The organism is Desulfovibrio sp. SGI.169 (genome assembly GCF_050313595.1).
In the GTDB taxonomy this organism is placed as follows: domain Bacteria; phylum Desulfobacterota; class Desulfovibrionia; order Desulfovibrionales; family Desulfovibrionaceae; genus Desulfovibrio.
This window is the reverse complement of record NZ_JBNPLS010000015.1, coordinates 1-57,671: the sequence shown is the minus strand read 5'-3', so window position 1 is coordinate 57,671 and position 57,671 is coordinate 1. Positions and strand designations below refer to the sequence as shown.

45 protein-coding genes, 4 tRNA genes and 1 pseudogene (1 of these 50 running past the window's edge) are annotated in these 57,671 nt (G+C 62.3%); 23 read left to right on the top strand and 27 right to left on the bottom strand.

The annotated features are described in order from the left end of the window. A protein-coding gene (locus ACQRA4_RS09080) for a trypsin-like peptidase domain-containing protein (RefSeq protein WP_427822755.1) crosses the window boundary here: on the bottom strand, positions 1–727 show its 5' portion. 629 nt of this gene lie to the left of the window's left edge; only the first 727 of its 1,356 coding nucleotides appear in the window; its start codon is at positions 725–727; its stop codon lies beyond the left edge, outside the window. Positions 728–1,013: 286 nt separating this feature from the next. On the opposite strand from ACQRA4_RS09080, the gene cobT reads away from it, so the two are divergent. Continuing rightward, a complete protein-coding gene (cobT, locus tag ACQRA4_RS09075; protein ID WP_427822754.1) occupies positions 1,014–2,153 on the top strand; it encodes a nicotinate-nucleotide--dimethylbenzimidazole phosphoribosyltransferase in 1,140 nt (379 codons plus the stop codon). After that, a complete protein-coding gene (locus ACQRA4_RS09070; RefSeq protein ID WP_427822753.1) occupies positions 2,154–3,155 on the top strand; it encodes an ABC transporter ATP-binding protein in 1,002 nt (333 codons plus the stop codon). 55 nt (positions 3,156–3,210) lie between these two features. Here ACQRA4_RS09070 and speA read toward each other — a convergent pair whose 3' ends face one another. Next, the gene (gene speA, locus ACQRA4_RS09065; RefSeq protein ID WP_427822752.1) at positions 3,211–5,127 is read right to left on the bottom strand and encodes a biosynthetic arginine decarboxylase; all 1,917 of its coding nucleotides are present in this window, start codon (positions 5,125–5,127) and stop codon (positions 3,211–3,213) included. Positions 5,128–5,360: 233 nt separating this feature from the next. Between speA and ACQRA4_RS09060 the strand changes: the two genes are divergently transcribed. Beyond that, positions 5,361–6,452 carry an efflux RND transporter periplasmic adaptor subunit gene (locus tag ACQRA4_RS09060; RefSeq protein WP_427822751.1) on the top strand — a complete coding sequence of 364 codons (1,092 nt, stop codon included), beginning with the start codon at positions 5,361–5,363 and terminating at the stop codon, positions 6,450–6,452. 15 nt (positions 6,453–6,467) lie between these two features. Here the strand turns inward: ACQRA4_RS09060 and ACQRA4_RS09055 are convergent, their stop codons facing one another. Further along, positions 6,468–7,109, bottom strand: a complete 642-nt coding sequence (locus tag ACQRA4_RS09055) for a YigZ family protein (RefSeq protein ID WP_427822750.1) — start codon at positions 7,107–7,109, stop codon at positions 6,468–6,470. A gap of 587 nt (positions 7,110–7,696) precedes the next feature. Between ACQRA4_RS09055 and ACQRA4_RS09050 the strand changes: the two genes are divergently transcribed. The 9 genes from ACQRA4_RS09050 (at position 7,697) to proC (ending at position 18,348) form a co-directional block, all read left to right on the top strand. Beyond that, positions 7,697–8,854 carry a glycosyltransferase gene (locus ACQRA4_RS09050; RefSeq protein WP_427822749.1) on the top strand — a complete coding sequence of 386 codons (1,158 nt, stop codon included), beginning with the start codon at positions 7,697–7,699 and terminating at the stop codon, positions 8,852–8,854. Continuing rightward, positions 8,851–10,140, top strand: coding sequence for a lipopolysaccharide biosynthesis protein (locus ACQRA4_RS09045; RefSeq protein ID WP_427822748.1), 1,290 nt, complete (start codon positions 8,851–8,853; stop codon positions 10,138–10,140). Before ACQRA4_RS09050 ends, ACQRA4_RS09045 begins: the two co-directional genes overlap by 4 nt. Beyond that, positions 10,140–11,021, top strand: a complete 882-nt coding sequence (locus tag ACQRA4_RS09040; protein ID WP_427822747.1) for a glycosyltransferase family 2 protein — start codon at positions 10,140–10,142, stop codon at positions 11,019–11,021. Before ACQRA4_RS09045 ends, ACQRA4_RS09040 begins: the two co-directional genes overlap by 1 nt. Further along, positions 11,018–12,496, top strand: coding sequence for an O-antigen ligase family protein (locus ACQRA4_RS09035; protein ID WP_427822746.1), 1,479 nt, complete (start codon positions 11,018–11,020; stop codon positions 12,494–12,496). The genes ACQRA4_RS09040 and ACQRA4_RS09035 overlap by 4 nt, the downstream gene beginning before the upstream one ends. Further along, positions 12,481–13,620 (top strand): glycosyltransferase, encoded by a 1,140-nt coding sequence (locus ACQRA4_RS09030; protein ID WP_427822745.1) that lies wholly within the window; start codon positions 12,481–12,483, stop codon positions 13,618–13,620. The genes ACQRA4_RS09035 and ACQRA4_RS09030 overlap by 16 nt, the downstream gene beginning before the upstream one ends. Positions 13,621–13,767: 147 nt before the next feature. Beyond that, positions 13,768–14,271, top strand: a complete 504-nt coding sequence (locus ACQRA4_RS09025) for a rubrerythrin family protein (protein ID WP_427822744.1) — start codon at positions 13,768–13,770, stop codon at positions 14,269–14,271. A gap of 522 nt (positions 14,272–14,793) precedes the next feature. Continuing rightward, complete coding sequence (locus ACQRA4_RS09020) at positions 14,794–16,119, top strand: S41 family peptidase (RefSeq protein ID WP_427822743.1); 1,326 nt, start codon at positions 14,794–14,796, stop codon at positions 16,117–16,119. A 67-nt stretch (positions 16,120–16,186) separates the two neighbouring features. Continuing rightward, positions 16,187–17,479, top strand: a complete 1,293-nt coding sequence (locus ACQRA4_RS09015; RefSeq protein WP_427822742.1) for a divergent polysaccharide deacetylase family protein — start codon at positions 16,187–16,189, stop codon at positions 17,477–17,479. 65 nt (positions 17,480–17,544) lie between these two features. Next, positions 17,545–18,348, top strand: a complete 804-nt coding sequence (gene proC, locus ACQRA4_RS09010; RefSeq protein WP_427822741.1) for a pyrroline-5-carboxylate reductase — start codon at positions 17,545–17,547, stop codon at positions 18,346–18,348. Between the two features lie 270 nt (positions 18,349–18,618). Here the strand turns inward: proC and ACQRA4_RS09005 are convergent, their stop codons facing one another. The 20 genes and pseudogenes from ACQRA4_RS09005 to ACQRA4_RS08910 all read right to left on the bottom strand — a co-directional run bounded on the left by ACQRA4_RS09005 (position 18,619) and on the right by ACQRA4_RS08910 (position 41,668). Then, a complete protein-coding gene (locus tag ACQRA4_RS09005; protein WP_427822740.1) occupies positions 18,619–20,214 on the bottom strand; it encodes a (Fe-S)-binding protein in 1,596 nt (531 codons plus the stop codon). 11 nt (positions 20,215–20,225) lie between these two features. Continuing rightward, positions 20,226–21,164, bottom strand: coding sequence for a respiratory nitrate reductase subunit gamma (locus tag ACQRA4_RS09000; protein ID WP_427822739.1), 939 nt, complete (start codon positions 21,162–21,164; stop codon positions 20,226–20,228). 459 nt (positions 21,165–21,623) lie between these two features. Then, a complete protein-coding gene (rpoC, locus tag ACQRA4_RS08995) occupies positions 21,624–25,796 on the bottom strand; it encodes a DNA-directed RNA polymerase subunit beta' (protein ID WP_427822738.1) in 4,173 nt (1,390 codons plus the stop codon). Between the two features lie 73 nt (positions 25,797–25,869). Beyond that, positions 25,870–30,009 (bottom strand): DNA-directed RNA polymerase subunit beta, encoded by a 4,140-nt coding sequence (gene rpoB, locus ACQRA4_RS08990; protein ID WP_427822737.1) that lies wholly within the window; start codon positions 30,007–30,009, stop codon positions 25,870–25,872. Positions 30,010–30,602: 593 nt separating this feature from the next. Beyond that, positions 30,603–30,992 carry a 50S ribosomal protein L7/L12 gene (gene rplL, locus ACQRA4_RS08985; protein ID WP_427822736.1) on the bottom strand — a complete coding sequence of 130 codons (390 nt, stop codon included), beginning with the start codon at positions 30,990–30,992 and terminating at the stop codon, positions 30,603–30,605. A 48-nt stretch (positions 30,993–31,040) separates the two neighbouring features. Then, positions 31,041–31,568, bottom strand: a complete 528-nt coding sequence (gene rplJ / locus ACQRA4_RS08980; RefSeq protein WP_427822735.1) for a 50S ribosomal protein L10 — start codon at positions 31,566–31,568, stop codon at positions 31,041–31,043. Positions 31,569–31,765: 197 nt separating this feature from the next. Further along, positions 31,766–32,473 (bottom strand): 50S ribosomal protein L1, encoded by a 708-nt coding sequence (gene rplA, locus ACQRA4_RS08975; RefSeq protein WP_427822734.1) that lies wholly within the window; start codon positions 32,471–32,473, stop codon positions 31,766–31,768. 172 nt (positions 32,474–32,645) lie between these two features. After that, a complete protein-coding gene (rplK, locus tag ACQRA4_RS08970; RefSeq protein ID WP_427822733.1) occupies positions 32,646–33,068 on the bottom strand; it encodes a 50S ribosomal protein L11 in 423 nt (140 codons plus the stop codon). Between the two features lie 177 nt (positions 33,069–33,245). Further along, on the bottom strand, positions 33,246–33,818 hold the full coding sequence (nusG, locus tag ACQRA4_RS08965; RefSeq protein WP_427822732.1) for a transcription termination/antitermination protein NusG: 573 nt from the start codon (positions 33,816–33,818) through the stop codon (positions 33,246–33,248). An 8-nt stretch (positions 33,819–33,826) separates the two neighbouring features. Next, positions 33,827–34,066 carry a preprotein translocase subunit SecE gene (gene secE / locus ACQRA4_RS08960; protein ID WP_427822731.1) on the bottom strand — a complete coding sequence of 80 codons (240 nt, stop codon included), beginning with the start codon at positions 34,064–34,066 and terminating at the stop codon, positions 33,827–33,829. Between the two features lie 24 nt (positions 34,067–34,090). Then, a tRNA-Trp gene (locus ACQRA4_RS08955) sits at positions 34,091–34,167 on the bottom strand. Positions 34,168–34,208: 41 nt separating this feature from the next. Then, a complete protein-coding gene (rpmG, locus tag ACQRA4_RS08950) occupies positions 34,209–34,358 on the bottom strand; it encodes a 50S ribosomal protein L33 (RefSeq protein ID WP_008684737.1) in 150 nt (49 codons plus the stop codon). 3 nt (positions 34,359–34,361) lie between these two features. Then, on the bottom strand, positions 34,362–35,555 hold the full coding sequence (gene tuf / locus ACQRA4_RS08945) for an elongation factor Tu (protein WP_427822730.1): 1,194 nt from the start codon (positions 35,553–35,555) through the stop codon (positions 34,362–34,364). A 206-nt stretch (positions 35,556–35,761) separates the two neighbouring features. Continuing rightward, positions 35,762–35,837: transfer RNA gene (locus ACQRA4_RS08940), tRNA-Gly, on the bottom strand. Between the two features lie 143 nt (positions 35,838–35,980). Further along, positions 35,981–36,066, bottom strand: a tRNA-Tyr gene (locus ACQRA4_RS08935). 50 nt (positions 36,067–36,116) lie between these two features. Next, positions 36,117–36,192 (bottom strand) — tRNA-Thr (locus ACQRA4_RS08930). A 186-nt stretch (positions 36,193–36,378) separates the two neighbouring features. Beyond that, positions 36,379–37,161, bottom strand: a pseudogene (gene prmC, locus ACQRA4_RS08925) (peptide chain release factor N(5)-glutamine methyltransferase); the annotation flags it as partial. Position 37,162: 1 nt separating this feature from the next. Further along, complete coding sequence (gene lon, locus ACQRA4_RS08920; RefSeq protein ID WP_427822729.1) at positions 37,163–39,757, bottom strand: endopeptidase La; 2,595 nt, start codon at positions 39,755–39,757, stop codon at positions 37,163–37,165. Positions 39,758–39,778: 21 nt separating this feature from the next. Continuing rightward, complete coding sequence (locus tag ACQRA4_RS08915) at positions 39,779–40,471, bottom strand: JAB domain-containing protein (protein ID WP_427822728.1); 693 nt, start codon at positions 40,469–40,471, stop codon at positions 39,779–39,781. Positions 40,472–40,690: 219 nt separating this feature from the next. After that, complete coding sequence (locus ACQRA4_RS08910) at positions 40,691–41,668, bottom strand: peptidoglycan glycosyltransferase (RefSeq protein WP_427822727.1); 978 nt, start codon at positions 41,666–41,668, stop codon at positions 40,691–40,693. Positions 41,669–41,873: 205 nt separating this feature from the next. On the opposite strand from ACQRA4_RS08910, the gene ACQRA4_RS08905 reads away from it, so the two are divergent. Both ACQRA4_RS08905 and ACQRA4_RS08900 read left to right on the top strand, forming a co-directional pair. After that, positions 41,874–42,614, top strand: a complete 741-nt coding sequence (locus ACQRA4_RS08905) for an SPOR domain-containing protein (RefSeq protein ID WP_427822726.1) — start codon at positions 41,874–41,876, stop codon at positions 42,612–42,614. Positions 42,615–42,806: 192 nt separating this feature from the next. After that, positions 42,807–44,273 (top strand): catalase, encoded by a 1,467-nt coding sequence (locus tag ACQRA4_RS08900; protein WP_427822725.1) that lies wholly within the window; start codon positions 42,807–42,809, stop codon positions 44,271–44,273. A 101-nt stretch (positions 44,274–44,374) separates the two neighbouring features. Here the strand turns inward: ACQRA4_RS08900 and ACQRA4_RS08895 are convergent, their stop codons facing one another. From ACQRA4_RS08895 to ACQRA4_RS08880, 4 genes are read right to left on the bottom strand one after another with little or no spacing between them, the layout of a single operon-like run. Beyond that, positions 44,375–44,845, bottom strand: coding sequence for a hypothetical protein (locus ACQRA4_RS08895; protein WP_427822724.1), 471 nt, complete (start codon positions 44,843–44,845; stop codon positions 44,375–44,377). 52 nt (positions 44,846–44,897) lie between these two features. Continuing rightward, positions 44,898–45,440: a flavodoxin family protein gene (locus ACQRA4_RS08890; RefSeq protein WP_427822723.1), complete on the bottom strand. Its 543-nt coding sequence runs from the start codon at positions 45,438–45,440 to the stop codon at positions 44,898–44,900. Between the two features lie 54 nt (positions 45,441–45,494). Next, entirely contained in the window at positions 45,495–46,487 is a 993-nt protein-coding gene (locus tag ACQRA4_RS08885) for an aldo/keto reductase (RefSeq protein WP_427822722.1), read from the bottom strand. A gap of 42 nt (positions 46,488–46,529) precedes the next feature. Further along, positions 46,530–47,381, bottom strand: a complete 852-nt coding sequence (locus tag ACQRA4_RS08880; RefSeq protein ID WP_427822721.1) for an aldo/keto reductase — start codon at positions 47,379–47,381, stop codon at positions 46,530–46,532. 423 nt (positions 47,382–47,804) lie between these two features. Here ACQRA4_RS08880 and ACQRA4_RS08875 point away from each other — a divergent pair, with 423 nt between their 5' ends. The 9 genes from ACQRA4_RS08875 (at position 47,805) to ACQRA4_RS08835 (ending at position 57,563) form a co-directional block, all read left to right on the top strand. Then, the gene (locus tag ACQRA4_RS08875; protein ID WP_427822720.1) at positions 47,805–48,743 is read left to right on the top strand and encodes an AraC family transcriptional regulator N-terminal domain-containing protein; all 939 of its coding nucleotides are present in this window, start codon (positions 47,805–47,807) and stop codon (positions 48,741–48,743) included. A 95-nt stretch (positions 48,744–48,838) separates the two neighbouring features. Next, a complete protein-coding gene (locus tag ACQRA4_RS08870) occupies positions 48,839–49,834 on the top strand; it encodes an efflux RND transporter periplasmic adaptor subunit (protein ID WP_427822719.1) in 996 nt (331 codons plus the stop codon). Then, positions 49,831–51,630 (top strand): ATP-binding cassette domain-containing protein, encoded by a 1,800-nt coding sequence (locus ACQRA4_RS08865; protein WP_427822718.1) that lies wholly within the window; start codon positions 49,831–49,833, stop codon positions 51,628–51,630. Before ACQRA4_RS08870 ends, ACQRA4_RS08865 begins: the two co-directional genes overlap by 4 nt. Before the next feature lie 253 nt (positions 51,631–51,883). Next, the gene (locus tag ACQRA4_RS08860) at positions 51,884–53,011 is read left to right on the top strand and encodes an ABC transporter permease (RefSeq protein WP_427822717.1); all 1,128 of its coding nucleotides are present in this window, start codon (positions 51,884–51,886) and stop codon (positions 53,009–53,011) included. A gap of 2 nt (positions 53,012–53,013) precedes the next feature. Then, positions 53,014–54,162, top strand: coding sequence for an ABC transporter permease (locus tag ACQRA4_RS08855; RefSeq protein WP_427822716.1), 1,149 nt, complete (start codon positions 53,014–53,016; stop codon positions 54,160–54,162). Positions 54,163–54,332: 170 nt separating this feature from the next. Continuing rightward, the gene (locus ACQRA4_RS08850; RefSeq protein ID WP_427822715.1) at positions 54,333–54,959 is read left to right on the top strand and encodes an MBL fold metallo-hydrolase; all 627 of its coding nucleotides are present in this window, start codon (positions 54,333–54,335) and stop codon (positions 54,957–54,959) included. Beyond that, positions 54,956–55,582: a flavodoxin family protein gene (locus tag ACQRA4_RS08845; protein WP_427822714.1), complete on the top strand. Its 627-nt coding sequence runs from the start codon at positions 54,956–54,958 to the stop codon at positions 55,580–55,582. The genes ACQRA4_RS08850 and ACQRA4_RS08845 overlap by 4 nt, the downstream gene beginning before the upstream one ends. Continuing rightward, a complete protein-coding gene (locus ACQRA4_RS08840; RefSeq protein ID WP_427822713.1) occupies positions 55,579–56,382 on the top strand; it encodes a ComF family protein in 804 nt (267 codons plus the stop codon). The genes ACQRA4_RS08845 and ACQRA4_RS08840 overlap by 4 nt, the downstream gene beginning before the upstream one ends. A gap of 128 nt (positions 56,383–56,510) precedes the next feature. Beyond that, the gene (locus ACQRA4_RS08835) at positions 56,511–57,563 is read left to right on the top strand and encodes a DUF4198 domain-containing protein (RefSeq protein ID WP_427822712.1); all 1,053 of its coding nucleotides are present in this window, start codon (positions 56,511–56,513) and stop codon (positions 57,561–57,563) included. Positions 57,564–57,671 lie beyond the last annotated feature (108 nt).

Here is a 57,671-nt window from a genome sequence, read left to right as displayed (position 1 = left end):
CCTCGGCCCGCGCGTCCACGGCGGTGTTGACGCCTATGAGCACGCCCTCTATATCCAGCAGCGGGCCGCCGCTGTTGCCGGGATTGATGGCCGCGTCGGTCTGGATAAGGTCTGTGAACACGCCGCCGTCGTTGCGTATGGTGCGGCCCAGGGCCGAAACCACGCCCGTGGTCACCGTGTGGTTGAAGCCGAAGGGGTTGCCGATGGCGATGACGGTTTCGCCGGGCATGATCCCGGCCGAGTCGCCCAGACGCGCGGCGGGGAGGTCGCGCGCGCCCTTGATTTCCAGCACGGCAATGTCAAAATCCGGCTCCGCGCCCTTGACCGTGGCGGGAAATTCGCGTCCGTCCAGCAGGTGAACCATCACTTCGTCGCCGCCCGCGATAACATGGGCGTTGGTCAGCACCAGGCCCTTCCGGCCGTCCACAATGACGCCGGAGCCCAGGCTGACGCGCTTCTGCCGTCCGGGCCGCGCGCCAGGGAAGGCGTCAAAACCCGGAAAGCCGGGGCCGAAGAAGCGTTCCAGAGGGGAGACGCGCTGCCCTTCAACAACATGAGTGCTGGTTATGTTGACCACCGCGGGGGCCACAGCCTTCACGGCGCGAACCACCGGAGTCATGCGCGGACTGTCCGGCGCGGGAGCGGCCGGGCTTTCGGCGGCAAACACGGCCAGCAGGCAGAAAAAAAGCAAAAAGCCACGGACGCTCTGAACAGCAGGACTGGGCATGATCACCTTCCGCGATACGTTTCAGCGTCTGGCGGCTGCCCGCAAAAATTTTTGCATGATTATGCGCGGAACTTTTGCGGTGAGACGCTGGCCGGCCCGGCGCGCGGACATTCGCGCGAAAAGAAAAATGGCCGCGGGCGTTGCGAAACGCATCATACATGACTTGCCGCGCCAGATAAAGCCCCCGCGGTCTCGGGCGATCCCGCCGGCGGAACAGAAGCTGCATGCCGCCTGCGGAAGCCGAACCGACCTTGCGCAGCGGTCCCATACAGGCTACAATCAACCAATGAACAGAAAAATCAGGTTCACCCAGGCCGGGTTTGAACGGCTTTTTCCCGGCGTGCGTATTGAGCGCCCGCAGCGGGAGCATCTGAAGGCGGCCCAGGCCCATCTGGACAATCTGACCAAGCCGCGCGGCAGTCTGGGGCGGCTGGAGGAACTGGCCCGGCGTCTGTACGCCATGCGTCGTGGGGAATTGCCGCTTTCCGTAAGCCCGGCCCTGATGCTGACCGTGGCCGGGGATCACGGCGTGGCCGCCCAGGGCGTTTCGCCCTTTCCCCAGGCCGTGACCCGGCAGATGGTCATGAATTTTTTGCGGGGCGGGGCGGCGGTCAACGTGCTTTGCCGTTGCGCCGGCATGGATTTGCGGGTGGTGGACGCCGGTTGCGCCGGGGGGCCGTTCGCGCCGCATCCCATGCTGCTGGACCGGCGTCTGGGCGACGGCACGGCGGATATGAGCCGCGGCCCGGCCATGAGCCGCGAGGCATGCCTGAGCGGTCTGCGACGGGGCATGGAACTGGCCGCCGAAGCGGCCGGGCGGGGGTATCGCTGTCTGGCCACGGGAGAAATGGGCATTGCCAATTCCACAGCGGGCACGGCTCTCTACTGCGCCTTGCTGGGCCTGGAGCCGGATTCGGTCACCGGCCCCGGCGCGGGTTCCGATCCGGTCATGGTTCGGCACAAGGCGGGCATTGTGCGCGAGGCTCTGCGCGTCAACGCGCCCCTGCTGTCGTCAGGCGATCCGGTGGACATCCTGGCCGCTGTGGGCGGTTTTGAAATCGCCATGATGAGCGGCGTCATGCTGGGCGCGGCGGCGCGCCGCCTGCCTGTGCTGGTGGACGGCTTTATCTGCGGCGCGGCCTACGCGGCGGCGCTGGCCATCTGCCCGGCCCTGGCCGATTATGCCGTGCTTTCCCACGCTTCGGCCGAACCGGGGCACAGCCCGGCGCTGGCCAGACTGCCCCATGCCGAAACCGCTCCGGAAAGGGGGGGGGAACCCCTGCTGCGTCTTGGCATGCGCCTGGGCGAGGGCACGGGCGGCGCTCTGGCCTATCACCTGTTGCGCTGCGCGGCGGCCATATATAATGACATGGCCACCTTTGACGCGGCGGGCGTGACGGCCACCGAAGCGGACAGGATAGCGTAAATGGCGGCCAGGCCGGTTTCTTCGGAGAGTGTGGGCGAGGCGGACGCCACGCCCCTGCTGGCGGCGGTCGACGTATCCCGCCGTTTTACGGCGCGGCGCGGCTGGTTTGGAGAGCAAGAGACGCTTACCGCTGTGGATGGGGTGAGCCTTGCCCTGCGCCGCGGCGAAAGCCTGGGGCTGGTGGGCGAATCCGGCTGCGGCAAGTCCACTTTGGGGCGTCTGGTCTGCGGCCTGCTGGCCCCTTCGGACGGCGGGGTTCTGCTGGAAGGCCGGCCGTTGCCTCTGGCCGGGGCGGGCAGTTGGGCCGCCGGGCGCATCCAGATGGTTTTTCAGGATCCTTTTTCTTCGCTCAATCCGCGTCTTTCCGTGCGGGCTTCCGTGGCCGAGCCGTTGGCCGCCCGAAAGACGCCCCGCGCCGAGCGCCGCCGCCTGGCCGACGAAATGCTTGACGCCGTGGGGCTGGAAGGAATGGGTGGGCGTTATCCGCACGAATTTTCCGGCGGTCAGCGTCAGCGCATCGCCGTGGCCAGGGCGCTGATCACCAGGCCGGATGTGATTGTCTGCGACGAGCCGGTGTCGGCTCTGGACGCCTCTGTGCAGGCCCAGACGCTCAATTTGCTGCGCGATGTGCAGGAGCGCTTCAGCCCGGCCTATCTCTTCATCTCGCACGATCTGGCGGTGGTGGGCTTCATCTGCCCGCGCATTCTGGTCATGTATCTGGGCCAGCTGGTGGAGGAAGCCCCGCGCGAGCGCTTGTTCGCGGGCGCGGCCCATCCCTACAGTCAGGCGCTGCTGGCGGCCATGCCCGCGGACATGCTTGGAGAACGCGGCGCAAAGCCCTTGCCGCGGGCTCTGGAAGGGGAGTTGCCCAGCCCGCTCAAGCCGCCGCCAGGCTGCCGGTTTCATCCGCGCTGCCCCAAAGCGGTGGAGGTCTGCCGCCGCGCGGCCCCGGCCTGGAAGGAACTGGCCCCCGGCTGGCGGGCGCGCTGTCATCTGCTGTGAATGCCCTCTGCATGGCGGGGTTTCAGGCTTTTGCGGCCATAAGCCCTTGTCGCGTTTATCGCTCGAAGTAGGTGTAGCCGCGCAGGCCGTCCTCAAAAGCCTGCATGACGGCAAAGCGTTCGCTGGGCGAGATGCGGCCCCGGCGCACGGCCTGTTCGGCTGTGCCGCGCAAATCCTCAAGAATGCGGCGCGGGTCGTATTCCACATAGCTCAGGATATCGGCCACGGAGTCGCCCCGAATTTCGCGCACATATTCATAACTGCCGTCTTCCGAAGCGCGAATGGAAACCACGTTGGTATCGCCCATCAGGTTGTGCAGGTCGCCCAGCGTCTCCTGATAGGCTCCCACCAGAAAGACGCCCAGGTAATACTCTTCGCCGTCGCGCAGGGGGTGCAGATCCAGTGTGGATTTCATGCCCTGCGGGTCAATGAAATGATCTATGCGGCCGTCTGAATCACAGGTGATGTCCGAAATGATGCCTTGGCGCGAGGGAAATTCATTGAGGCGGTGCACCGGCATGATCGGGAAAAGCTGGTCGATGGCCCAGGAGTCGGGCAGGGATTGGAACACGCTGAAATTGCCGTAATAAATGTCCGCCAGGCTTACGTCTATGTCCGCCAGGTCGCGGGGCACGTTCTTGAGCCGGGTTTTTTCCTGGGCGATGCGCATGATGATGGCCCAGAAAAATCGCTCGGCCAGGGTGCGCTGGCGCAGGTTGACCCGGCCCGTGGAGAAGAGCTGGCGCATTTCGTCACGGTAGTAGATGGCGTCGTTGTAGCACTCCTGCAGGTTGCGCAGCGAGATGCCGGAGAGCACTTCGCGCAGGTTGCGCACGGGTTCGGGCGCGTCCTCGGGCAGCTCGTCGGGCAGCTGCATTTCCTCCACCACGCTGACGTCCAGAATATTGAAAAGCAGCACCGAATAATAGGCCACCGTGGCCCGGCCGGACTCGGTGATGATGTGCGGGTGCGGCGCCCGCGCTTCATCCAGAATGCTCATGATGGCTTCCACCACGTCCGCGCAGTATTCGTCCAGATTGTAGTTGCGCGAGGAAATGTAGTTGGTGTGCGAGCCGTCGTAGTCCACAGCCAGGCCGCCGCCCAGGTCAAGATATCCCATGGGCGCGCCTTCCTGCACCAGCCCCGCGTAAAGGCGCGCGCCCTCCATGACCCCGGTGCGGATGTCCCGGATATTGGAAACCTGCGAGCCCAGGTGGTAGTGCAGCAGGCGGAAGCAGTCCAGCATGTCGTGGGTCTTGAGGGTGTCCACCACATCCACGATCTGGGCCGGGGACAGGCCGAAGGTGGAGCGCTCCCCGCCAGAGTCCGTCCAGTGCCCGCTGGCCTTGACCGACAGCTTGGCCCGCACGCCGAGCTTGGGCCGCACGCCCAGAGCCTTGGCGCGCTCCAGCAGCACATCCAGTTCGCCGGGCATTTCCAGCACAAAAAAGACGTTGAAGCCCAGGCGCAGGGCCTGAAGGCCAAGGTCGATGAACTCCGCGTCCTTGTAGCCGTTGCAGACGATGCAGGCTTCGGTGTCGCGCATCAGGGAGACGGCGGCGATCAGCTCGGCCTTGGAGCCCACCTCCAGCCCGTGGTGGTAGCGCGCGCCGAACTGGGCGATTTTTTCAACAACCTGTTGCTGCTGGTTGACCTTGATGGGAAACACGCCCCGGTACTCGCCGGCATAACCCAGATTTTTGATGGCCTTGCGGAAGGATTCATGAATGCTGGCAATGCGCGAATCCAGAATATTTTCCACCCGCAGCAGCACGGGCATGTCGTAACCGCGCTCATGCAGTCCGGCGATAATTTCCGGCAGGGAAATCTGGGGGCCTTTGGGCCCCTGTGGGCAGACCACCACTTCTCCCGCCTCTGAAACGTTGAAATAGCCGGCGCCCCAGTTGCGGATGCCGTAAAGTTCGATGGAGTCTTCCACCCGCCACTGCTGCAATGCGCGGTTTTTGGCCAACGTGTTCTCCTTGAGTGCCGCCGCACGGCGGGAAACAATAAGGGCATGCGCCCCGAAGCCGCGCCATTATGCCGTGAAAACGCGCAAAGTCAATGTTTGCGGGTGTTGTGGCCCCGGGCGCTTGCGGCCTTCCGCATATTCCTTCATATCCGTACTTGACGAAGGGCGGGGCATGCTTCACTTTTGGCGTATGTGTCGCCGGCCTGTGGCCGCAATCAATTTTGGGGACGAGTATGAGACATCTTCCGTACGGTTGCTTGCTGTTGCCGCTGCTGGCGGTTCTTCTGGCCGCCTGCTCCGGCGAGGACGGCAAGACGGGCGGGCCGCCGCCCGCGCCCGTGCATGTTCGGCCTGTGACGCGCGCCGATGTGCCGCGTCTGCTGCATGTGGTGGGCAATGTCAAGGCTTCGGCCACGGTGGGGGTCAGGCCCAGAGTCACCGGCGAAATTCAGGAAATCCACTTCACGGAAGGGCAGGACGTGCAAGAAGGGCAGCCGCTTATCGGCATCGACCCGCGCCCCTTCGAGGCGGCGCTGCGCGAAAAGCGCGGCCTGCTGGCCAAATCGCAGGCCCAGTTGAACAAGGCCAATGATGACATGCGCCGTTACGGCAAGCTGGTGGGCGGGGGCTATGTGAGCCGCGAGGCCTATGAGCAGACCGCCACGGAAGCGGCGGCCCTCAAGGCCACGGTGCAGTCGGACAAGGCCGCCGTGGAAAGCGCGGCGCTGGACCTTTCCTACTGCACGGTGACCGCGCCCATCAGCGGCCGGGTGGGCGCGCTCAATGTGGACAAGGGCAATATGGTCAAGACCACGGACGACACGCCCGTGGTGACCATTGACACGCTTGCGCCCATCTATGTGAATTTTTCCGTGCCCGAGGCGCATCTGCCGGCAATTCTGGAGCGCATGCGCCAGGGCAGCGTGCCCATCAGGGCCACACCCGCCGGCGGAAGCGGCGAAAGCGGCCTGCTGACCCTGGTGGACAACACCGTGGACACGCGCACCGGCACCATCCGCCTGCGCGGCCTGTTTGAAAATTCCGACCGCCGCCTCTGGCCCGGCCAGTTTGTGGAGGTGGAACTGCCGCTGGGCGTGGCGCGGCAGGCTCTGACAGTGCCCAGCCGCGCCGTGCAGTCCGGCCGCGAAGAGTCCTACGTCTATCTGGTCGGCGGGGATGACCGCGCCGTGTACCGCAAGGTCAGGGCGCTTTTTGAGCATCAGGGCGTCAGCGTGGTGGAGGGCGAACTGACCGCGGGCGACCGGGTGGTGGTGGACGGCCAGGTGCGGCTGGCGCCGGGACTGGCGGTGCAGGTTGTGGAGTGACGGCCGCGCCGGCTTTTATCCGGCGTCCGCGTCTGTTGCCAGCGCCCGGCAGAGCGCCGCGCCGTTGCTCGCGCCGGCCACGGCCCTGCAAAAAGACGCGGCCTGTTCTTCCGGCAGGCTGACGCGCAGCCTGGCTTCGGCCTGGTAGTCCTCGCCCTCAATTCTGGCTTCAAAGGCGGGCAGAAGACGGCGCAGCGCGTCCAGATGGGCGTAGCTCACAGTGCATTCCAGCCGAGACAGCGGCACTTGTTCGGCCAGGGCCAGGCCCGCCAGATTTTCGCGCACCGAGTCCTGATAGGCCCGCACCAGACCGCCGGTGCCCAGCTTGACGCCGCCGAACCAGCGCGTCACAACCACGCAGATTTCCCCGATGCCGCAGTGCAGCAGCACTTGCAACATGGGCCGCCCGGCCGTGCCGTGGGGCTCGCCGTCGTCGGAAGAGCCGATGCGGGCTGTGTGCCCCGGCGCGCCCGCCACATAGGCCCAGCAATTGTGGGTAGCGTCGGCGTTGGCTCGGCGGATGGACTCCACAAAGGCTCGCGCGGCTTCCGGGCCCGGCGTGTGGGCGCATTGGGCCAAAAAACGGCTGCGGCGGATGAGCAGCTCTGTGCAATGGGGGCGATCCGGCCCGGTGGCGGGGATGGGGTAACGCGCCATGACTATGCCCCGTTTTCCGCCGGACAGAACTGGCGAATGCGGGCCGCGGCGTCGGGCAATGCCGTCAGCGGCTCTTCCCGGCGGCCCGGCGTCGGCTTTGCGAGGTCAAATCCGGGCGACACGGCGCGGCCCGCCAGCGAAAAGGCGGAAGCGGGCGGCGCCGCCGCCGGGGAAATGCGCCCGGCGCTGCAAGGGGCGCGGCGGCAAAAGCCGCCTTCTGGAGGGGGAACAAGCGCGAAACGCGCGATCGGCTCTTCGGGCTTCATCAAACTTTAGTAGCCCGCAATGCCGCCAAGGGCAACGAGAAAATCAGGCAGGCCGCAAAGGGGAGCTACGGGCCGGCATATTGCAAAAATATTGAGAAATATGTATTAAGCGCTACGCGTTTGGCGCTGAGGAATGCCTTTATAAAGAGCTTCTGTTAGGTCAAAAGCGGCTTGAGACGGTGGCTGTCTTTTTAATCAGAGATTACTTTGCAACTGTGTTATTACTGTGAGTAAATTCCATATGACGGCACATTCTCTCTCTCTCTCTCTCTCTCTCTCTCTCTCTCTCTCTCTTAGCAGAATTTGCGCTATCGGGCGGGTATGCTGGTAATGCCCGCCGCTAACAGAATTTCAGGCATTCCAGATTCTCGCCAGAGAGAATCCATCCATGTCGTTCATGTAATGGAGTCTTTTGCCGCGGGTTGCCTTGCGGCGCTTGCGACCCTGTGCCATACGGTGCGGGACGGCATTCGGCATTCCGTTATCCACGCCTTGCGCCCGGAAAGCCCCGAGTCATTTGCAAAGCTTTTTCCCGGGGACGTGTCGTTTTATTTCCTTCCCATGACCAGGGCCATCCGGCCCGGGGCGGATCTGCGCGCCTTCGGGCGACTGTGCGGGATGCTCCGCTCCCTGCGGCCGGATGTGGTGCACTGTCATTCTTCCAAGGCGGGCTTTCTGGGGCGTTGGGCTGCCCGCTGGGCGGGGTTGCCGTCCGTATACACGCCGCACGGTTACGCTTTTTTGCGTACGGATGTGGGGCCGTTGCGCCGCGCCTGCTTCAAGTCGGCAGAGTGGCTTGCCGCCCGCGCCGGAACGGCCATTGTGGCCTGCGGAGAGGAGGAATACAAATTTTCCCGCCAGCTTGCGGGCCGGCATGATCCGGTCATTTGCATCCCCAACTCTCTGAACCTGGCCGAACTGGATGATTTGCGGCAGAGCATGCCTCTTTGTCGAACTCAGTCGGATCAGGTCGTGGTGGGAACCTGCGGCCGCCTGGAGGCGCAACGGAATCCGCGGCTTTTTTGCGCTCTGGCCCTGGCGCTGCAAAATCAGGCATTGTGGACCTGGATCGGCGCGTCACAGCATAACGCCATACTGCCGCCGGGAGTGGAATGCCCCGGCTGGCTCAGCCGGGGCGAGGCGCTGACGCGCCTCGCCGCTCTGGACATCTATGTGCAGACTTCTCTCTGGGATGGACTTTCCTATTCCGTTTTGGAGGCCATGGCTTTGGGCAAAGCCGTGGTGGCCACTGATATCCCCGCCAACCGCGCCATTGTTCAGCATGGCGTCACCGGTTTTCTGGGCGCGTCCGCGGAAGAGCTGATTGCCCATGTGCGGCGTCTCATACAGGATGCGGAGCTGCGCCGGCGGATGGGCGCGGCCGCGCGCCGTCGTGTGGAGGAGCGGCACGACGCCCGCAATGTCTATCGGGCCTACGCCAGCCTTTACCGTACGCTGTGCGGGGGAAAAGGCTTGTGACGCGTTGCTCCGGCCGCCTGCGCGGCCTTTTTCGCCCTCACCTCGCCACGTTTGTTTCATTCGGCGCCATTCAGACCGCGCAACTGTTGCTGCCCCTGCTGGCCTTGCCCTGGCTTGCCCGTGTTTTGGGGCCAGATGCTTTCGGCCTGCTTATGTATATGAGTCTGGTTTCCGTGATCATCGGCCTGGTTATGGATTGGGGCTTTACCCTGGGAGCCGTGCGCGAAGCCGCCGCATGCCGTGGACGGGAGGGCGCGCTGTCCGCGCTTCTGGGGCAGGTGCTTTCAGCAAAGATTCTGCTGAGTTCGGGCTGCCTGCTGGGCAGTCTGGCCCTGCTGCCCCTGCTGCCGCATGCGGCGGCCCATCCCGGCGCCTATGCGCTGGCCGTCATGGCCGGACTCGCCAGAGGGCTTAATCCGACATGGTTTTTTCAGGGCATCGGGCGCGCCATGCGCCGCATGGCGTGCTGGGACGTGTGCAGCAGCGCCCTCGTGCTGCTTCTGGCATTCGCCTGTGTGCGCGCCGCTGACGACTGGCCGCGCTATCTTTTGCTGACGGCATGTTGCAAGGGTTTCGCCTATCTCTGGCTGACGGCCCGGCTGGCTGGGCGCTATCGGGTTTTGCCCACGCTGGGCGGGGGCTGGCGCGCTCTCGCGCGGACAAGAATGCTTTTTGCCGGCACGCTGGCATCCCTGGTCTACAATAACGGGGCCCAGCTGCTGCTCGGTTTTTTCCTTCCCCCCGCGCAAATGGGCATGCTTGTGGCGGCGGATAAGATCGTCCGCGCCGTGGTCAGCGTCAGCAATCCCGTAACGCAGACGCTTTTTCCTGAAATCTGCGCCCTGCGCGGCGCGCAGCCGGGTCGGGCGGCCAGCATGCTGCGCTGGTCTCTGGGAGGGACGGCGGCGGTCATGCTCTGCGCCACAGCCGCGGTCTGGTTCGCCGCGCCGTGGCTCATCCGCCTGGCTTTGGGGGCCGCCTATGCCGAGGCGACGCCCATACTCAGGATCATGGCTTTTCTTGCGCCTGTCCTGGCCTGCAACATGGTGCTGGGCACACAGACGCTGGTGGCTTTTGGCAAGGAGAGGGCTTTGATTGCGACTCAGGCCGTCATGTGCGTTCTGAGCCTGCCGATGGCCGCGATTCTGGCTTATGTTTGGGGGGTGGAGGGCGGAGCCTGCTTGTCCCTGCTGGTGGAGAGCGGCATCTTTGGGGGGCTCTCCTGGAGCGTGCTGCGTTTTTGCCCCATAGCCTTTTTTGCCCCTGCCACAAAAGGAGCGCGCTAATGGGCTGGGCGGTGAGCGTCATTGTGCCGTTTTATAATGCGGAACGCTGGCTGGGGCGCTGTATTGAGTCGCTGCTGGGCCAGCATTTGCGCGAGCTGGAAATTATTCTGGCGGACGACGCCTCTGTGGACGCCTCGCCGGATATCGCCAGAAACTATGCCGGGCGCTGGCCTGAGCGCATCCGCTATCTGCGGCGGGAGCGGAACCGGGGCCCGGGCGCGGCCCGCAACGCCGGCATGACCCTGGCGCGCGGCGAGTATGTGGGTTTTGTGGATGCCGATGACATGGCGGAACCGGAGATGTTTTCAAGCCTGTATGCGGCGGCGCGCCAATCCGGGGCGGCGGTGGCCGTTTGCGGCATGCGGGTGTCGTATGCCGGGGGAACACATGACTGCCTGCCGGAAGGCGTCAGAACATCACATGATTTGCTGCATAAGAGTGAAGTATTGTCCCCGCCCTGGAATAAGCTTTACCTGCGGTCATTTCTGGTGGGCAACGGCATAACCTTTCCCGTGTCGCGCATGGCTGAGGATATGGCGTTCGCCTTCAAGGCCATGACATGTTCGCCAGATATAGTCTGTGTAAACAGACCACTATATTCATATATCAAGAATAAAGGCAGCGTGACGCTCGATATGTCCAGACGGACAGACGCGCTGCTCAGCATGGCGGATTTGAAAAGTTATTTGCGGCGACATGGAAAATTTGAAACATACAAATGGTATTACAATAAATCTGTTCTTCTTCATCTTTTCTATTATCCGGCCTGCCTTTTATTCATCGATGGGTTGATCAAGGGGAGCAACCGCTGGCAAACATTGCGCCAAGCCCCACGATACTTTTGCAATCTGCTGAAATTTTTGCTTGGACGGCCCCTATGAAGAATATTTTTGCGGGTTCATGGCCCTTGCACATATTCGCTTTCTTGCTGATTCCGCTGTCTTGCTGGCAAGTATGGGTTTTCCCCTCCATCCCCAATTATTACGCCCAGCATTTTTTGCTGTATCCTTGTCTTGTTTTTATGCTCTGGGCCTGGAAAAAGGGGCTCTGGACGCCGCCTGAAGCCTGGCGCCTGGCGCGTCCGTTTTTGCCCTGGCTGATAGCGCTTTTTGCCGTGCAGACGCTGGCGGACTGGCGCAGCGCACGGCTTTTTCTGCCGGAAGACGCCCCACTGGGGCGAGCTGTCCTTTTCGACCTGATCAGGTTGGGCGCGCAACTGCCTTTTGCGCTCTTTTTCGCTCTGCTCTGCCGGGTGGCGCTGCGAGAGGAAAAAAGCCGCCGCTGTCTGCTGCGAGGGGCGATCTGGGCTTTTGGCCTTCTGGCCTTCTGGTGCGCCGTGCAGGCCGTCTACATCTATACTACGCCCAGCGAGAACTGGACGTATCTTTGCGACCAGCAGATTGAGCATCCTGTGGCGCGGGCGACCGCCGGCCGCCTTCTCTTCCTTTTCTCGCCCTTGCTCGAAGCGCGCTGGGAAAATGCTTTTTATGATTTTTACAGTCAGGGCGCGTATGCGTTGACGCTGCCCCGTTTCAACGGTTTTTTTGAGGAGGCGTCAGCTCTGGCCGCGATGGTGGGCGTGTTTTTTGCGCCTCTGGCCTTCGGGCTGCTCGGTCTGAGCTCAAGGCGCAACTTCAGGCTGGCCGGCGGCGTCATGCTGCTTTGCTGTTTCGTCATCCTGCTGTTTTGCCGTTCCAGAACAGGATGGTTGCTGGCCCTGGCGGGCCTGCTTCTGATCCTCTGGGCAATATTGCGCCGCCAATGGGGTGCGCGCGCGGCCCTGATGGCCGCCGGGCTCATGCTTGTCTGCCTCTGGGCGGCGCTGCTTGCGGGCCAGAGCCAGCCGGAGTTTCGCCAGCGGCTCGCGAAGATGGGCAAACTGCCGCGCATGGTCTGCCTGTTGGATACAGTGGACATGATCAAGGCGCATCCCTTATTGGGCGTGGGCCGCAACTGGTACTTCGCCCATTTGCATAACGGAGAACGCTATCTGGCGCACCTGTCCAACCCGGAATTGCGCTTCTGGAAAGAGCAGGGCAGCGGCGGCGAACTCTCGGCCCTGCCGGCGCTGGCTGCCCAGTATGGGCTGCCGCTGACCCTGCTGGCCCTCGGGTTCGTGGGGCGGGTATGCTGGCGCTTGCGGCGCATGCGCCGCGCCAGGCCGGACAGCGCGCTTCTGGCCTTTATGGTTCCGGCCAGCGTTGCCTGGCTGGTTCTGGGCCTGACAGTCTCCCTTGGTTCCGTGGATATCCGCAATCCCTTGTTTTGTCTGCCGTTTTTTTGTTTTTACGCCGTTTCTCAAGGGGTAGGTCTGGAAGAATCGCTGGAGGGGGGCGCGACATGCCGCGCTGCCTGATCATCATGCACAGTGTGGGCGGCGGCGCTGAAAAAGTTGCGCTGGATCTGGCGCGGCGGCTGGACGCGCGGCGCTTTCAGGTGATTCTTTGCTGCACGCGCCACCTGCCGTCGCTTGCCGGGCAGGTTCCTCCCGCTCTTTCTTTTTCCATGCCGGAGCGCGGCGGCCTCATGGCCGCCTTGCGTCATGCCGCGCGAATCAGAAATCTGGTTCGCGCCAGTGACGTGGTTCTGGGCAGTCTGGAACTGCAAAGCATATTCTGGGCCGGGCTGTCGGCCCCGGGTCGGGCTGTGGGCTGGCTGCACAAGGATGTGGGCGGCTATCTCGCGCGCAAAGGCAAATTCTACCGCCGGCTTTACGGCGGCATGCTGGGTTGGGCCTTGCGCCGCTGTCACAGCGTGGTCTGCGTCAGCCGGGGCATTCTGGAATCTTCGGCAAAACTCTGGCCGGACTTGCGCCCGCGTTTGCGGGTGCTCTGGAACCCGCTGGACGCGGCGGCCATTCAGCGGCAGGCCCTGGCGCCGCTGCCTGAGAGTCTGAACGATTGTTTTCGCAAGCCGGTTGTTCTGGGGGTGGGCAGACTGGAAAGGCAAAAGGCCTTTGAATTGCTGATAGAGGCGCACGCCATCCTGAAGAGACGCGGGGTGGAACATAATCTCTGCATTGCGGGCGAAGGCTCGCAAAGGGCCTTTCTGGAGGGCCTTGGGCGGCATTACGGGGTCAGTGAAAGCCTTTTTCTGCCGGGTTTTCTGAACCCGTATCCGCTTATGGCGCGCGCCGCGGCATTGGCCGCCAGCTCTGTCTTTGAAGGCCTGCCGCTGGTTCTGGTCGAAGCGTTGAGCCTTGGCCTGCCTGTGGTTTCCACCAATTGCCCCAGCGGGCCCGGTGAACTGCTGGAGCAGGGGCGTTACGGCACACTGACGCCTGTGGGCGATGCGGCGGCGCTGGCTGACGCCCTGCAGGCGGCGCTGCTCCAGCCGCCCGACAGCGCGGCCCGCGAGGCTGGCCAGCGCCGCGCGGCGGACTTTGCGCCCGACCGGACTGTGGACGCCTGGCAAAAGCTGCTGGAGGAAGCGGCGGGCCGGGGAGGCTGTGGCGGAAAAAAGAAAAATTATTATAATTAAATATTACAATATGTTATTGTGGTGTTGAGGGCCTGCCTCCGACAAATGCGCAAAAAAAGCTTTACAAGAGCGACGGCTTTTTATAAATAGGAATTGTTCCTGCTAATGGAAACAACAAAACTTTACATACGCTAAAAGGAGAGTCCCATGAGCAAGACCCAGGAAAATCTGATGGCCGCCTTTGCCGGCGAGTCCCAGGCCAATCGCAAATACCTCGCTTTCGCCCAGGTGGCCGACAAGGAGGGCCTGCCGCAGGTCGCCAAGCTGTTCCGCGCCGCCGCCGCCGCCGAGACCATTCATGCCCATGCGCACCTGAGAAACGCCGGCAAGGTCGGCGACACCGCCGCGAACCTCCAGGCCGCCCTGGAAGGCGAAACCTATGAATTTACCAAGATGTATCCCGAAATGATCAAGGAAGCCCAGGCGGAAGGCCAGACCGCCGTGGCCAAATACTTCGACTTTGCCAACAAGGTGGAGGAAGTGCACGCCAATCTGTACAAGAAGGCGATTGCCAATCCTTCCGGTCTTGCCAATGTGGATTACTATGTCTGCAAGATCTGCGGCTACACCCACGAAGGCCCCTGTGATTCCTGCCCCGTGTGCGGCGCCGGCGCGGCTTCTTTCTTCAAGGTGGAAGACTGCTGCAAGTAGCCCGGGCCGCATCCGGCCATGCCGCCTTGGGTGGCGTAAGGGCGGGTTGCGACTGATTTTCGCGTCTTTCGTCAAGCCGCGCAAGCGGCTTAGACGGCGCAAACACCGCAAAGCGGGGTTTGCCAATAGTCTGAGGGGCCGCCGCAAGGCGGCCCCTTTCTTTGTCTCTGGCGCAGCCCGCGCCCTGGTGGCGGCGACGCCTTCGGCATTGCATTTTGGGCTGAAAAGAGGCAGTATCCGCTTGGTGTTTTCGCAGCCAGCGGTCTTTCGGCGCAACAAAATCGAAGCGGCGCTGACGCTGAAACGGCGTTTCAGCCAAAATCGGTCGCATCCCCGATTTGACGCAAGCGCGTTCCCGTGGCTGCCATATGGCGGCGTCGTTCAGCGCCGCCGGAACGGCGCGCGTGTTTCGCGGGCTGTCCGGTTCGGCATCAATCATTGCGCGGGCGTTCGTTCGCTTGCCGCTTCCCGTTTTCCGCTTCAGGAGGGCGGGCATATGCATATCGCCGTGGAGGCTTTTTTATGCGTTTTCTTGTCCGCTTCTGCATGTTTGCGCTTCTTCTGGTTCTGTGCGGCCCGAGCGCGGTTCAGACCGCCGACGCGGCGGCCAAAAAAGAACCCGCCAAGGAAGCCCCCAACAAATATGAGGCCTTGAAGCGTTTCAGCCAGGTGCTTGACCTGGTGGAACGCTACTATGTGAAGGATGTGACCCAGACGGACCTGATCAACGGAGCCGTCAAGGGCATGCTGCAGGGGCTCGACCCGCACTCCACCTTCATGAACACGGAAGAATACAAGGAAATGCAGGAAACCACCTCCGGCGAATTTTTCGGGGTGGGCATTGAAATTTCCATGGAAAACGGCCAGGTCGTGGTGGTGACGCCCATTGAAGACACGCCGGCTTTCCGCGCGGGTCTTCAGTCCGGCGACGTGATTCTGTCCATCAACGGGCAACCCACGCAGGAACTTTCGCTGCAGGAGGTCGTCTCGCGCATCAGGGGGGCCAAGGGCACGGAAGTGGAGCTGACCATCCTGCACAGCGACGCCAAAACCCCGCAGACCGTGCGTATTGTGCGCGACGCCATACCCCTGATCAGCGTCAAGTCCAAAAAGCTGGAAGACGGCTGCTACTGGGTACGCCTGACCCGTTTCTCTGAACGCACCACCGAGGAACTCAGGGACGCGCTCAAGGCCGCGGAAAAGGAAAGCAAGGCCGCGGGCGGCCTCAAGGGCATTGTGCTGGACCTGCGCAACAATCCCGGCGGACTGCTTGACCAGGCGGTCAGCGTGTCCGACATTTTCCTGCGACAGGGTGTGATTGTTTCCATCAAGGGCCGCCGCGACAATACGGATCGCGTCTATGAAGCCAGAAGACAGGCCGATGATGTGCGCGTGCCCATGGTGGTGCTGGTCAACGCCGGTTCGGCCTCCGCCTCGGAAATTGTGGCCGGCGCGCTGCGCGACCAGAAGCGCGCCCTGATTCTGGGCGAGCGCTCTTTCGGCAAGGGTTCGGTGCAGAACATTATTCCGCTGTCCGACGGTTCCGGCCTCAAGCTGACGGTGGCCCTGTACTATACGCCCAACGGCAGTTCCATTCAGGCCGAAGGCATCGTGCCCGACCTGGAGGTGCCCTTTGAAGCGCCGCGCACTGAAGACAAGGACAACCCGCGTTTCCTGCTGCGCGAGCAGGATCTCAACCGGCATCTTGAAAACGGCAAGGACAGGAAGGCCGGCCAGGGCAAGGGCAAAAAAGATGAAGCCAAGGAGCAACTGGCCCGCGATAATCAGTTGCGCATGGCTCTTCAGGTGGTGAAAAGCCTGCCCAGAATGCGGGAGATTGAGAATTAGAATCAGGCGGCGGCGTTGTTTTCGCCCTCGTGTCTGGGGATGAAAAGCGCCGGCGGCATGACCCAGCGTGGATAATAAAAAAAGAGACGGAGGCCCCCTGACCGCCCCTTGCGGGGAAGGCAGGGGGCCGCGCGCTTCCAGCCGTCTGGGGCTGGCTGGTTTGGTCTGGTTGTTGTGCGCTCTGTTTTTTTCGCTCTGGTGGGGAGAGGGGGGCAACGCGCCGCATGTCGCTGAACAAGGCGGCCCCGTCGTTTCCGGCCTCCGGCCTGACGCGGCCGGCCGCCAGGCGGCGTCAGCGGAAGAGAGGGAAGCCCGCCCTGCATGGGCCGCGCTGCATGCCCTGGTCAGCCAAACGCTGCCGCGGGCTTTGCCGTTCGCGCACTGGCAGTGTGAGGATGAAGCCTCGGGGGCGGGCGGCGCGCGCCGTTACCGGATCACAGGGCCTTGCGCGCCCTTGCGCCTGGCTGTGGCCTTGCTGGAAAAGCTGCGCCCCGCCGCTTCCCTGGATTCCGCCCCGCTGCCCGGCGTCGGGGGGAATACGGCGCGCCCGCGTCTGTCCTGGACCGATGAGGGCGTGCTGGAAATGCGCCTCAACGGACGGTTGAGCCACAGTTTTCACTTTCCCGGAAGAGAGCGGGAGCTGGCCGACCTGGCCCGGCCCATGCCCGCGGCCGCGCTGATTCTGGTCATGGATGACCTGGGCCGGAGGCTGGAAGATGCCGAAGCCCTGGCGGCTCTGCCTTTTCCCGTGGCTCTGGCCGTCTGGCCGCTGGCGCCCAAAAGCGGCGCGACAGCGGCTCTGGCCGGGCAGATGGCTTTGGATTGCCTGGTGCATCTGCCCATGGAGCCTTTGCCGCGCGCCGACGGCTCACGCCCCGCGCCCGGGCCGGGCGCGCTGTTGACAAATATGAGCACGCGGGCTTTGGCCGCCGTACTGGAACCCGCCCTGGCCGCCGCGCCGACGGCGCTGGGGCTGAATAACCATATGGGCTCCGCTTTTACGGGCAGCGCCGCCGCCAGTCGCCGGCTCTGCGCGCAACTGGCGGGGCGCGGCCTTGCTGTTCTGGACAGTCTGACCCAGCCCCATTCCCGCCTGGCGGAAGAGGCACGCGCCGCCGGTCTGGTCAGCCTAAGCCGGACGGTTTTTCTGGATACGCGCCGGAAAACTTCCGCCATTCTTGCCGCTCTGGATGCGGCGGCGGCCAGGGCGCGCTCCGGCGGTTTCGCCGTGGCCATCGGCCATCCCTACCCGGAAACCTTCAGCGCCTTGCGCCGCTGGCAGGACAAGACTGGCGTGGCGGTCATCCCCCTGCGCCGTCTGCTCTGGCACCTTGCGCAACGCCAGGGCGATGCGGGGTAAAGTTGCGGACCGCCGCCGTGAAGCCGCCTTTTTCATCAATAAACCTGAAATACGGGAGTGTTGTCGTGAAGATCACCACAATAGGCTGCGTGGGCTGCGGCCATATGGGCGGGGCCATTCTCGCCGGCCTGGCTGACAGCCTGCGTGAAGGCTATGCGTTCTGCGGCTGTAACCGCACGCCTGAGCGCATGAGACCTCTTCTGGAAAAGGGCGTGACGGCCAGGGCTGATGCCTGTGCCGTGGCGGAGGATTCGCAAATTGTCATTCTGGCGGTCAAACCCTATCAGGCCGCTGCCGTGCTGGCGGAGATGCGCCCGAAGCTCGGCGCTGACAAGGTGCTGCTGTCTGTGGCGGCGGGCGTCAGCCTGAAAAGCCTGCGCGAGGCCGTCGGAGACAGATGCGCGGTGGCGCGTTGCATGCCCAATACCCCGGCTCTGGTGGGCAAGGGCGTCTTCGCCTTTTCCTTTGAGGAGGCCATGCCGCCGGAACGCAAAAAAGCGCTGATGGAACTTTTCGGAGCGCTGGGCCTTTGCCTGGAACTGCCCGAAGCGCGCTTTACCGCCTTTTCAGCTCTGATCGGCGCGGGCCCGGCCTATGTTTTTGAAATGATGCAAGGGCTGGTGCAGGCTGGCGTCACTCTGGGGTTTCAGCATAAGGAGGCCCGCCGCATGGTGGCCGCGCTTTTTGCCGGTTCGGCGCGCATGGCCGAGCTGAATCCCGCGCCGCTGATGCAGTTGCGCGATGAGGTCTGCTCGCCCGGCGGTCTGACCATCGCCGGTGTCAACCAGCTGGACCGCGCGGGCTTGCCGGGCCTGCTGGTGGATGCCGTGCTGGCCGCCGACGCGCGCGGCCGGGAAATGGAAAGCTGAATCACCGTAAATCTGACCGTGGCCCAGAGTCCACTTGCAAAAGTGGACTCTACAAAATCCGTAAGGATTTCGCGGCGGCGCGGCCGCCGTGAGTAAGCGAAAAAACACGTTTTTTCGCGAACGATCCCGCAAAGATTCTGTGCAGAATTCTGCACAGAATTTTTGCAATTAGACATTAGGGAATCCGGGGCGCGAAAACGGCCGTAAAAAGAGCGAGAAAAGGGGGGCTTGCGCCCCCCTTGAAGTCGGTTTGCCAGCCTGCCGCGCGGGCTACTCTTCGTCGCCTTCCCACTTGATAAAGCCGGGATTCGTATTGGCCATGGCGTTGACGATAAGTTCCACCAGGCCGCCGTATGCGAAGCTGTTTTTGGAGTACAGGTCATTGTGCTCCAGCAGTTCGCGGATCTGGCCCTTGCAGTTGGAGCAGGGAGCGCAGATGTATTTCTTGGTTTCGGGGCCGAGGCAGTCCTTGAAGGCTTCGCCGATCTGCCACATCTTTTTGCGCCCGGAGATATTGCCGCGCCATTCGTCGATATTGTTGCGGGTCATGATGGCGAAGCCGGAACCGCCGCCGCAGCAGTAGTTGTCTACGCCGTGGCAAGGCATTTCGCGGAACAGGGGCGCAATCTTGTGCAGAATCTCGCGCTGCGGCTGCACAATGCCCATCAGGCGCACCGCGTTGCACGGGTCGTGCAGGGTTACGGGGAAGTTGTTGCGCGCGGGATCAAGCTTGAGGCGACCGGACATGACGATATCACGCAGGGTCACATAGCAGGATTCGCGCGGCACCTGATATTCAAAGGGAATCACGCGGTCGGCGATGACGGTGAGCGCCTTGTGGGCATGCCCGCATTCACCGATGACAATTTTTTTGACGCCCAGTTCCTTGGCGGCCATCATGTGCTGCAAGGCAATGCGCGCGGTCTGGGCGTCGTCGTAGAACACGCCGTAGTTTACGCCGTCATAGGCCACGGCCTTGCTGGACAGGGTCCAGGACAGGCCGGCCTCCTGAAAGATCAGGGAGAAGGCGGCGATGTTTTCAGGCCAGGCCATGACTTCGCCGGCATTGTGCAGCAGCATGATATCCGCGCCCTTCACGTCGAAAGGCGTGTGGATGCCCACACCGGTGATTTCGGAATAATCCTCGTCGATGAACTCCACGTTTTCCTTGACCACTTCAGGGGTCATGCCGGTGGAAGAGCCCACCTTCATCTGATTGACGGTGCCCTTTTCGTGCAGTTCGCGGGGGTAGATGCCCAGCTCCTGGCTGAACAGCTTGCGTATTTCACGGGCGATGAGGCCGTTGTCCACGCCGATGGGGCATGTCTGGGCGCAACGGCGGCAGAGGTTGCAGCGATAGGCCAGTTCGCCCAGGCGGGCCACCGTTTTCCAGTTCAGGCCCATGTCGCCGTAACGCCATTTGGCGAAGGGCTCTTTTTTTACATACTGCTTGTAGATGCGGCGAAAGATTTCAGAGCGGAAATTGGGCCGGTACATCTCGTTTTCGCCGGACATTTCAAAAAGATGACAGGCGGCGGAACAGGAGTTGCACTGCACGCAGTTGTCCATGCTGGTTTCCAGCATGGGCAGGAAGGTCCAGTTGTTTTCCTTGGAGAAGAGCTTGCGCATGCCGTTGAGGAACTTGTTGACCAGTTCCTCTTCTTCCTGACGATTTTTGGGTTTGGGAATATTCAGCACGCACACGTCGTCCAGAATACAGGCCGTGTTTTCCTTCTGCTCGTCGGTGAAGGGCTTCCAGGGCATGGCCTTCACGTCCAGGCTGAGTTGGGGAAGGGTATTGGGATCAATGCTGACCATCTGTCCTTCGACAGTGGAAACATCGCTCAAACGCAGATTATCTTTCATTTCGGAACTCCCTAGTCTTCTTTCTTGGGGGCTGCGGGATTGGTGGTGGCCACATCCACCCAGGTCTTGGGGCTGCCGTCGCCGGCGATATGGTCCGCGGACCAGGTTACGTTGTACTTGAGCATTTCGCCGATCTTCTGCTTGTTCTTGGCGTTATAGTTGGTGGGTTCGTCGCCCCAGCGAATGTCGTGGTACATGAAGTATTTCATGATCAGATGCCCCATGTTGGTCACGGGAATCCATATGAGCAGGAAAAAGCCCACCAGCAGGTTCAGCGTGAAGAAGGCGCTGGGCAAAGGCTGGAAGGTGAAGGTGAACAGGTTGTGAATGAAGGTGCGGGCCAGCTCGAAATACGAGGGATTAAAGGCCCAGGCCGCCAGGCTCAGCAGGCCGAAAAGCACGAACGCGCCCAGGTTGAGATAGTGCTCGGGGGTGGTGTATTTTTTCAGGCCCTCGTCGCTGCGGCGACGCTGTATCAGGGCAATGCCGCCGCCCACGATGCAGAACGCGCCCAGCAGCACCACGGCGCTGATCACATTGCTCACGAAGGTCATGAAGCCGCCTTGCGGGTCCATGCCGAGCATCTGGGCAAGAACGGCCAGAATCACGATAATGGTGCCGCCCATGAGCATGTACATGCCCACATGGAAGGGATAGGTGCGCAGCCAGAGCTTGGGATTATGCTCAAGGGTGGCGTGCAGGCAGAGCACTTCCACCAGAATGCCCTTGATGTCGCCCCAGTGTGAAATGTGGCGGGGTCTGGTCCACCATTCCTTTTCCTCCATGAAGCTGCCGCCGTACGCGGCCTTCTTGCCTTCATGGGGCACGGGGTAGAGTTCCCAGCGCACATGCAGGGGGCTGGCCGCCATGTACGACTTGATTTTCAGGTAGGCCAGGCAGATGAAGCCGACTACCGCCAGGTAGCCCAAAATGTAGAACAGAGTGGTCATGCGTTTTCTCCCGTAAGTCAAGATGCCGCTGCATCATGGGTTTGCCGGGACGCCGGCCCCGGGCCGATGTCGCCGCAACAAGCCTGGCATACGCCCGCTTGCCTTTCAACCTCACCTTCAATTGCGCACGCGACCAGCCTTACGCCCGGGCCGCTTCACTCGGGAATTGGCCACAAAAACAGGATAGTCAAGGTACGCAGCGAGTTACTTATGCTAACGGAAATTCATAAAAATGCAAAGCTTCTGATGTGATTCAAAGGAATCAGAGTAATCCTGAATGAATTATTTTTTTAATAAAATCAATTTATTATTACGATCATGTCAGGGCGAAAATTTTTGCCGCGGAAAATTTTCCCGCTTTTGCGGCAAACGCGAAGAGCCGCTGGCCGCCTGTCGCAAGCAAGCCCCCCGGGAAGGCATGCCTTCCCGGGGGGCTTGGTTTGTGCGGTGAGGGGGGCGTTACTGGTTCAGATTCACCAGAACGGGATTTTCTTCCAGTTCTTCCAGGAATTTGTCCGGGCGTTCCTTCTGATCCGGCACCTCGATATCGCCGTTCACATATTCTCGATAGCCCGTGCCGGCGGGGATCAGGCGGCCCACAATGACATTTTCCTTGAGGCCGCGCAGGTAGTCCATCTTGCCCTTGAGCGAAGCTTCGGTAAGCACCTTGGTCGTTTCCTGGAAGGATGCCGCCGAGATGAAGGAAGAGGTGGTCAGCGATGCCTGGGTAATGCCCAGCACCAGCGGTTCCGCTGTGGCGGGGGCGCGGCCTTCGGCCACGACCTTCTGATTTTCGGCCTTGAACTCGCTTTTGTCCACCTGTTCGCCCACCAGAAAGCTGGTGCCGCCTGAATCAAGGATGGTCACTTTTTTGAGCATCTGGCGCACAATCACTTCAATGTGCTTGTCGTCGATGCCCACACCCTGGAAGCGGTAGACTTCCTGGATTTCATCCACCAGATAGCGGGCCAGGTATTTCTCGCCCCGGGTGCGCAGAATGTCGTGCAGTTCCGGGTAGCCCTCGGTGAGGGCGTCGCCCGCCTCCACAAAGTCGCCGTCCGCGGCGGTGATGTGCTTGCCCTTGGGCACCAGGTATTCCTTGGCTTCGCCGATTTCGGGCGTGACCACCAGCTTGCGTTTGCCCTTGGATTCTCCGGCATAGGCCACAGTGCCCGATATTTCGGAAACCACGGCCATGTCTTTGGGCTTGCGCACTTCAAACAGCTCGGCCACGCGCGGCAGGCCGCCCACGATATCCTTGGTTTTGGAGGTTTCGCGGGGCTTGCGGGCAATGATGTCGCCGGCCTGGATGCTTTCGCCGTCCTTGACCATGATGATGGAGCCCACGGGCAGGCTGTAGATGGCCGAGGCCGCGCCGTGGCTGCGTTTTTTCACGTTGCCGTCATCATCGCAGATGGAGATGGAGGGCCGGAAGTTGGTGGTGCGGTATTCCATGATGGTCATGGAAGCCTGGCGGGTCACGTCGTCCACCTTTTCCTGCACGGTCTTGCCGTCGATGATGTCCGCAAAGCGGATGACGCCGTCTTCTTCGGCGACAAAAGGTTCATTGAAAGGATCCCACTCGGCCAGAACCGCGCCCTTGGTCACCTCCTGTCCGTCATGAACCATCAGGCGCGCGCCGTTGGGCAGAATGTATTTTTCGCGTTCGCGCCCCTGCGGGTCCACGATGGTCATTTGGCCGCTCTTGCCAAGCACCAGTTGCGCGCCCTCGCGGTTGGTCACGGCCCGGACGCGGCTGAGAATCACCCGTCCGGCGTTGAGCGCCTCGAATTTATTCTTTTCGATGGTGCTTGAGGCCGTGCCGCCGATATGGAAAGTGCGCATGGTCAGCTGGGTGCCCGGTTCGCCGATGGATTGGGCCGCGATAATGCCCACGGTCTCGCCGGTGTTCACCAGGTGGCCGCGCGCCAGATCGCGCCCGTAGCAGAGGGCGCAGATGCCGCGCTCGGACTGGCAGGTCAGGGGTGAACGCACCGTGACGGAAGAGATGCCCTTGTCGCTGATCAGCCTGGCTTCCGCCTCCGTGATCAGGGTGTTTTCGGGCAGCAGAATCTGTTCCGGGTTGTCAGGGTCATGCACGGGGTAGAGCAGTACGCGCCCCACAATGCGTTCGGCCAGCGGGGTTTTGATGTCGCCGCCTTCCTTGAGGTGCGTCAGTTCGATGCCGTCCACCGTGCCGCAGTCGTGCTCGGAAACAATCACATCCTGCACCACATCCACCAGACGGCGGGTCAGGTAGCCGGAGTTGGCGGTCTTCAGGGCCGTGTCCGCCAGGCCCTTGCGCGCGCCGTGGGTGGAGGTGAAGTATTGCAGAACCGACAGCCCCTCGCGGAAGGAAGAGGTGATGGGCGTTTCAATAATTTCGCCCGAGGGCTTGGCCATCAGGCCGCGCATGCCGGCAAGCTGGCGCATCTGATCCTGGTTGCCGCGCGCGCCGGAGTTGGACATCATGAAGATGGGGTTGAAGCTCTGGTTTTTCTCCTGCCTGCCCGTTTTCGGGTCTGTCAGCACGTCGTGGGATATCTCCTTGATCATTTCCGTGGAGACATCCTGCGTGGCCTTGGTCCAGACATCCACCACCTTGTTGTACTTTTCCGTGCGGGTGATGATGCCGTCCCGGTACTGGCGTTCGATGTCGTCCACCTCAGCCTGGGATTTGGCCAGAATGTTCTTTTTGCTTTCGGGAATGGTCAGGTCTTTCACGCCAATGGTCACGCCGGCGCGGGTGGCGAATTCGTAGCCCATGTCCTTGAGCCGGTCGCAGAGAATGACCGTGGATTTGATGCCGCATGTGCGGTAGGCGGCGCCCACCAGCTTGGCAATGGCTTTCTTGGTCAGCACGGTGTTGACGTGGTCGAAGGAAAGCTCAGGCGGCAGAATGTCGCTGACCAGCACGCGGCCCGGCGTGGTCTGCACCGGCTCCTGGCCTTCCTTCATGCGCACCCTGATGCGGGCATGCAGCGAGACCTGGCCCGCGTCGTAGGCGGCTTCCACCTCCCAGGGCGCGCAGAAGGTCATGCCCTCGCCCTTTTCAAAGCTGCGCTCCACGGTCATGTAATAAAGGCCCAGCACAATGTCCTGCGAGGGCACGATGACCGGGCCGCCGTTGGCCGGGGAAAGAATGTTGTTGGTGCTCATCATCAGCACGCGGCATTCGATCTGCGCTTCCACAGAAAGCGGAATGTGCACGGCCATCTGGTCGCCGTCAAAGTCCGCATTGTAGGCGGAGCAGACCAGAGGATGCAGGCGGATGGCCTTGCCCTCCACCAGCAGGGGCTCAAAGGCCTGAATGCCCAGACGGTGCAGGGTGGGGGCGCGGTTCAGCAGGATGGGATACTCGCGCACCACTTCCGACAGAATGTCCCAGACCACCAGTTCTTCGCGCTCCACCATCTTCTTGGCGCTCTTGATGGTGGAGGCGTGACCGCGTTTTTCCAGCTCCGAGTAAATGAAGGGCTTGAACAGCTCCAAAGCCATCTTCTTGGGCAAACCGCACTGGTGCAGCTTGAGGTAGGGGCCCACGGTGATGACCGAACGGCCGGAGTAGTCCACGCGTTTGCCCAGCAGGTTCTGGCGAAAGCGCCCCTGCTTGCCCTTGATCATGTCCGACAGGGATTTGAGCGGGCGGCCGTTGGTGCCGGCGATGGCCCGACCGCGGCGGCCGTTGTCGAAAAGCGCGTCCACGGCTTCCTGAAGCATGCGTTTTTCGTTGCGGATGATGATCTCCGGCGCGCCCAGTTCCATAAGCCGCTTGAGGCGGTTGTTGCGGTTGATCACCCGGCGATAGAGGTCGTTCAGGTCCGAGGTGGCGAAACGGCCCCCGTCCAGGGGCACCAGGGGGCGCAGTTCCGGCGGGATGACAGGGATGACTTCCATGATCATCCACTCGGGCTTGTTCTGGGATTCCAGAAAAGCCTCGACGATCTTCAGGCGCTTGGTCAGCTTTTTCTTTTTGGTCTGGCTTTTGGTGGCTTCGCCTTCCTCGCGCAGTTCCACACGCAGCTTTTCCAGATCCAGCTCTTCCAGCAGGCTGCGCACGGCCTCCGCGCCCATGCCCACGGTGAGCGCCTCGTCACTGCCGTAATGATCCAGAATCTGGAGGTACTGGTCTTCGGAAATGACCTGGCGCTTCTGCAGATTGGTCTGACCAGGATCCAGCACTATATAGGAATCAAAGTAGAGCACCTTTTCCAGATCGGCCATGGTCATGTCCAGCAGGGTGCCGATCTTGGAGGGCAGAGTTTTCAGAAACCAGATATGCGCCACGGGCGCGGCCAGTTCGATATGGCCCATGCGCTCGCGCCGCACCTTGGAGGCAATGACCTCCACGCCGCATTTTTCGCAGACGATGCCCCGGTGCTTCATGCGCTTGTACTTGCCGCAGTTGCACTCGTAGTCCTTCACCGGGCCGAATATCTTGGCGCAGAACAGGCCGTCCCGCTCCGGCTTGAAGGTGCGGTAGTTGATGGTTTCCGGCTTTTTCACCTCGCCGTAGGACCATTCGCGAATGGCCTCCGGCGAGGCGATGGAAATCTGGATGGCTTTCAGATTGCGGATGTTGGTCACATTGGCCGACGCGCCGCGAGCGGTGAAAAGATCGTCCAGGCTCATATATCAGTACCTTGCTTTGTAAAAAGCTCGTTGGAATCGTTACTGTAATCCGCAGGCAGTGAAGCAGGGGCGCTTATTCCGCTTCCTCGTCGCGTTCGCGCATATAGCCCACGCGCTTGGGGCGTTTTTTGCCTTCTTCCTGGTGCAGGGTCACATCAAGACCAAGGCTCATCAGTTCCTTGACCAGAACGTTGAAGGATTCCGGCAGGCCGGCCTCCAGGAAGTTGTCGCCCTTGACGATTTTTTCATACATCTTCACGCGGCCGGCCACGTCGTCGGACTTGACCGTGAGGAATTCCTGGAGAAGATAGGCCGCGCCGTAAGCCTCAAGCGCCCAGACTTCCATTTCGCCCAGCCGCTGACCGCCGAACTGGGCCTTGCCGCCCAGCGGCTGCTGGGTAACCAGGGAGTAGGGGCCCGTGGAGCGGGCGTGGATTTTTTCATCCACCAGATGGTGCAGCTTGAGGATGTACATGACGCCCGTGGTGACCCGGTTGCGGAAAGGCTCGCCCGTGCGGCCGTCGTACAGGATTGTCTTGCCGTCGTTTTCCAGACCGGCCTTGTCCATCCAGCCCCAGATTTCATCTTCCGTGGCGCTGTCGAAAACCGGCGTTTTGGTTACGATGCCGTTGCGCAGCTTCTTGACCGAGGCCGCAAACTCCTCGTCATCCATGCCGTCCACCAGGGCGCTGATCTCCTCGGAGGCGAAGACCTCCTTCACTTCCTTGCGCAGCGCCTGCATGGCCGCGCCGGAATCCAGCAGCTCGGCCAGCTGGCGGCCCAGCTCCTTGGCGCCCCAGCCCAGATGCGTTTCCATGATCTGGCCGATGTTCATGCGCGAAGGCACGCCCAGGGGGTTGAGCACGATGTCCACGGGGCGTCCGTCGGCGAAGAAGGGCATGTCTTCTTCCGGCAAAATGCAGGAGACAACGCCCTTGTTGCCGTGACGACCGGCCATCTTGTCGCCCACCGAGAGCTTGCGCTTGATGGCGATGTGCACCTTGACCATCTTGATCACGCCGGGGGGCAGATCATCGCCTTCAGTGACCTTTTCGCGCTTGGCGTCGTAGACGGCCTTGAGGTAGTCCACCTGATGATCATAGGCTTTGAGCAGCTCGGCCACTTCGTCATTGACTTCCTTGCTCTTGAACAGGCCGGCCAGCTTCTTGACGGGCAACTGGGCCAGTTGCTCCTCGGTGAGGGCCGCGCCGGCCTCCACCAGCATTTCGCCCTTTTTCTTGCCCGGCACGGAAGAAGCCGTCTGCTTGCCCAGCACATGCGGCGCGAGAAGAGCGCGCGTGCGCTCGGTGAGGGCGCGCATGTGGTCGGCTTCCTTCTGATCCTGCACCGCGGTGTCGTGGGCCTCGATGGCCAGCGTGCGCTCGTCCTTTTCGCCCGAACGGCGGTTGAAGACCTTCACGTCAATAATGGTGCCCTCCACTCCCGGCGGAACCTTGAGGGAGGTGTTTTTCACGTCTCTGGCCTTTTCGCCGAAGATGGCCCGCAGGAGCTTTTCTTCCGGGGTGAGCTGGGTTTCGCCTTTGGGGGTGATTTTGCCCACCAGAATGTCGTCGGGCTTGACCGCCGCGCCGATGCGAATGATGCCGCTTTCGTCCAGGTTGCGCAGCATGTCTTCGCTGACGTTGGGAATGTCGCGGGTAATCTCTTCGGGGCCCAGCTTGGTGTCGCGGGCCACCACTTCAAATTCTTCAATGTGGATGGAGGTAAAGACGTCTTCCTTGACCGTGCGCTCGGAAATCAGGATGGAGTCCTCATAGTTGTAGCCGCACCAGGGCATGAAGGCCACCACCAGGTTTTTGCCCAGCGCCAGCTGGCCGTCGTCAATGCCCGGACCGTCGGCCAGAATCTGGCCCTTTTTGACAATCTGGCCGGGGCGGCAGGTCGGTTTCTGGCCAAAGCAGGAGTTCTGGTTGGACTTGTGGAACTTGAGCAGGTCATAGGCCCGCACACCGCCCTGATCCTTATAGATATCGCCCTCATAGGCCACCACGATGCGGTCGGCGTCGGCGTACTGCACCTTGCCGTCCGCCGGGGCCACAATGCAGGCGCCGGAGTCGCGGGCCACGTCCACTTCCATACCCGTGCCCACCAGGGGCTTTTCAGAGCGCAGCAGCGGCACGGCCTGGCGCTGCATGTTGGAACCCATCAGCGCGCGGTTGGCGTCGTCATGCTCCAGGAAGGGAATGAGCGCCGCCGAGATGGAAACCATCTGGCTGGGCGAAATGTCCATGAGGGTCACTTCGTCGCGATGCCGCATTTCCACTTCGCCCTTGACGCGCACGGTAACGTATTCGTCAAGCAGATTGCCCTCGGCGTCCATGCGGGCGTCAGCCTGGGCCACCACCTGATCGCCTTCGCGCGAGGCGTCCAGATGCACCACCTCGCTGGTCAGCTTGGCGTCGCGCACCACACGGTAGGGGGTTTCGATAAAACCGTAGTCATTGACCTTGGCAAAGGTGGTCAGGGACACGATAAGGCCGATGTTCGGCCCTTCGGGCGTTTCAATGGGGCAGATGCGGCCATAGTGCGAGGTATGCACGTCGCGCACCTCGAAGCCGGCGCGTTCGCGGGTCAGACCGCCGGGGCCCAGGGCCGAGAGACGGCGCTTGTGGGTGACTTCGGAAAGGGAATTGGTCTGATCCATGAACTGCGAGAGCTGGGACGTGCCAAAAAATTCCTTGAGCACCGCGGCCACGGGTTTGGGATTGATCAGATCATGGGGCATGAGGGTGGAGATTTCCTGAAGGCTCATGCGCTCCTTGATGGCGCGCTCCATGCGCACCAGGCCGATGCGGTACTGGTTTTCCACCAGTTCGCCCACCAGGCGCACGCGGCGGTTGCCCAGGTGGTCGATGTCGTCGGCCGGGCCGTGGCTGTCCTTGAGCTGAACCAGCACCTTGATGGCCGTGAGGATATCCTCATCACTCAGGGTGCGCAGGTCGGCGGGCGCGTCGATGCCCAGGCGCTGGTTGAGCTTGTAGCGGCCCACAGGCGAGAGGTCATAATAGTCCGGGTTGCGGAACAGGTTGTCAAAGAAGCTGGCCGCAATCTCGGCGGTGGGCGGTGAGGAGGGGCGCAGCCGACGGTAGATTTCTTCCTGGGCCTTCTGCTGATCAGGAATGCGATCCTGCACGAGAGTGTCGCGAATGGAAGAGGAAGTGTCCGTGCCCTTGGTGTGCAGCACGGAAAGACCCCTGATGCCCGCTTCGCGCATGCGCTCAAGGAGCCCGGGCGTAATTTCGTCGGCCGCTTCGGCAAGCACTTCTCCGCTCTGGGGCGCCACGGCGTCTTCAGCCAGGAACATGCCGTCCAGCAGGTCTGGACGGACTTCAATGGCCGGAATGCCCGCCTCGCAGATCATCCGCCAGCTGCGCTTGGTAATGGGCTTGCCCGCCTTGACGATCACGTTGCCGTCGGGCGCGGCGATGTCCGCGTAGGCGTTGTCTTTGCGGTAAAGCTCCTTGCGCACCTCCCAGAACAGACGACCGCCGTCCTCCAGCAGATATTGTTCCCGACTGTAGAAGTAGTCGAGTATCTGCTCCTTGTTCATGCCCATGGCCTTGAACAGAATGGTGGCGGGCATTTTGCGGCGGCGGTCGATGCGCACATAGAGAATGTCTTTGTGGTCGAAGTCAAAATCCAGCCATGAGCCGCGCATGGGTATCACCCGGCAGGAGTAGAGCACCTTGCGGCTGGTGTGGGTCTTGCCGCCGTCATGCTCATAAATGATGCCGGGCGAACGCTGCAACTGATTGACGATGACGCGCTCGGTGCCGTTGATGATGAACGTGCCTTTCTCGGTCATCAGGGGCAGGGTGCCGAAATAGATATCCTGCTCCTTGATGTCGCGGATGGTTCGGTTGCCCGACGCTTCGTCGGCGTCATAGACCACCAGACGCACTTTGATGCGCATGGGGGCCTCATAGGTCAGGCCCTTGGAAATGCACTCGGCCTGATCATACTTGGGTTCCTGTATCTCGTAGCTGACGAATTCCAGACTGGCGGTCTTGTTGAAATCCTCAATGGGGAATACCGTGTGGAAGACGCCTTCCAGGCCTTCGTCCGGCCTGCGGTCGGCCTCGGGCACGCCCTCCTGAAGAAATTTTTGATATGAATCTATCTGCAGATTCAGCAGATGGGGAATGGGGAGGGAAATCTTGATCTTGCCGAACTGTTTGGTGAGCTGGCCCATGAGTACCTCAAGATAGGTAGCGGTTGCGCCCCGGCCGCGGACTGAAACGTCTGCCGGAGGCAAAAACATGCTTTCACTGCACCCTGAAAGCGTGTGAAACGGCGGCGAAAAGGTTGCGAAAGCGCGTTCCATGCACAACAAAGACGACAAAAACCCATCCCCTGTCTGGATGAACAGGGCCTGGGCTGTCGAACCTGTTTTAAAAAAATGTGCATATACAACAGGTTATAAAAAACAGAAAGGATGCCTCCCGCGTCGTTTCTTGAACGCTAATATATAAACGGAAAATATTTTTTTGGCAAGACTTTTTCTTTAAGGCCGGGGAGCATGTCAACCTGAAACCGCCCCGCGCCTTGCAAATCAGACAACAGTCACGAAGGGCGCTCATTGGCGGCTCGCGTTCCGGCAAGCATTCTCAGGAAAAAAGCGCTTCCAGGGCAAGCTCTTGCGGGCGCGTGCCCACCTGGACGCCACAAACGCAAAAATGCCGGAAAGCCAAACACGCCACGAAAGCAAAAAAATGACGAGGCCAAGTGACCTCGCCATTTTGGAATATCGCTTCGCGCTGGCGCGAAAAGGGCACGGGGAAACGCTTACTTGATTTCCACAGTGGCGCCGGCTTCGGTGAGCTGCTTCTTGGCTTCTTCGGCTTCTTCCTTGGAAACGCCTTCTTTCAGGGTGGAGGGAGCGCCGTCAACCTTTTCTTTGGCTTCCTTGAGGCCCAGGCTGGTCAGAGCGCGCACCACCTTGATGACGCCGATCTTGTTGGCGCCGGCTTCCTTGAGGATAACGTCAAATTCGGTCTTTTCCTCAGCGGCGGCGGCGGCATCGCCACCGGCGGCCGGGGCGGCCATCACCATAGCGGCGGCGGGCGCGGCGGCGGAAACGCCGAACTTTTCTTCCAGTTCCTTGATGAATTCGGAAAGTTCCAGAACGGTCATGCTGGAGATGAATTCAACGACTTCTTCTTTGGTCACTGCCATGATATTTCTCCTGATCTTCGGCTTAACGTTTGAGCTGTCAACATCCGCCTACGCGGCGGCCTTGCCCTTCTGCTCCTCAATAGCCTTGAGGGCGTAGAGCAGGCCGCGCAGCATATTGGCAAACAGCGATACAAAATTGGTGGGCACGGCGTTCATGGTGCCGAGCAGCTGGCCGAGCAACTGTTCCTTTCCGGGCAGTTTGGCCAGAGCGTCCACCTGGGCGGGGGTCATTTCCTTGCCGTCCAGGCTGGCGCAACGCAAGTTGAAAATCTTGCTTTGCTTGGCAAAATCACTGAGCGCCTTGGCCACCGCCACCGGGTCGTCGAACCCAAGGGCCACGCCGCAGTTCTCATGGAACTTGTCCTTGATGGCGTCGTGCGTGCCGCCGGTCAGAGCGATGCGAGCCAGGGTGTTTTTGACGACATGATATTCGCCGCCCGCATTGCGCAGGCTCACCCGGAGGTTCGTCAGCTCTTCCACCGTCATGCCCTTGAAGTCCGTCAGCACCGCAAAGGAAGCGCTGTTGGCCTTGGCCTTGATGGCTTCGATGATTGCGGCTTTTCCAGACCTGTTCACGTGATACCTCTCACGTTCGGGGTTGCCAGGTGGAATGCCGAGCCAAAGATGAAGCGTCTGGGCAGGGGATTAAGGGCATGCGCCCGCCTGCCGTCTTCGACTCGAATTCCTTGCCTTAACCGAGGTTGTTTTGCACAACCGCTTGAAAGCCTGCGCGCGAGGCCCGCAACGCGTCAGCGACGCACGGGCCCGACGCGTCAGCTTTCAAGAAATTTTTTGACCTGCGTCATATCAATTTTGAAGCCGGGCCCCATCGTGGTGGAAACAGCCATGGACAGCATGTAGGTTCCCTTGGCGGCCGAGGGCTTCAGGCGATTGACGGCATCCAGCAGGGCCTTGAGGTTGCCCAGAATCTTTTCCGAACCAAAGGAAACCTTGCCCAGGGGCGCGTGCAGCACGCCGGCCTTGTCCACCTTGAAGTCAACGCGGCCCGCCTTGAGCTCGCTCACGGCCTTGGCAACGTCAAAGGTGACGGAACCGGTCTTGGCATTGGGCATCAGGCCGCGGGGGCCAAGCACACGGCCAATCTGGCCCACCAGGGCCATCGCGTCAGGGGTGGCCACGGCGGCATCAAATTCCAGCCAGCCTTCCTTGATCTTGGCAACCAGGTCTTCGGCGCCCACGACATCCGCGCCGGCTTCCTTGGCCTCGGCCTGCTTTTCACCCTTGCAGAACACGGCCACACGCACGGTCTTGCCCAGCCCGTTGGGCAGGGTAACGGCGCCGCGCACCATCTGGTCGGAGTACTTGGGGTCGACACCCAGGCGGATGGCGACGTCCACGGTTTCGTCAAACTTGGCAAAGGCCGCGCCCAAGGATTTGCTTACGGCGTCTTCAATGCTGAAACGTTCTTGCGGATTATAGGCTTCAAGGGCCTTACGAAAATTTTTGCCATGTCTGGGCATGAGATGTTCCTTGTCGTTTTATCTCCTGCCGCTTCCAATGCTGCGCGGAAGACGGCAGTACAACTGATTTCAACGAGTCTGGCGGAAAAAAGCGAAAATTCAGCAATACCCGCCGAACGGCTTTTGCCGCCGCAAGTGGCAAATCCGCCGGAAGCTCCCGGCGGGCTCACCCTTACTTGATGTCAATGCCCATGCTGCGGGCGGTGCCCGCAATGGACTTTACAGCGGACTCAAGGCTGGACGCGTTGAGATCCGGCAGTTTGATCCTGGCGATCTCTTCCACCTGAGCCATGCTGAGACTGCCCACCTTGTTGCGGTTGGGCTCGCCGGAACCCTTTTCGAGTTTGGCCGCCTTCATGATCAGCACCGCGGCGGGAGGCGTTTTGGTGATGAAGCTGAAAGAGCGGTCGGCGTAGACCGTGATGACCACGGGAATGATCATCCCTTTCTGATCCTGGGTGCGGGCATTGAACTCCTTGCAGAAACCCATAATGTTCAGGCCATGCTGACCCAGGGCCGGACCCACCGGCGGCGAGGGGTTCGCCGCGCCCGCGGGAATCTGCAATTTGATCTTGGCAACTTCTTTTTTGGCCATGTGCGTTATCCTTCATCGCTGCTCGCGCTGTTTCCGGCCGTCAGGCCGACGCGCGGGGGCAAGTCTTCAGAACATGTGACGCCTGAGATGCCTGCGTCACGACGGGCAATGCCCGCCCAGCGCATCTCGCTGCAAGGATGCACAGACACCCCGCAGGGCATTGCAACCGTTGAAATGTTAACCTTTGGAAACCTGCACGAAATCCAGCTCCACCGGCGTTTGACGACCGAAAATGGAAACGGAGACGCGCAGTTTCCCCTTGTCGTAGTTGACGTCTTCAACCACGCCGTTAAAGCCGCCGAAAGGCCCGTCGATGACGCGCACTTCGTCGCCCCGTTCAAAGTTGAACTTGGGACGGGGAGTTTCCTGGCGTGTTTCCATAAGCGCCAGAATACGCTCGGCCTCGCTGTCGCGCATGGGCGTGGGACGGTTTTTGCCGCCCACAAAGCCGGTTACCTTGGGTATGGACTGCACCAGATGCCAGGATAAGTCGGTCATGATCATGCGCACCATCACATAGCCGGGATAGAACTTGCGCGTAGTGGTGCGCTTTTCGCCGCCCTTGGCAAGTTCAATGACCTTTTCCGTGGGCACCACCACTTCCTGAATAAGGCCCTGATCCTGACCGGTGCGGCTCATCTCGTGGATGGTTTTCTGCACACGCTGCTCAAAGCCGGAGTAGGTGTGCACGATGTACCAGCGTGGCCGTTTGCTCAGCTCGGAGTTTTCGTCGATGACGGGGTCTTTCATTTCAGCCTTCAGGACAGTATGGACTTGATGAGGACAGACAGACCAAGGTCCACCAGTCCCAGGATGACGGCCATCACAGCCACAAAGCCCAAAACCGCCAGCGTGGCCTTGCGCGTTTCTTTCAGCGTGGGCCAAGTGACTTTGCGCAATTCGGCCTTGGAATCCTCCACATAACGCGCGAGGCGCGTAAAGGGGTTAGGGCCCTTGTCCGACTTTACGTCCGCGGCTTGCGCCTGTTTTTTTGCCATGATGTTACCCGACGAGATAAAAAATGGCAGGGCAGGAGGGATTCGAACCCCCAACTTGCGGTTTTGGAGACCGCCGCTCTAGCCGTTAGAGCTACTGCCCTGCGTGCCGTCCGGGGGGCTCGCGCCCCCCGGCGGAAGGTTGTTACCTGGTTTCGCGATGCACAGTGTGCTTCTTGTCCCAGGGACAATATTTTTTCATTTCCAGCCGCCCGGTGGTGTTCTTTTTGTTCTTCCGGGTGCTGTAATTACGCCGCTTGCATTCGGTGCAAGCCAGAATAATGTTGACTCTCATGGTTTACTCGATAATTTCGGTAACAACGCCGGAACCAACGGTGCGACCGCCTTCACGGATGGCGAAACGCAGGCCGGCTTCCATGGCGATGGGGGCGATCAGCTCCACAATGAACTGGGAGTTGTCGCCGGGCATGACCATTTCCACGCCTTCGGGCAGGCCGATAACGCCGGTGATGTCCGTCGTGCGGAAGTAGAACTGGGGACGATAGCCGGAGAAGAAGGGCGTATGGCGGCCGCCTTCTTCCTTGGAGAGCACATACACCTCAGCCTTGAACTTCTTGTGCGGGGTGATGGACTTGGGCGCCGCGAGCACCTGGCCGCGTTCCACTTCGTCGCGCTTGGTGCCGCGCAGCAGGGCGCCGATGTTGTCGCCGGCTTCGCCCTGATCCAGCAGCTTGCGGAACATTTCCACACCCGTGCAGGTGGTTTTCTGGGTGGGCTTGATGCCCACGATTTCCACTTCGTCGCCCACCTTGAGAACGCCGCGTTCCACACGACCGGTCACCACGGTGCCGCGACCGGAGATGGAAAACACGTCTTCGATGGGCATCAGGAAGGGCTTGTCTATGTCGCGTTCGGGATCAGGAATGAAGCTGTCGCAGGCTTCGAGCAGTTCGGTGATGCACTTGGCTTCGGGCGCGTTGGGGTCGTCGCATTCCAGAGCCTTCAGGGCGGAACCGCGGATAACGGGCACCTCGTCGCCGGGAAAATCGTAGGAAGAGAGCAGTTCGCGCACTTCCAGCTCCACCAGTTCCAGCAGCTCCTCGTCGTCCACCAGGTCGCACTTGTTCAGAAAGACCACCAGCTGGGGCACGCCCACCTGACGGGCCAGAAGGATGTGCTCACGGGTCTGGGGCATGGGGCCGTCAGTGGCGGCCACCACCAGAATGCCGCCGTCCATCTGGGCGGCGCCGGTAATCATGTTCTTGATGTAGTCGGCGTGGCCGGGGCAGTCCACATGCGCGTAATGGCGCTTGTTGGTTTCATATTCCACATGGGCGGTGGCAATGGTGATGCCGCGCTCTTTTTCTTCGGGGGCCTTGTCGATTTCGTCATACGAAACGAAGCTGCCCTCGCCCTTCAGGCCGGCAATCTTGGTGATGGCGGCGGTCAGGGTGGTTTTGCCGTGGTCGATGTGGCCGATGGTGCCGATGTTTACATGCGGCTTCTTGCGTTCATATTTGGCTTTGCCCATTGTACGTCTCCCTGGAAAAAAATTGTTTGCGGTTGTACATGCGCCACTTTCACGCATGGTTGCCATCTGGCGACGCTTGTTCCTCGCGTAACGGCAGGCAGATGGAGGAGCCGCCCGGCGGCCGACGCCATTGCCCGCATTCAGTCCCTGGTCACCAGGGAACGTGCATTGGCTGACAGGACTGAGGGGATTGGATTCTGCAGGAATGGAGCGGGAAACGGGATTCGAACCCGCAACCCTCAGCTTGGAAGGCTGATGCTCTAGCCGTTGAGCTATTCCCGCACACTGGCGGTGCTGTCGCTGTACGTCAAACCGCGTTTGACGGCTACCGCACCGTAGTTTCCCGACAGTCGCGCTGTCTCCTACAGCCAAGGCAGTTTGTCAAAACCAGCCGCCGACCGCCTGAAAATGAAAGGCGGAAGGGGTGGTGGAGGGGGGTGGATTTGAACCACCGAAGTCTTACGACGACAGATTTACAGTCTGTTCCCTTTGGCCACTCGGGAACCCCTCCACACATGCCGCAAAGGTCTGCCCGCAGGCGGGCCTTTGTTCAGCTTTTTGTGGAGCTGGCGATGGGACTCGAACCCGCAACCTGCTGATTACAAATCAGCTGCTCTGCCAGTTGAGCTACGCCAGCGGCAAGAAGGTGTCTTAAACGGTTCCGCCGTATTTGGCAAGTGAAAAGTGCGTTTCCCGACAATTTTTTCGGAAAAAGCCCAAAAAAATTTTTGATCGCGCGTTTGCGAAACGCGTTTTACACTTTTCGGGCCAGGGCGCAACGCTCCAGCCCGGCCAGGTCGCGGCGGACGGCAATGCCGTCAAAGACGCGCGCGCTGGACAGAATTTGCCGTACCGCCGCCCCCTGGCGCGCGCCATGTTCCAGAAGCAGCAGGCCGCCGGGCCGAAGAACGCGGGCGGCCTGACCGATGACGGCGCGCAGGTGGGCCAGACCGGCCTGGGGCGAAAAAAGCGCGCTATGTGGTTCATGGCGCAGCACCTCGTCCATGACCTCGTTTCGCTCGGCTTCGGCTATGTACGGCGGATTGCTGACCACCAGGCCGCAGGACGCGGCCCGCAGCGGCACGGCGCGCATGTCCGCCCGCAATGCGCCCAGCCGCGTGGCGGCCCCCAGCCGCATGGCGTTTTCGCGGGCCACGGCCAGGGCCGGCGCGCTGAGCTCCAGCAACAGACCGCGCCACTGCGGGCGCTCCAGACAAAGGGTCACGCCAATGCAGCCGGAGCCCGCGCCCAGGTCCGCAAACAGCAGAGAGCGCGGCGCGGGCAAAAGCTCCAGGGCCGTTTCCACCAGAAGCTCCGTTTCCGGACGGGGAATGAGCGTGTCGGGCGTGACCAGAAAGCTCCGGCCGAAAAACTCCCGCGCGCCGAGAATATGGGCCAGCGGCTCGCCCGTTGCGCGCCGGGCCGTCAGAACGTCCAGAGCGCGAATTTCCGCCAGCGTGAGCTCGCGTTCAGCCTCCAGCACGCGGTGCGTCCGATCCAGACCCAGCACATGGCCGGCCAGCAGTTGCGCGCAGAGGCGGGGGCTGTCCACCCCCGCCTCTGTCAGTTGCCGTGCGGCATTGTATTCATACTCTCTCAGGCGCACGTCACGCCTCGGCGGGACGCGGCGCGCGCCCGCGACGTGTGCCGGCCGGGACAGCCGGACGCGCCGGGCTTTTCCCGCGCGACGCGGACGCGGCCTTTCCGGCCTGCGTGTTGCGCGCCCCGCCCTGCCTGCCCTGTTTTTCAAAGACCAGGGGCGGAAGCTCATCATAATGATGCACCGGGTGCACCTTGATGCGCCTGAGCAGTTCCCTGGGCACGTCTTCCAGGTCCTTGACGTTCTGCTGCGGGATGATCACATGCTTCAGGCCGCGCGCCACGCCCGCCAGTATTTTTTCCTTGATGCCGCCCACGGGCAGCACCCGCCCCTGCAGGGTGATTTCGCCGGTCATGCAGAGGTCGGCCCGCACCCTGCGCTTGCTGAGGGCCGAAATCAGGGCGGTGGTCAGTGTCACGCCCGCCGAGGGGCCGTCCTTGGGGGTTGCGCCGGCCGGGACGTGCACATGAATGTCCTGCTTGTCGGCAAAGGAAGGATCCACCCCCAGTTCTTCCGCGCGGCTGCGGATGTAGCTCAGGGCCGCCTGGGCGCTTTCCTTCATCACGTCGCCCAACTGCCCGGTGAGGGTCAGGCCGCCCTTGCCCTTCATGACGGTGGCCTCAACGGTAAGCACTTCCCCGCCGGCCGGGGTCCAGGCCAGACCCAGAGCCATGCCGGGCATGAGTTCCTTTTCTTTTTCGTCTTCCACAAAACGGGGCGCGCCGAGAAGTTTTTCCACATCGCCAGGCTCAACCCTGAAGGGCGGCTTTTTGCCTTCAGCCTTGCGCCGGGCCAGTTTGCGGCAGATGGAGGCCAGTTCGCGTTCCAGGTTGCGCAGGCCCGCCTCGCGCGTGTACTCCCTGATGACCTTTGTCAGGGCCGCGTCACTGAGCGCCACATCTTCCCCGGCCAGGCCGTTTTCCGCGATTTTTTTGGGCAGAAGGCGCTTGCTGGCTATCTCGGCCTTTTCCTGCATGGTGTAGCCGGGCAGGGAGATGACCTCCATACGGTCGCGCAGGGCCGCCGGAATGGTTTCCAGCTGGTTGGCCGTGCACAAAAACATGACCTTGGACAGATCAAAGGGCACATTCAGATAATGGTCGCTGAAGGTGTGGTTCTGTTCCGGATCCAGCACTTCCAGCAGGGCCGAGGAGGGGTCGCCCCGGAAGTCCGTGCCCAGCTTGTCCACCTCGTCCAGCACGATGACCGGATTACGCGCGCCGGCCTGCTTGATGGCCTGAATGATCCGGCCCGGCATGGCGCCGATGTAGGTGCGACGGTGACCGCGAATTTCGGCTTCATCGTGCATGCCGCCCAGCGACAGACGCTGGAACTTGCGGCCCAGAGCCCGCGCGATGGAGCGCCCCAGCGAGGTTTTGCCCACGCCGGGAGGGCCCGCGAAGCAGAGGATGGGCCCCTTGGACTGCGGGTTGAGCTTGCGCACGCTGAGGAACTCCAGAATGCGATCCTTGATTTTGTCCAGCCCGCAATGGTCCTCATCCAGAATCTGTTTGGCGTGGGCGATATCCAGGCGGTCGCGCGAAATCTTTTTCCAGGGCAGTTCCGCCAGCCAGTCCAGATAGGTGCGCACCACGTTGGCTTCTGAAGAATCGGCATGCATGCCGGCCAGGCGGCGCAACTGCTTGTCGGCCTCGGCGCGCACCGCCTTGGGCAGACCGGCCTTGTCCAGAGCCTTTTTCAGACCGGCCAGATCGTCTTCGCCCTCTGGCTCGCTTTCGCCCAGTTCCTGCCGGATGGCCTTGAGCTGCTCGCGCAGAAAGTAATCCTTCTGGGCCTTGTCCATGCCCTCGCGGGCCGAACTTTGAATGCGGGCCTGCACGGTGGCCACCTCCACCTCGCGCTGAAGCTGGGCGTTGACCAGGGTCAGCCGTTCCAGAGGATTTTCCGCCTCCAGAATGCGCTGAGCGTCAGCGATCTTCATGCGCATGTTGGCGGCGATAAGGTCCGCCAGACGGCCCGGATCGTCCACGCCCTGCAATACGGCCAGCACGTCCGGCGAGGCCAGGCCGCGCAGGGTGAGCACCTTTTCGCTCTGATCGCGCGCGGAGCGCAGCAGGGCCTCCAGTGTGGCGTCGGCCTGGGGCGTGACTTCGGAAAGGGGCGCGATGCGCGCCTCCAGATAGGGTTCCACCTGGCTGTAGCCGGTAATCCGCGCGCGGCTCACGCCCTGAACCAGAATTTTTATCCGCGAGTCCGGCATTTTGAGCAGGCGCATGATCTGAACCACGGTGCCCACATTGTAAAGGTCCGCCGGGGCGGGATCGTCGGTGCTTTCCTCGCGCTGGGCGCAGACCAGAAGGTGGCGTCCGTTTTTCAGGGCCGATTCCACGGCCTGCACGGATTTTTCGCGACCGATGAAGAGCGGCAGAATCATGTAGTTGAATATGACCACATCGCGCACCGGCAGCACGGGCAGCATGTCGGGAATACCCTGGGGCGCGGCGTCGGCGCTGTTTTCATCGGGCAGATCCGGCGCGGGCGCCGCGCTCTGCACCGCGTGGCCGTCGCTGTCCACGGCGGATTCGGCGACGCCGGAAGCCTGCTCTTCATGAAGCGGATGATTTTTTTCATTGTCTGCCATATATATTCTCCCTGACTGCCTTCAGATGCGTTTGCACTGCGTTATGCTGTAGCAGTCTCCCTCTGTGACGATGACATGATCCAGAAAGCGCAGGCCCATGCGCGGGGCCAGCCGTTGCAGTTCCGCGGTCAGCATGAGATCCGGCTGGGAAGGCCCGGGATTGCCGCCGGGATGGTTGTGAACCAGAATGATGCCGCTGGCCTTGTGCGTAAGCGCCGCCTCAAGGACATCCCTAGGCTGCACGGGCACCTCGCCGATGCCGCCGCGCCGCAGACGCTGCCAGAATATCAGCCCGTTGCGCGCGTCCACCAGGGCCAGCCAGCATTCCTCATGCGCGCAGCCGGCCAGGCGGCTTTGCGCCATGCGGGCCACAGCCTCAGGCGTGCCCAGAATCCGGCGCTTGCGCGCCGCCGAGGCCGCATACCGGGCCAGCACCTCGCGCTGAACCCGCCAGAGGGCCATAAGCCCCGGCCCGAAGCCGGGCACTTGCGTCAGCTCGTCCTGCCTGGCGTCCAGTACGCCCCGGATTGTGCCGAAACGCCGCAGCAAGTCCTTGGCCAGCGGCTTGGTATCCTTGCGCGTGAGCCCGTAACCGAGCAGAAGCTCCAGCACCTCATAATCCGCCACGGCAAGAGGGTCGTGTTTCAGGCGTTCACGCAGGCGGGCGCGGTGCCCGCTGTGCGGCGGGGCGGTGAGGTCGGTCTTCGCTGACATAAGGTAAGCAGTCTTGCCCGGAATGCAAGAGGGGTGAATTTTACAAAGTCACGCTTTTAGCGGATTTTGGGCGAAAAGTAAAAGAAAAGCGCGTGGAATGGCCCGGAAAAAGACCGCGCGCCCGTGCCGCGTCCCTCCCGCTGACGCCGCGAAAGCCGCCCGGACAGGGCGGCGCGGCTGAAAGCCCCGCCGCGGCAGGACAAGCATGAGCGACAGCGGCTATCGGCCGCCTTCGCCACCCCGGTAGGCGGCCACATCCACCAGCAGGGTCATGGAACTCTGGCGCAGGGTGAGAGTGAAAAGCTGCACGTCGCGTTGCGGCGCGTCGGCGTCGACCAGCGCGGGCAGCATGCTCGCCGGGGCCAGCATGACGGTGGCCTCGCCCCGGCCTGATTGCAGAAAGCAGCGCAGGGCCTGGTGCAGAATGTCTTTTTGCCTGGCCGTGTCCTGGTCGGTCATTTCCGTAAAATTCATGTCCAGGCCGGGCAATTCCGCCTGCCACGGCGCATAGCCCTGGGCGTAGAGCGTTTGCAGCAGGCTGTCCAGCGTGGCGGCGGTCAGCTCACGGCGCAGTTCCAGATGCCCCAGGCGGTCATGGCCGCTGGGGCTGGAGTCGGCGCCGGCGGGCTGGCCCGGCGCGAGGCGCGCGGCCCAGACCATGCCCGCGAAGCCCAGGCTTGTCAGCACGGCGTCGTTGTCGTCGCGCGGAGAATCGGGGGCCAGCAGAGAGCATACCTCTTGCATGGTCATGCCGGGGCGGAACTGGTTCAGCGAGCAGACCGGGCGGCTGAGCCCAGCCGGCAGCAGACTTTGCACCGTGGCGGCGAGATGCCGGGAAATATTGTCGCTTTGTTCCAGAATCAGGCAGGCGGTGTGCTCGCCGCAGAAGGTCAGGCGACGCGCCTGGTTCAGGGGCACGGCTTTGAAAAACCAGAAGGCCAGGCCCGTATCCACCCGCAGATCCGCCGTGCCGCCCGGGTTTTCGATGTCGTCCCGCGCGCCGGGGGCCATGTCCAGCCGCGCGAAATACATGCTGCGGCCCTGGCGGAAACGGATATTGAGAAGATCATGCCTGCTCTGATTGCTGATGGTCAGGCTGGCCGTGGGAGAGGCCGAGGGCCTTTCCGCCGGAAAGGCCCAGGCAAGGGCGCAAAGCAGAAGCGGAAGCAGAAAAACGCGGCGGCGCGCAAGTTTCATGGCGGAACTCCGGTTGGAGATGGCGGCGTCCGCGCAGTGTAGCAGAGGGCGGGGGCCGTCGGCAAGACGCGCCGCCTGCCGAGCGGCGCCCTGAAGCCTCTCTCTTTACGCTGGCGGCGCGGGCTGCTATGGTGCGGGCAATGCCCGTGCCGGAAGACGCGCCAGCGCGGCGGAACGGCAAAAAGTAAAAATGCAAGGAGCAAGCATGTCCCCCGCTTCCCGCTCGTCCACATCCGGGCAAGACAGCCCCAAGAGCGCGCTGCGCCTGCGCCCCTCGTCGCTGGCGGCGGCCTGTTTTCTGGTACTGGCGGCCGTTGCCCTGTCCTATGTGGGCGGGGTCATGAGCGGACGCGCCTATGCCGTCAGACACGCGGCCACGCCGGGCATGGAGCGGCCCTCGGCGTCGGACGGCGATATGCCGCCGGACTTCCTGGCGCAAGGCGTGGAAGCGGTGCGGGACGGCGCGGATGCGGGCCAGAAGATTCTTGCCCCGGAGGATCTGCTTTTCGCGCGGGCCCTGCGCAATGACAATGCCGCGCGGCAAGAGCCGAAGCCGGGCGCGCCCGCGCGCCCGGCGGCAGCCCTCAATGGCGCGCCCGACCCCCGGGCTGGGCAGAACGGCCCGGCCGCGCCGGCCGGCGCTCCGGCGACGCCCTTTGCCCCAGCCGTGCCGGAAGGCCAGACCCCCCTGGCCGCGCCCGCAGCCGTCATGTTTGACTATGTTTTCCAGGTGGGCGCTTTCAAGGATGAAGAAAGCGCGGACAGCCTGCGCCAGCGCCTGGAGGGCAGAGGGCTGCGCACCCGCATGCAGCGTGACGGCAAGCTTTTTCTGGTGCTGGTGCTGCTGCGCGGCGACGCCTCCCGCGCGGCTGAAGTGCCGCGAATTACGGAAGAGCTGCGCCTGGGGCAGCCCATTCTGCGCAGCCGCAAGCCCGCCATGCCCTGAGCGCTTGCGCGAGGCCATCGCGTATCCTCCTGAAATAAAAGATGATCGACAAAAATGCAGAAAGCTTTTTGTAAATAGTAATAATTACTATTTACAAAAAGTCGCTGTCGCGCTACAGTTTTCAAGGTCAAGACGGCAGACGCAGAGCCGTTTTTTCACCGGATTCTTTCGAATAAAGCAAGGAGGAAAACCATGAGCGACACCATAAAGAACAAAAACCTGCTTACCACCAATGCCGGCGCGCCGGTGTCTGACAATAATCATGCCCTGACTGCGGGCCCGCGCGGCCCCATGCTCATGCAGGATGTCTGGTTTCAGGAGAAACTTGCCCATTTCGACCGCGAAGTGATTCCGGAACGGCGCATGCATGCCAAGGGTTCCGGCGCATACGGCGTCTTTACCGTGACCCATGACGTGACCCAATACACCAGGGCGTCGCTTTTTGCCGAGATCGGCAAAAAAACCGAGGTGTTCGCCCGTTTTTCCACAGTGGCGGGCGAGCGCGGCGCCGCTGACGCGGAGCGCGACATCCGCGGCTTTGCCGTCAAATTCTATACGGATCAGGGCAACTGGGATATGGTGGGCAACAACACCCCGGTCTTTTTTTTGCGCGACCCTCTCAAGTTCCCCGACCTGAACCATGTGGTCAAGCGCAACCCGCGCACCAATATGCACAGCGCCAAGGACAACTGGGATTTCTGGACTCTGCTGCCTGAAGCTCTGCATCAGGTTACCGTGGTTATGAGTGACCGCGGCATTCCGGCTTCCTATCGGCACATGCACGGTTTCGGCAGTCATACTTACAGCCTGATCAACGCCAAAAACGAACGCTTCTGGGTCAAGTTTCACTTCAAAAGCCAGCAGGGCATCAAAAATCTCACGGACGCCGAGGCTCAGGAGCTCATCGGACGTGATCGCGACAGCCATCAGCGTGACCTGTTCGAGCATATCGAAAAAGGGGATTTCCCCCGCTGGACCTTGTATTTTCAGATCATGCCCGAGGAAGACGCCGAAAAGTTGCCCTATCATCCTTTTGACCTGACCAAAGTCTGGTATCACAAGGATTACCCGCTTATGGAAGTGGGTGTGCTGGAGTTGAACCGCAACCCGGAAAATTATTTCGCTGAAGTGGAGCAGGCGGCCTTCAATCCCGCCAATCTGGTGCCCGGCATCGGCGTTTCGCCTGACAAAATGCTTCAGGGCCGCCTGTTCTCCTACGGCGACGCGCAACGCTACCGCCTGGGCGTCAACCATCATCTGATCCCGGTGAACAAGGCGCGTTGTCCCTTCCACAGTTTCCACCGCGACGGCCGGATGCGCGTGGATGGCAATTACGGCGGCCATACCAGCTATGAGCCCAACAGCGAAGGGGCCTGGCGGGAACAGAGCGAGTACGCCGAACCGCCGTTGAAGATCAGCGGCGACGCGGCCCGCTGGAACTACCCCTGCGACGATGCCGATTATTTCGAGCAGCCCGGCAGGCTTTTTCGTCTGATGAGCCCGGAGCAGAAGGAAGCCCTGTTCGGCAATACGGCCCGCGCCCTGGGCGACGCCCCCAAAGAGATCAAGCTGCGCCACATCCGCAACTGCGCCAAGGCCGACCCGGCATATGGCGCGGGCGTGGCCAGAGCCTGCGGCATTGCTGAAAGCGAAATCTGAATGTCAGCGTAGTTTCCCCGTTGCGGCGGCATGCCCGCGCCGCCGCTGACGCCCCGGCCCCCTCAGGCTGCAAAGCCTGAGGGGGAAGAAGGCCCCGCCGCTCAGTGGGGCAGCAGGCCGGGGTGTTTTCTGCTGCGCAGGCCGGCCAGCAGGGCTTCGGCCGGAGCCGCGCCGCCTGAGCGCAGCACGGCGAGGTAAAGCCCGGTTTCGCGTTCCGCGCTGACGATGCAGGCCGTGTCCACGCCCTGAGCGTCTTTGCCGCTGAACATCCAGCGGCCGTCCCGGCGGCGCGCCGCTTCGCGCACGCCCGTGGCCGCGCGCAACAGGCCGGCCACATCGGCGGCGTCCGGCGGCCCGGCGGTTTTGCCCACCAGCAGGCTTACCTGACTCCCGGCCTCGTCATTGCGCAGCCGCAAGACCCATGTGCCGCTCAACTGCCGGGGGGCTTCGGCGCGCCAGCCCGGCGTGAGGTCCAGCTCAAACCAGCCGTAATCCTCGGCGTGAACCGGCGCGGCGGCCAGCAGAAGCAGCAGCGCGAGCAGCGGACGGAAGCGGAAACGGATATTTCTCATGACGCGTTCAGGACAGCATGCCGGGCGGACGCTGTCAAGGCCGCGGCATGTTTCAGACCTCTTTTCCCATGGCGCGAGCCGCCGTGAGCGCCGCGACATTACGGCGGATGTCGCCCGGCGCCGTTGCGCCGACGCCCCTGACCACCCCCTTGAGGCGCGCTTTTTCAAAACAGGCGATCCATCCCTGCAGTCCGTTTACCGCGCCGTCCACCGCGCTTTCATCATCCTCCGCCGCGGAGGCCAGCAAATAGATGTCGCGGAAAGCATAGTCAGCCGTAAACAGCGGGTTGGCGCGGTCGAGCATGGTTTTCATCTGGCCGCACATCTCATAGTAGTAAATGGGCGTGGCAAAGGCGATGACATCCGCGGCCAGCATATTCCGCGCGATGGCGTCCGCGTCGTCATGAATGACGCAACGTTGTGTTTTCTGGCAGGCCAGACAGCCTTTGCAGAAGCCGATGGCTTTATCATACAGACGGATTGTTTCCACCTGATGGCCCGCTTCACGCGCGCCCCCGGCAAATTCGTCAGCCAGAATTTCGGAATTGCCGCCCTTGCGCGGGCTGGTGGAAATAATCAGAATCTTCTTGCTCATGACGTTGTTCCCCAGGGTTGATAATGGCAGAATCTTTCTGTTGACCTTCCGGGCTCATCGCGCCCGTACCGTACCCAGGCGCGCGATGTCCTCATCCGTCCTGTTGCCGTGAATGGCGATGGCGCCAAGCGCACGTTCCAGCGCGGCGAATTCATCATCCGACAGGGACACGTCAACCGCGCCCAGATTTTCCACAATCCTCTCTTCCTTTCGCATGCCGGGTATCGGCACGATGAAGTCTTTCTTGCGCAACATCCAGGAGAGGGAAATCTGCGCCGGTGTGGCTTTTTTGGCCTCGGCATACTCATGCAAAAGATCAAGAAGAGGCTGGTTGGCCTTCACGTTTTCTTTGGCGAAGCGCGTAATGACGCGGCGCACGTCGTCGCCCTCATAGCGGGAGTCCTGACCGTATTTGCCGCTCAGAAACCCGCTGGCCAACGGCGAAAACGGAACAAAGCCGATGCCAAGTTCTTCGCAGGCCGGAATGACATCCTTTTCAAACATCCGCTCCATCATGGAATATTCGCTTTGAATGGCGGCAAGGGGTGTGACGGCATGGGCGCGTCGCACCTGGTCTTCCGAGGGTTGGGACAGACCCCAGCCGCGAACCAGCCCTTCGCGGATAAACTCGCCCATCCATCCGGCCACGTCTTCCAGCGGACAATCGCCCGGCACACGATGCAGGTAGTAAAGATCAATATAGTCTGTGCCCAGCCGCCGCAGGGAGTCTTCCAGCGCGTACCGCACGCCCGCGCGGCTCAATTTGTCCGCATCCTGTCCGGGCAGGGGAAACGGGCTGAACTTGGTGGCCAGCACAATCTCTTTTCTGAAAGGAGCCACGGCCTTGCCTGTCAGTTCCTCATTGACATAGGGGCCATAGACTTCGGCGGTATCATAAAACGTGCAGCCCAGCTCAAAAGCCCGGCGCATGAGCCGGATGGATTCCGCTTCTGGCGGCACGGCCCCGTAGCCGTGGCTGAAGCCCATGCAGCCCATGCCTATGGCCGAAACCGCCAAACCGTTTTTCCCCAGTATCCGTGCCTGCATGATGTTTTCTCCTTTTTGGCATATTGTGCCGGTGAAACCGCGTCAGATGGCATAGCGGACGCCGCCGAGCCATTCCACAATTTTGGGATCATGGTGCGAGAAGAAACAGCTTTTTCCGGTATCCAGCCCGGCGATGCGCTCCATGTCCGTATCGCTCAGAGCAAAATGGAAGATGTTGAAATTCTGCTCCATGCGTTCCCGATGCACAGACTTGGGAATTGCCACAATGCCGCGCCGCATAAGCCAGCGCAGGACAACCTGCGCCACGGAAACGCCATGTTCATGGGCGATGTCCTTCAGGACAGCATCCTCGAAAAGATTGTTGCGTCCCTCGGCAAACGGTCCCCATGACTGCATCTGTACGCCTTTTTCACGCATGATGCGCTGGTCTTCCACGCGTTGGCAGAAAGGATTGACCTCAACCTGATTGATGGCGGGAACAATCTCATTATGCGCCACAAGATCAATCAGCCTGTCGGGCATGAAATTGCACACGCCAATGGCCCGAACACGGCCTTCATGGTACAGCTCCTGCATGGCCCGCCATGCGCCGTAATAATTGTTGAAGGGTTGATGAATGAGATAGAGGTCAAGATAGTCCAGTCCGAGGCGGTCAAGCGACTTCTGGAAGGCCGCCTTTGCGCTCTCATATCCGGTATCCTGAATCCAGAGCTTGGTCGTGATGAACAGCTCCTCGCGCGCAATGCCGCTCTTGCGCAGCGCGTTGCCCACGGCTTGCTCGTTCATGTAAGCCGCCGCGGTGTCGATGAGACGATAGCCCACGGCCAATGCATCGCTGACGGCCTGTTCGCATTGCGTCGCGTCTTCAATCTGGTATACGCCAAAACCGAGCTGAGGCATTTGCAAGCCGTTATTCAGGGGAACATATTGCATGCCGTTTTGTCCTTTGATAGAGTGAGTGTAAGTCATGTTATTCAGCAAAATCCCTGTTGAATGAGCCTGAGCCAAGTGTCTGACTGCAAAAATGCCGCGCAGCATTCCGCGAAGAATTTTTGCAGGATCGTTCGCGAAAAAAACGTGGTTTTTTGCGAACGAACCCGGCTACGCCTGTCATGTCTACTTTTGCAAGTGGACATTAGCAGGGGCCTGAAGGCGACGATAGCCCCATAAGTCTACACTTTTTGCCTGATTCTCTACGGACTGAAAGTTTGCGACGGCATGAGCGCTTGCCGGGCGGGTTTTTTTGACGCCGCCTCGCGCTTGCCTGTACATATACGGCATGGGCTGAACGCTTTGGGCTTGAAGCGGCGTCGCGCGGGCGCGCAGGCGACGGCGCGTCAACAGCGGGGTAAAATCATGGCGGAAAATTATCGGTTTGATTTTGAAAAAAGCCGCGCGGCTCTTCAGAGCATTTTGCTCCGGCGTCTTCCCGTGGATGGCGATTACCCGACGTCTGTCAGCGGTTTCATGCTTCATCGCTACAGCCACGGGCACGCGCCCAGGGCGAATTTTTACGATCCCGTGATCATCGTTGTCGTGCAGGGCAAAAAATGGGTTCGCATCGGCATGGAGGATATCCAGTATGGCGAACAGACCTGTTTTATTGCCGGCATCAACATGCCGGCGACAAGCTGCGTGATGGAAGCCAGCGAAGACAAGCCTTTTCTCTCCATGTCGCTGGGGCTGGACAGGAGCATTCTGGCCGGTCTGGCGGCCAGGGTTCCGCCGGTCGAGGAAGATCGCGCGCCAACCTCCGCCGGGGCCGCTGTGCAGGAGGTCAGCCCGGAGTTGCTTGACGCCTTCCTGCGCCTGCTCGAACTGCCGGACAGGCCCGGACAGGCGGAAGTGCTGGGGGATCTGATCCGGCAGGAAATTTATTTCAGGCTGCTGGCGAGCCCTTTCGGACGTCATCTGCGCCTGCTGAATACTCTTGGTTCCCAGAGTCACCAGATCAGCAAGGCCATCATGTGGCTCAGAGAGAATTACAAAGAGTCCTTGCATGTGGAGAAACTGGCTGGTCGTCTGAACATGGCCACCTCCACGTTTCACAAGTATTTCAAGGCAATCACAACGCTGAGTCCTTTACAGTATCAGAAGCGCCTGCGCCTTGGCGAAGCGCAGCGCCTGATGCTTTCCGGCGAGTGCGACGCCACCCGGGCCGCGTTCGCCGTGGGCTATGAAAGCGCGACGCAGTTCAACCGGGAATACAAGCGGCTTTATGGCGAGTCGCCGCGCAAGGACATCATGAAAATGAAAAACGCGGCGGAGCCCCGCCCATCCCGGCCGCATGCCTGAAGCCGCCCGCGGGGCGGCGCCAGGGCGGGAAAGCCCGCGCACGGCGGTCGCCGGCCGGCAACGGAAGGCGCAACTTCAACTCTCTGGAATAAAAAATGTCTGTTCCCCGAAAAATACGAATCATCGCCGTTCTGGCCGCTCTGGCCGCGATTGGGCTGCTGGCCTGGCATCTGCTCGGCGCGCGGCGGGACGGAGGGCTGACGGTATACGGCAATGTGGACATCCGGCAGGTGGACTTGAGCTTCCGCGTGGGCGGGCGTATTGCGACCGTGCTGGTGGACGAGGGCGACGCGGTGGTCGAGGGCCAACCCCTGGCCCGGCTGGATGATGACCTTCTGCTTCGGCAGCGGGACAGGGCCGCCGCCAGGCTTGCCGGACAGAAGGCCGATCTGGCCCGGCTGGAGCGCGGCTATCGCGTGGAGGAAATCGCCCAGGCCCGCGCTTCGGTGGCGGCGGCCACCGCCGTGGCGGAGAATGCGGGCATCAACCTGAGGCGCGTCATGGCCATGCGGGCCAACAACGCCATTTCCCAGAAAGAGCTGGACAACGCCCGCGCGGCGGATCGTGAGGCGACGGCCAGACTGCGCTCGTCTCAGGAACAGCTGGACATGCTCGCCTCCGGCTACCGTGAAGAGGATGTGCTGAGTCAGCGCGCCGCCGTGGCCGCCGCCGCCGCTGAATTGAGCCAGGCGGAAATACAGGTGCGCGACGCCGTGCTCGTCGCGCCGCAGCGGGGCATTATTCTGACCCGCGCCCGCGAGGCCGGGGCCATTGCTCAGGCCGGGCAGACCGTCTACACCCTTGCCCTGACCAATCCCGTCTGGCTGCGGGCCTATGTGGACGAGCCCAATCTGGGCAAGGTCAAGCCGGGCATGCCGGTGCGCGTGAGCGTGGACGCCGCGCCGGGCAAGAGTTTTCCCGGCACGGTGGGTTTTGTTTCGCCCACCGCCGAGTTCACGCCCAAAACAGTGGAGACCCGCGAGGTGCGCACCGCCCTGGTCTATCGCCTGCGCGTTCAGGTCGAGGATCCGGAAAACGTCATGCGCCAGGGTATGCCCGTGACCATCGTCCTGGAGCCGGCCACGCCATGACGCCCGGCGTTGCGCCCGTTACGCGGGAGAATCTTGATACGGCGGTGCGGCTGGACAATCTGCGCATGAGCTTCGGCAGGGGCGCTGCGGCGGTGGAAGCGCTCAGGGGCATTGAGGCGGTCATTCCCGCCGGGCGTATTACCGGCCTGGTGGGGCCGGACGCGGCGGGCAAAACCACCCTGATACGCATTCTGGCCGGCTTGATGCGGCCCTCCGGCGGGACGGCCCTGGTCTTCGGGCGGCCCGCCATGGAGCTGGCCCGGCGCGAACCCAACAGCATCGGGTACATGCCGCAGCGTTTCGGCCTTTACGAAGACCTCACGGTCATGGCCAATCTGCGCCTGCACGCCAGTCTGCGCGGTCTTGCGGGGCAGGCGCGCGATGAGCTTTTTCACAGGCTGCTGACCTTCACTTCGCTGGCGCCGTTTACCGGGCGGCTGGCCGGGCGGCTTTCCGGCGGCATGAAGCAGAAACTGGGCATCGCCTGCGCCCTGCTGGGTTCGCCGCGTCTGCTGCTGCTGGACGAGCCGGGCGTGGGCGTGGACCCGCAGTCGCGCCGTGAGCTTTGGAACATGGTGCAGGAGTTGAGCCACGACGGCATGACCGTGATCTGGTCCACAGCCTATCTGGACGAGGCCGCGCGCTGCCCTGGCGTGATCATGCTGGACGCGGGCAGAGCGCTGTTTGCCGGGCCGCCGGAGGAGCTGACCCGCCGGGCGGAGGGCAGGGCATATTTGCTGCGCTGCGCGGCGGACAGCCAGGGGAGCGGCGCGGGGCGTCGCGAGGCTCTGGCCCGCTGGAGCATGCGCCCCGGCGTGGAGGACGCTCTGATTCAGGGCAGCCGTTTACGCCTGGTGCTGGCCGCCGACGCGCCCGACGACCTGCGCGGGGATGTGCTGGCCCAGGGCGGCGAACTGACGCCCCCGCGTCTGGAAGATGCCTATATGAGCGCTGTGGGCGGCATCAGTCAGAAAACCTCGCCCTATGGCCGGGTGGTCGTGGAAGAACGCCGCGTCGCCCTTGAGGGGGGCGCGGAGGCCGCGGCGCGCCCCCGCATCGCGGCCCGCAAGCTGACCAAAAGATTCGGCGACTTCATTGCGGCGCGCGACATCAGCTTCGAGGTGCGCGCCGGAGAGATTTTCGGTCTGCTGGGCCCCAACGGCGCGGGCAAGTCCACCACCTTCCGCATGCTTTGCGGCCTGTCGCGGCCCAGCGCGGGCGACTGCGCGGTGGACGGCGTGGATCTGCTCAGGGCGGGCAGCGCCGCGCGTTCGCGCCTGGGCTACATGGCGCAGAAATTTTCACTCTATCCCGACATTCCGGTCAGGGAAAACATCAATATTTTTGCTGACCTCTACGGGCTGGACAAAAAACGCCGGGACGAACTGCTGCCCGTGCTGGCCGAAGCGCTGGAGCTCAAAAATTTTCTGCATGGCCGTACCGGGGCGCTGCCCCTGGGGCAAAAGCAGCGCCTGGCGCTGCTCTGCGCCACCCTGCACGAACCGCCGGTGCTCTTTCTGGACGAGCCCACCTCAGGTGTGGACGCGCGCACCCGGCGCGACTTCTGGAAGCATATTCTGGCCATGACCGCCGCCGGGGCCTCCGTGCTGGTGACTACCCATTTCATGGAAGAAGCCGAATACTGCGACCGCATCGCGCTCATTTATCGTGGCTCCATGATCAGCGTGGGCACGCCGGACGAGCTCAAGGCATCGGCTGCGAACCTGAAAGACCCCACGCTGGAGGAGGCCTTTATCGCCAGCATAGAGCGCTATGACAGGGAGCACCCCTTGTAGCGCGGCGCGCGGCCAGTGCCCTGTTTGCCTCCGGTCGGAACGCGGGGCCCTGACTGCCTCGTGAAAATCGGGGCAGAGACGATTTGCCCGCCGCGGTCGGCAAGACCCGGCCGAAAGCGTGCCGGGCGCGCCGGCTCTTGAAGCCGGCGGCGATTCGGTCTACCACAAGGAAAGACCTGTTTTTCCCGGCGTCAGGGGCGGAACGGGCCGTGGCCTCCGGGAGGCGTGAACCGGTCGGAAAGACGCAAGAAACATGAAGCGAAATCTCTGGCTGCGCCAACTTTTTGCCCTGATGGGCAAGGAATTTCAGCAGATTGTGCGCGATCCCTCCTCCTATCTGGTGGCCGGGGTTATGCCGCTGACCTTTCTGCTGCTTTTTGGTTTCGGCATCACTCTGGATGCGGGCGTTCTGCGACTGGCCGTGCTGGATCAGAGCGGCGGCGGGCGGGCCTTGTCCCTGGCGGCGGACTTTGCCCATTCGCCCTGGTTTGAAACCCGGCCCGTGGGCGACATGAACGAGGCCGCCCGGCTGATGCGCGACTCGGATGTGCTGGGCATTCTGGTCATCCGCCGGAATTTCGATCAGGAGCTGGCGCGCGGCGGCGTGGGCGGCCTGCAACTGCTGGTGGACGGCTCCGAACCGAATACGGCCCAGTTTATCCAGAGCTACAGCCAGGGGCTGATCTCCAACTGGCGGCGCGCCTCCCTGCCCGGCGGCGCGGCGCTGGAGCCGCCTGTCAGGGCTGAAACGCGCTTCTGGTACAACCCCACGGCCAAAAGCGCGCAATTTCTGGTTCCCGGCGCCATTACCGTGATCATGACTCTCATCGGCGTCCTGCTGACTTCCCTGGTGTTTGCCCGCGAGTGGGAGCGGGGCACTATGGAGGCCATGTTCGCCACGCCCGTAAGCCGGATGCAATTGCTGCTGGGCAAGCTGATTCCCTATTTCTGCATGGGCATGTTCAGCATGGCGCTCTGCGCGGTGGCCGCCGTGACGCTCTTCGACGTGCCCTTCCGGGGCTCGCTGTGGGCGTTGCTGCTTTTGTCCTCGGTATTCATGCTCAGCGCCCTGGGGCAGGGCCTGCTTATTTCGGTGAGCCTGCGCGGACAGCTGGCGGCGGCGGAGGCCGGGCTGTTTTCCGGCTTTTTGCCCGCCTTGCTGCTTTCGGGCTTTGTTTTCGACATCAACAGCATGCCGCCCGTATTGCAGGCCATCACCAGACTGCTGCCGGTCAGCTATTTCAACACCTGCCTGAGAACCATCTTTCTGACCGGCGACGTCTGGAGCGTCTTCGGGCCGAGCCTGCTGTTCATGGCTTTGCTGGCCGCCGTGCTGCTGGGGCTGGTGTACAGAAACCTCGTCAAACGTCTGGATGTCTGAAGATGGCCTTTTGCGGATGCCCTCGTCTGAACCGGCGGCGCATGCTCACCATCGTGCGCAAGGAATTGCTGGTTCTGCTCTGCAACCGCGTCTCGCGCATGCTGATCATTGTGCCGCCCCTGGTTCAGATCGTGATTTTCGGCTGGGCCGCCACCATGGAGGTGCGCAATGTGGATGTGGCTGTGCTGAATCACGACAATGGCCGTTGGAGCCGTGAAATCATCCGTCGCCTGGAGGGGTCGCCCACCTTTCGGAGCATGCGCTTTCTGCCGTCCGAGGCGAGCATCCGGCCCGTGCTGGAAAGTCAGGAGGCGCTTTTCATCATGACGTTCGACCAGGAGTTTTCCCGTCGGGTGGAGCGGGGCGAGCCCGCTGAAATGCAGGCGATTCTGGACGGGCGGCGTTCCAACGCGGCCCAGATCGCGGCCTATTACCTTAACCGGATCATTGAGGACATGGCCGCGGACACGCCTCTGGGCCGGGCCTCGGCCACGGCGGCGGCCGTCGCGCCCCGTCTGGATGTGCGGATGCGTTGCTGGTTCAACCCCAACCTGGAATTTCAGTGGTTTTTTCTGCCCAACCTCATCGGCATGCTCAGCCTTATGCTGGGGCTGGTGGTCACCGGTCTGTCCGTGGCGCGCGAACGCGAGGTGGGCACCTTTGATCAGCTTCTGGTCTCACCGGCCACGCCCACGGAGATTGCTCTGGCCAAACTGGCCCCCGGCTGCATTGTCGGCCTGGTTCACGGCACCTTCTTTCTGCTGATCACGGTATTTGGTTTTGGCGTGCCCTTTACGGGCTCCGTGGTTTTGCTTTACCTGGCCATGCTGGTCTTTGCCGCGGCTTCGGGCGGCATGGGGCTGATGGTATCCTCCCTGTCCGCCACACAGCAGCAGGCATTTCTGGGGGCATTCACCGTGGGCGTGCCCTGCATCCTGATTTCAGGCGCGGTGACGCCCATCATCAATATGCCGGTCTTCTTGCAGCACGCCAGCCAGTTGAACCCCCTGCGCCATTTCACGCTCATCAGTCAGGGCGTTTTTCTGAAGGACATCACTTTCGCGGCAGCGGCCGCGAGCCTGGGCAAGATTGGCCTGATCAGTCTGGCGACCGTAAGCGTGGCCGTGCGGATGTTCAAGCGCCGCGCCTGACGGGTCGGATTGTTCGCATCAAGACGGATATGCCGGGCGGCAGCGCCACAACGCCATCCCCGAAAAAAGAGCCTTTCTGTCTGAAGGCCCGCCGCGCCGGCTCTTGCCCGTGTCGCCCCCCTGGTATAGCATGCGGCCATGTATTCACATTTTCCCGCAGAGGACATCACATGCCTGTAGCCACCTTCCCTCTGGGCCCCTTGCAGACCAACAGCTATCTTATCCACAACGCCGACCGGGCCGTGGCAGTGGATGTGGGCGGCGACCCCGCGCCCATGCTTGCATACCTGACGGAGCACAAGCTTGCCCTGGCCGCCATTTGCCTCACCCACCGTCACTTTGACCACCTCTATGGCGTGGCTGAGCTGGCCAAAGCCGCCAAGGCCGCGGTTTACGCCCCCACGGGCGACGACAGCCTGGCTGAAACCGAATCCGGCAAGGGCGGCATCTGGGGCTTCCCGCCGGTGCCGCCTTTTGACAGCCTGCCCATGCCCACGGGCCAGACCGATTTCGGCGGCATGGAATGCCGGGTGCTGGAGACGCCGGGGCACACGCCGGGCGGCGTGTCCCTGTACTTTCCGGCGGAAAGGCTGGTCTTCACCGGCGACGCGCTCTTTTACCGCTCCATGGGCCGCACGGACTTTCCGGGCGGCGATCAGGCCACCCTGCTGCATTCCATCACGGAAACGCTTTTCAAGCTGCCTGACGACACCACGGTCTATCCCGGTCATGGCCCGGCCACCAGTATTGGCGACGAACGCAGAAACAACCCCTTCTGCGGCGAGTTCGGGGCGTGAGGCAAATTCTGGCGCTTTTGTGCAGCCCCCGGCCCGACGGCGTTTCCGACAGCCTGGCCCGCCTTTTCGCCGAAGGCGCGGCCGAGGCCGGAGCCGGAGTGCGCCTTGAGCCCCTGCGCCGCTACGCCATCGCCCCCTGTATCGGCTGCGGGGCCTGCGCCCGCCCCCCGCACAACTGCGTGCTGGCCAGGGGCGACGATCAGGCCGAAGAGCTGTTTGCCCTGTTTCAGGCCGCGCCCCTGGCGCTGCTGGCCGCGCCCGTCTACTTTTATTCGCTGCCGGCCCGCTTCAAAGCCTTCATCGACCGGGGGCAGCGTTTCTGGGCCGCTCGCTCGTCAAGCGTCGCCGGGGCGGGCGACTCCCGCCTTTCGCCCAAACCCGTGCTGGCGGCCCTGGCCGCCGGCAGGCCGCGCGGCGGCCAGTTGTTCAACGGCGCGTTGCTGACCCTCAAATATTTTCTGGCTCCGCAGAATGCCAGAATTCAGGACACTCGCCTGCTGCGCGGCCTGGACAGGCCGGAAGACCTGTGGGCGCGCCCGGCGGTCTGCGACGCCTTGCGCGCCTGGGGGCGGCATTGGGGGGAAAGGCTTGCGGCTCTGGCGCAAGACGGGCGCGCGCGGTGATTCCCGCTGTTCTGCGGCGCTGGGGCCATATTCTGGGGCTGAGCCAGACGCGTTGCGTCCACTGCCTGCGCCCCTTCTCGCCTGTGGCGGACGCCTGTGGAGGAACTTTCGCCGGCAACGATCCCGCGGGGGCCGCCGCGCCTCTTTGCCCGGAATGCCGGGCGCTGTTTTCCCCATATCGCGGGCCGCGCTGCCCGCGTTGCGGCCTGCCCACGGCGGAGGCCAGCGCGGCGGGCCAGGGCGATGCCTTATCCCGTCCTGGCCCAAACAGCCGTTGCGGCCAATGCCTGAATGATGACCCGCCCTGGAACAGTCTGGCCTGCTACGGCCTGTATCGCGACGCCATGCGTGACGCCTTGCTGCGGCTCAAGTTTGACGGTGAGCTCTCCCTGGCTCCCCTGCTCGGGGCCTGCCTGCTGGAAGCTTCCCGCTGTCTGCCGCGCCCCGACGCGCTGCTGGCCGTGCCGCAGCACCCGGCCCACCTGCGCCGCCGGGGCTTCAATCAGGCCCACGAACTGGCCAGGGTTCTGCATGGCCTGACGGGCCTGCCGCTGCGCCCGGACTTGCTGCGTCGCACAATGCCGGGCCGGCGCCAGGCGGGATTATCCGCCGCCATGCGCCGCCGCAATATGCGTGACTCTTTTCAGGCCGCGCCCCGGGCCAGTGGCCTGCGCCTCTGGCTGATTGACGACGTAATGACCACAGGCAGTACCCTGGCGGCGGCCAGTATGACCCTGCGCGCGGCAGGCGCGCTGGAAGTCAGCGCGCTCTGCGTCGCCCGGACGCCGAGGCATGGCTGAAGCCCCGCCGCATGACAACGTCCGACCCTTTTGCTATGCTGGACGTGGCGCGACGCCCTGACCACAAACGCCGCGCCCGCGTCCGCATCTTCGCGCGGCGCGGGCTTGTAATGCCCTTGGGAGTTCCTATGCCTCGTGCTTTGTTCTCTCTTCATTGCCCGCTATCCTGGTCGCTTTCGTCCTGTCTGCTCATGGCTGTTCTGCTGTGCGGTCTCGCGGCCGCAGACGCCGCTCCAGCCCGGGTGACCCTGCTGGTGCCCAGCCAGCCCGGCATTGAAGCCCCGGCCAAAGTCGCGCCTGACGCCGCCCAGGCCCCCAAGCCGCAGCAGGCCGGGGACAAGGGCGGCCAGCAGGCCAGCGGGCAGGTGACGACCCCGCCCGTGGCCAGGGCCGCGGAATCCAACGGGCGCAAGGCCGCCAGCCCGGCAGCCGCCGACGCGGCCGGGGGCGAAGAAAAAGCCCAGCCGCCCTCCATCAGCGAAGAAGTGGACGTGCTGATCAGCATGATGCGCCCATTCCGGCATGAGGGCCTGCCCATGGATATGCCGCAGCTTTTCGCGGTGCTGCGCTATGACCATCAAACGCCTGTCAAGGAGGGGGCGCTTCAGCCCGAACGGCATGATCTGCTGGGCGACATGGAGGAAATTCACTATCTGGATCAGAAGGCCTGGGGGGCCAATGTGGCCTTGAGCCGGCCCGGTCTCTATCAGTTCATCATTGAGGCCCGCCCTTGGTGGGATGCCGCCCGCGACCGCTTTGTGCAGCATTACGTCAAAACCACCCTGCCCGTGTACGGCATGGATCGAGGCTGGGAACTGCCCGTGGGGCAGCGTTTCGAAATCCAGCCCCTGACGCGTCCTTTCGGCCTGACCGCCCCGGCCTTCTTTTCAGGCCGCGTGCTGTTCAACGGCGCGACATTGGGCAACGCGCCGGTGCGCATGACCCGGATCAACACGGACGGGCAAATCGCGCCCACGCCCTGGCATGAGGAACTGGCGGCCCGCACCGACAGCGAGGGCCAGTTTGCCTTTGTGCTCAATCAACCTGGGTGGTGGTGCTGCGCGGCCGCCGCCGCCGGAGACCCCCTCAAGGGACAGGACGGGCAGCCCAAACCCCTGGAACTGGGCGCGCTGTTCTGGCTGTATGTGGACGGCCCGACCGCCGAGGCCCGCAAGCGCTGAGGCGCTCCGGCTCACGGCGCGAATTTTTCGCGGGTCAGGGGCAGGCGGCCCGCCGGCCTGCACCGCGCAGCGCGATAAAAGTGAATATTATATATAATTATTTGATTT

Excerpts from the sequence above, each read along its gene's own strand:
- ACQRA4_RS08835 (WP_427822712.1), top strand. The coding sequence starts at position 56,511 with ATGCCTCGTGCTTTGTTCTCTCTTCATTGCCCGCTATCCTGGTCGCTT.
- ACQRA4_RS08915 (WP_427822728.1), bottom strand. The coding sequence starts at position 40,471 with ATGTCAGCGAAGACCGACCTCACCGCCCCGCCGCACAGCGGGCACCGC.
- ACQRA4_RS08865 (WP_427822718.1), top strand. The coding sequence starts at position 49,831 with ATGACGCCCGGCGTTGCGCCCGTTACGCGGGAGAATCTTGATACGGCG.
- lon (WP_427822729.1), bottom strand. The coding sequence starts at position 39,757 with ATGGCAGACAATGAAAAAAATCATCCGCTTCATGAAGAGCAGGCTTCC.
- rplL (WP_427822736.1), bottom strand. The coding sequence starts at position 30,992 with ATGGCAGTGACCAAAGAAGAAGTCGTTGAATTCATCTCCAGCATGACC.
- ACQRA4_RS08905 (WP_427822726.1), top strand. The coding sequence starts at position 41,874 with ATGTCCCCCGCTTCCCGCTCGTCCACATCCGGGCAAGACAGCCCCAAG.
- ACQRA4_RS08870 (WP_427822719.1), top strand. The coding sequence starts at position 48,839 with ATGTCTGTTCCCCGAAAAATACGAATCATCGCCGTTCTGGCCGCTCTG.
- cobT (WP_427822754.1), top strand. The coding sequence starts at position 1,014 with ATGAACAGAAAAATCAGGTTCACCCAGGCCGGGTTTGAACGGCTTTTT.
- rplA (WP_427822734.1), bottom strand. The coding sequence starts at position 32,473 with ATGCCCAGACATGGCAAAAATTTTCGTAAGGCCCTTGAAGCCTATAAT.
- rpoB (WP_427822737.1), bottom strand. The coding sequence starts at position 30,009 with ATGGGCCAGCTCACCAAACAGTTCGGCAAGATCAAGATTTCCCTCCCC.
- ACQRA4_RS08875 (WP_427822720.1), top strand. The coding sequence starts at position 47,805 with ATGGCGGAAAATTATCGGTTTGATTTTGAAAAAAGCCGCGCGGCTCTT.
- rpoC (WP_427822738.1), bottom strand. The coding sequence starts at position 25,796 with ATGAGCCTGGACGATCTTTTCACCGCTCGCGGCGCGTCGGCCAATGTG.
- ACQRA4_RS09050 (WP_427822749.1), top strand. The coding sequence starts at position 7,697 with ATGCTGGTAATGCCCGCCGCTAACAGAATTTCAGGCATTCCAGATTCT.
- ACQRA4_RS09070 (WP_427822753.1), top strand. The coding sequence starts at position 2,154 with ATGGCGGCCAGGCCGGTTTCTTCGGAGAGTGTGGGCGAGGCGGACGCC.
- secE (WP_427822731.1), bottom strand. The coding sequence starts at position 34,066 with ATGGCAAAAAAACAGGCGCAAGCCGCGGACGTAAAGTCGGACAAGGGC.
- ACQRA4_RS08860 (WP_427822717.1), top strand. The coding sequence starts at position 51,884 with ATGAAGCGAAATCTCTGGCTGCGCCAACTTTTTGCCCTGATGGGCAAG.
- ACQRA4_RS08880 (WP_427822721.1), bottom strand. The coding sequence starts at position 47,381 with ATGCAATATGTTCCCCTGAATAACGGCTTGCAAATGCCTCAGCTCGGT.
- ACQRA4_RS09005 (WP_427822740.1), bottom strand. The coding sequence starts at position 20,214 with ATGAAAGATAATCTGCGTTTGAGCGATGTTTCCACTGTCGAAGGACAG.
- ACQRA4_RS08850 (WP_427822715.1), top strand. The coding sequence starts at position 54,333 with ATGCCTGTAGCCACCTTCCCTCTGGGCCCCTTGCAGACCAACAGCTAT.
- ACQRA4_RS08885 (WP_427822722.1), bottom strand. The coding sequence starts at position 46,487 with ATGCAGGCACGGATACTGGGGAAAAACGGTTTGGCGGTTTCGGCCATA.
- nusG (WP_427822732.1), bottom strand. The coding sequence starts at position 33,818 with ATGAAAGACCCCGTCATCGACGAAAACTCCGAGCTGAGCAAACGGCCA.
- ACQRA4_RS09025 (WP_427822744.1), top strand. The coding sequence starts at position 13,768 with ATGAGCAAGACCCAGGAAAATCTGATGGCCGCCTTTGCCGGCGAGTCC.
- rpmG (WP_008684737.1), bottom strand. The coding sequence starts at position 34,358 with ATGAGAGTCAACATTATTCTGGCTTGCACCGAATGCAAGCGGCGTAAT.
- ACQRA4_RS09055 (WP_427822750.1), bottom strand. The coding sequence starts at position 7,109 with ATGGCGCGTTACCCCATCCCCGCCACCGGGCCGGATCGCCCCCATTGC.
- ACQRA4_RS09060 (WP_427822751.1), top strand. The coding sequence starts at position 5,361 with ATGAGACATCTTCCGTACGGTTGCTTGCTGTTGCCGCTGCTGGCGGTT.
- ACQRA4_RS09030 (WP_427822745.1), top strand. The coding sequence starts at position 12,481 with ATGCCGCGCTGCCTGATCATCATGCACAGTGTGGGCGGCGGCGCTGAA.
- ACQRA4_RS08900 (WP_427822725.1), top strand. The coding sequence starts at position 42,807 with ATGAGCGACACCATAAAGAACAAAAACCTGCTTACCACCAATGCCGGC.
- ACQRA4_RS08895 (WP_427822724.1), bottom strand. The coding sequence starts at position 44,845 with ATGAGAAATATCCGTTTCCGCTTCCGTCCGCTGCTCGCGCTGCTGCTT.
- ACQRA4_RS09020 (WP_427822743.1), top strand. The coding sequence starts at position 14,794 with ATGCGTTTTCTTGTCCGCTTCTGCATGTTTGCGCTTCTTCTGGTTCTG.
- tuf (WP_427822730.1), bottom strand. The coding sequence starts at position 35,555 with ATGGGCAAAGCCAAATATGAACGCAAGAAGCCGCATGTAAACATCGGC.
- rplK (WP_427822733.1), bottom strand. The coding sequence starts at position 33,068 with ATGGCCAAAAAAGAAGTTGCCAAGATCAAATTGCAGATTCCCGCGGGC.
- ACQRA4_RS08890 (WP_427822723.1), bottom strand. The coding sequence starts at position 45,440 with ATGAGCAAGAAGATTCTGATTATTTCCACCAGCCCGCGCAAGGGCGGC.
- ACQRA4_RS09000 (WP_427822739.1), bottom strand. The coding sequence starts at position 21,164 with ATGACCACTCTGTTCTACATTTTGGGCTACCTGGCGGTAGTCGGCTTC.
- ACQRA4_RS08910 (WP_427822727.1), bottom strand. The coding sequence starts at position 41,668 with ATGAAACTTGCGCGCCGCCGCGTTTTTCTGCTTCCGCTTCTGCTTTGC.
- ACQRA4_RS09040 (WP_427822747.1), top strand. The coding sequence starts at position 10,140 with ATGGGCTGGGCGGTGAGCGTCATTGTGCCGTTTTATAATGCGGAACGC.
- ACQRA4_RS08855 (WP_427822716.1), top strand. The coding sequence starts at position 53,014 with ATGGCCTTTTGCGGATGCCCTCGTCTGAACCGGCGGCGCATGCTCACC.
- ACQRA4_RS09035 (WP_427822746.1), top strand. The coding sequence starts at position 11,018 with ATGAAGAATATTTTTGCGGGTTCATGGCCCTTGCACATATTCGCTTTC.